The following is a 55,704-nucleotide window of genomic DNA, read 5'->3' as shown; positions in this document are numbered from 1 at the left end:
TATGGCTTACGTTGCGTATTTTGCAACGCTGGTTGCAAAGCTGCTGGTGATATGTCTAACATGGTGGCGGATCGAGAGTCAAGGCCGCTGAGAAGCGCGCGAACTAATGGGAGAACGATGCTTTCAGCTGTATGCGTGGGCGAAACCATGGCCATGCTTACCCCTGTCCACGCCGTCCCCCTGCACTTGGCAACCGAGCTCCACTGCGGGATCGGCGGCGCAGAGTCCAACGTCGCCATGGGCCTGGCAGCCATGGGCCTGGACACTCACTGGGTCAGCCGCGTGGGCCATGACGGCTTCGGCAGGCGCATCCTGGAGGAACTGCAGGATCACAACGTCGGGGTGTCAGGCGTGGAAGTGGACGGGTCCCTGCCCACCGGGCTCTACGTCAAGGTCCCCGCCCAGGAAACAGACCCCGACGGCGGAAGCTCGGTTTTGTACTACCGGCAAGGATCCGCGGCCTCCGCGATGGGACCGGACACGCTCTCCAACCCCGCCGTTTCATCGCTGCTGGAAAACGCTGCCTTGATCCACCTGAGCGGGATTACCGCTGCCCTCTCCCCCGAGTGCCTTTCGTTGCTGGAAGCCATCCTGACCGCGCCGCGGAACGGCCGGACCATCAGTTTCGACGTCAACTGGCGCGAAGCCCTCTGGGAAGGCCAGGACCGCGCTGTCCTGCAGCGGTTGGCGAACCTCGCCGACGTCGTGCTGGTTGGCAAAGACGAAGCCGAACACGCCTTCGGCACCACCGACGAAGCCGAACTCCGCCGCCTGATGCCGGACCCGGAAGTGCTGGTCATCAAGAACGAGGCGATCAGCGCCATCGCACTGACGCGTGGCACGGCAGACTCACGTGGCACCCGGGAAGAGGTTCCCGCACTGTCCGTCTCCGTCGTCGAGCCTGTTGGTGCCGGCGACTCTTTTGCCGCCGGTTACCTCAGCGGCATGCTGTTCGGGCTCGGCCACAAAGAGAGCCTCCGCCGCGGCCATGTGGCCGCTGCATGCACCCTGACCGTCCACGGTGACCGCGGTCCGCTGCCCGACGCCGCCGAGCTCGCGGCCATCCTCGATTCTTCGGATGAGGCGTGGGCTGCTATCCATGTTGAAGACGGACAATTCAACACCAGAACCGGAGCGTGACACCGTGAGCCAGAGCCTCATGCGGGCCATCGACCTGCTCGGCGAACTCGCCGCCAAACCCGCAACCCTGGACGAGCTCGCCTCCAAGGCCGCCGTGCACAAGACCACTGTGATGCGCCTGCTGCACGCCATGGAGGAAAAGCGCTTCGTGGTACGGGACGAGGAACAACGGTTCATGCTCGGTTCCAAACTCTTTGAACTGTCCTCACTGGCCCTGGAACAGCGCGACATCCGCAAGGTGGCGCATCCCCATTTGGCCGAACTCAATGGCCGCACCGGACACACCGTGCACCTCGCAGCCTTCGAAGGGAACGAGGTGGTGTACATCGACAAGTTCGAATCGCACCACCCGGTCCGCATGTACTCGCGCATCGGCCTGACAGCATCGCTGCACTCGGCCGCTGTGTCCAAAGTCCTCCTCGCCGACATGCCGCGCAGCCGGCAGGAAAAGATCGCCGCGGGGTTGGACTACGTCAAAGTTACCGAGAACACCCTGACCTCGCCGGAGGCCTTGCTGGCCGAACTCGAGCAGGTCAAGGAACAAGGCTGGGCCCACGACAACGCCGAGCACGAAGCCTTTGTGCACTGCATCGCGGCCCCCATCCGCGACGCCAGCGGCGCCGTTGTAGCCGCAGCCTCTTGTTCGGTACCGGTAGTGATGCTCAGCTATGAAGGCTTGCTTGAGCTGCTGCCCGACCTCAAAGCCAGCACCGAGGCCGTCTCCACCGACCTCGGCTGGATCAGCCACGAAAGGAACTCAGCATGAGTGAAAAGACCGTAGTACTGACCGAAAACGCCCCCGCCCCGGCGCACGTATTCTCCCAGGGCATCAAGAAGGGCGGCATGTTCCAGGTTTCCGGCCAGGGACCCATGGACCCCGCCACCAACCAGTACATCGGAGAGGGCGACGTCCGCGTCCAGACCCGTCGCACGCTGGAAAACGTGAAGGCCATCCTGGAAGCCGGCGGATCATCCGTTGAGGATGTCCTCATGTTCCGCGTCTACCTCACCACCCGCGACGACTTCGCCGCCATGAACGAGGTCTACGGAGAGTTCATCCGCGAGAACGTCCCCAGCGGTCAGCTGCCGAGCCGCACTACGGTCTTTGTTGATCTCCCGCACGAGGTCATGCTGGTCGAGATCGACGCTTTGGCTGTGACTGCGTAACCCTCGCCGCGCAGCTCCCTTCGCGCCACGCCAACGGGCTGGCGACATCCCATCACCGGGTGTCGCCAGCCCGTTGTCGCACCCCCTCTCACCTCCGGCCCCCACATGGGCGACCCTCTCTCACCTCCAGCCCCCACATGGGCGACCCTCTCTCACCTCCAGCCCCCACATGGGCGACCCTCTCTCACTTGCTCAAAGAAAGCCCGACGCCGGCACCCGGTTGAGTGCCGGCGTCGAGCCTTGCGGGCTGGTTGGCTGTAGCCGGCCTACTTTTGGAAACGCAACTTCCACGGGGTGAGGGCGGACTCCATTTGTTCGCGAAGATTCATCTTCGATGCACCTTCCACGCGTTCTTCAAAGTGGATGGGCACCTCCATGATTTTTAGGTTCTTCTGCGCCGCCCGATGGTTCATCTCAACCTGGAACGAGTAGCCGTCGCTTCCAATTGACGCCACATCGATCTGCTTGAGCGCTGCGGCTGTCCAAGCTTTGAACCCCGCTGTTGCATCTTTGACCCTCAACCCCAGAATTGCAGCGACGTAGAAGTTTGCCCAAGCGGACAGTGCCTTGCGATGCCACGGCCATTCTGTAGCCGTTGAGCCGCCGGCAACATACCGTGACCCGATAACAAGCGCCGCTTCAGAGGTTCGGATCCGATCCAGCATCGTGGGGATGGCCGAAACGGGGTGGGAAAGATCTGCGTCCATTTGAATAACAACATCCGAAGACTCCTCCAAGGCCCGGGTCATTCCTGCCACATAGGCCCTGCCCAGCCCGTCCTTTTCCTGACGATGCAGGACGGTGACAGCGCCAAAGGAGTCTGCTGCCAGTTGGTCCGCCACCGCCCCGGTTCCATCAGGGGAGTTGTCATCAACCACAAGGACCTTGAGATTCGCAATCCCAAGTGAGTTGAGTTGTGCGACAAGAACGGGCAGATTTTCCCGCTCATTGTAGGTAGGCACGACAACAGTGATTTTCGGATTATCAATAGTCAAAACGTGGGTCCCCAATTCGGTTTCGGATCTGGCTCTGCCGGGGCGCTCTTGTGCACACGGCGGGCCAAGTCAGTCTATTTACTCCACGCAGCCATGTACCTCCCCCCACTTTGAATGTCACATCGCGCCGACACGCCGCAAACGACAGCGTGTCGCAGGCGAACGCGCCTCAAAGAAGGTCAGGAAGGCACACGCCGGTTGACCAGCTCCGGTGGAAGGGCGGGAACGCGTTGGCGCTTCGCGTAGACCCTGGCCCTTTGGCTGGACAGGGCCAGCAGGACCAGAATGTCGGTTGCCAGGCCGGAGAGACCAGCTTCCAACGTGATGTTCGCGCTGCCAGTGGAGTAATCAACGGCCTGCACCAGGATGGAGATGGAGCTCAGGGCCATCGCGATCACACGGGCCCCGTTGCTGCCCAGGAAAATCCGCCACGCGAGGAATACCTCACCCAGCCCGAAGACCAACACCACCAGCCCCATCAAGGTAACGACCGCCGTCGTGGTCTGTGGGTCCAAACCTTCGCCATCGGTGGTGATATCCGAGACGAGGTCGGGCGACGTGAAAAGTGTGACGGCAAGGACGAAAGCCGCGATGGATCTCGCCACTACCAACGCGGCACCCATGATGATGGGCGCGGGCCGCCTGTCGCGGCTGTCCGTCTGTCCGGGTGCCTGGTGGACGGGTTCGGGGACGTTCCGGGCATCGACAATGGGAAGGTCGCCGTCGGTGGAGATGGAATCCCCGCCGCCGTTGCGCGAGTGGTACCCGGTGGAGAAGTCTTTGATGACCTGCACTGCAACAGCCGGCTCCGCCGTGGAAACAGAATGCACGATGTGGTCCCGTTCAACGTCCGTGTTCTGCTCGATCTTGTGCGTGATCTGGAGAGTAAACAGGGAGAAGCCGACACTGCGGTCGTAGGTTCCGGCAGCAAGCCAATCCACCTTGTGGCCCCCAGGAAGAAGCCACCCTTCCGGGCAGCGCCAGAAACGGACATGGTGGCGTTTGCCCGGGTTGTTGTCCACTTCCTGCTGATACGCGAAGTCCTGCTGCCGGTCGAAAAGGTACAGCGGACTGACAGGAGCCTCGGAGTAGCTCCGCCGGAAAATCGTTGAGCTGATGATGCGCCGGCTGCTGGCGAAAGTGACGTCGTCGGCCTTGGTCCATTCGGCCGACTCCATCATGGCGTGGATTTGGGGCTCGTCGCCCAGCAAGGCGACGTTGACCGGGTCACCCAGGAGCCCGTCGCTGGTCCGTGCCCGACCAATGAAATAGCCCGGCACGTAGATGGTGGTCAGGATCCGATGAAGCCGTGGGAGGAGCAGATAGGCAAGGAATGCCCAGAACACCACGTAGAACCACACCTGCCCCCACCCCAGCTGGAAGCTCTCACCCACCAACAGGAAGGCGAGCCATACCGCCGCGGCGCCGCCCAGGACAAAGAAAGCATGGTCGAGCCGGGTGTCGGTTACCCCTTTGTTGGCTGCCTTGAACATGGATGCTCCCCCTTGCCCCTTAAGCTTCAGGGCTGCGGCGGCTGTTGTACATGGTTTTAGTTGATCGGGGGTTGGCGGAACGAACCCAGCGACCCGCTGAGCTGGAGCTCGTGGTGTTGGACCAGCCATTCCAACGACTCGTGAATGGCGCGTTCCGGCTCATACCGCGGCACAAACCCCAGCAATGATTTGGCCTTCTCGATGCTGACGCAGTGGTTCCGCGACAAGTGGGCCCAGCTCGTATCCGCGTGTTCGGGTGTTGTGGTCTGGCGGAAGTTGTCCCACCCCACAGATTCAAAGTGTGGTTCCTGACCGAACCATGAAGCGGCGATTTCGGCGTAGCCGCGAACGGACAGGGCGGTGGGAGCAACAATGTTGAAGTCTTCGCCTGCCGCCGCGTCGCGTCCCTGAATGGCTTTCTCGAAGGCTTGGGCGAGGTCGTCCGCGTGGACGTGATGCATGAGTTCCGTACCGCTGCCGGGCATAGGCACAGTTGTACCCGCGGAGACTTTCTCCCAGACGCTGGGGTCGAAATTCCCCAGGGGGCCCACGGGGTGCCATCCCGGACCAACGATGTGCCCGGGATGCAAGGATGTGGTGACGAGGCCCCCGGAGGCGGTCTCATCCTTCAGCATCCGGGCAATGTCGCGCTTCTGGATGCCGTATTCATCCAGGGGCTCCGCAGTCGAGTCCGACCCCTCTGAGATGGGCAGCTTCCGGCTGGCACCGTAACGCCAGATGGACCCACAATGCAGCAGATGCCCCACCTCGCCGCGCAGCCGGTCCACCAACGCCGTGGCGGAGTCGAGCGTGAAGCACACCAGGTCAACAACGACGTCGGCACCCAGGTCTGCGATCCGGTCTCCGAAAGTGGCCTCCCGGTCCTCCTGCGCGCGGTCCGCGGTGACTTGGTGGACCTGCTGCCACTCAGGTGTGTCGACATACGGCCTGCGTGCCCCGCGGCTGACGTTCACCACCTCGTGACCGCCGCGCACCAGTCTGGGGACGAGGAACGAACCGATATGGCCACTGCCGCCGATGACAACGATTTTCATGGTTCTCCGATCCTGTTGGCTTCCGGCAAGAATAGCGTGGCAGCAGATGCGGGTAGCTGAAACAGTCTGGATGCTTCGGCGGCCCTTCTAGCACGCAGTGGGTTCTCCGAAGGGCAACGAGCTCCCGGCAATGAGCCAAGCCGCACCGTCCCAGTGCATTGAGTATCGGATCTTCCAGTTGGAACACGTTTGGCCGTTCCTGCCGTGGGCTGCGTCCTGGATGGTCTGCAGGATGACCTCGGCGTTGAGGTCATCGGCCGAAGAGGTTCCTGAGACGTTGATGATCTCGGCTTTTGTCCAGTAGGAGGACCCCAGGTCCGCGCTCCATTTGGCAGTGTCTCCGAAGGTCGCTTGCAGCTCCGGGGTAAAGAGTTTGAATGCAGCAGCGTAAGCACCCTGGTTGATGGCTTGACCGTGCAGAATCAGGGTTTGCCCTATGTTGCGCGCCTGGTCGTGGTTTGCTGAGACGGTGAGTGGGAAGAACCCGGAGCCTGGCGCTGGAGCGTTGCCGCAGTCTTTGAAGTCCACCGGTGCGGATCGGGACGTCCATTCCTTGACGGCGGCCGCAACACGGGGCGCGGTTACTGCGTAGGCGATGCCTTCCGCCCTCATGTTGTCGTCAAACTCGATGGTGACGACGACGCCGGCTACCTGCCCATCTTGGGTGATCAGTGGTCCCCCACTGTTCCCGTGGTTGACTGCGGTGTCCGTTTGGATCAGGTTTTCAAGGACCCGGCTTCCAGTGTCTTGTTTGGCATCGAGGGCGCTGACCGTCCCCCTGGTGAAGGTAAAGGGACGGCCCAAGGGGAACCCCAGGGCTGCAACGTCGGTCGCGACGGGAGGTTCACTGGTACGCAGCTGAAACTGATGACCTTGAACTGGGCTGTCGGTTTTGACCAGTGCAATATCAGCCATGTCATTCTTGCCGACAACCGTGGCGTTTACTGTAGTCCGGCCAAAAGCGATGCTGATAGCGGACGCGTCCCGGACAACGTGCGCTGCAGTTACCACCAGATCCGGTCCGATAAGGAACCCCGTGCCTGTGGCGCCGGCTTCACACCTGGTGACATAGAACTGCCCCACACCCGGCTGTACCTGGGCTACTACCTCAGGCCAAGTGCTCACTGCAGGGGCGGCGCTTGTACTTGTCCCGCTGGTAGGACCCGCGCTGTCGGGCGGCGCGCTTTCAGCGGTCGGAGGGGTTTGTTCGCTGGTTGGGGGCGGGGAAGCCGGCGGGGATGTCTGCGGTGATGGACCCGACCCGGTTGTACAACCTGTAGCCCACAAACACAGGCTCAAGGTCGTCACAACCACGCAACGGATGAAAGGGCTTGGTTTGCTGCTCATCAACTACCTCCCGACGCTGAGAATGGAACAGTGGCCTGAGCGATCTGCCGTAGTGGTTCGCTCCTGCAACTGCCTGCAAAAAAGAGTCGGGTAAGCCGCCGTCTAAAAAGGTTTGATCACGGAGGGAAACGGGAGACCTTCCCCATGATTCAAACCAACGGCCGTTTACTCGACTCGTGTACCCAGCAATCACATCGTAACCCCGCAAGACCGGACCATTCGGAACCGCTTCCCCAGGGCGCGTCAAACCGCACGACTCACTTCTCCCCGAGGTCGACAAACAGCTGCCAAGGATGCTTAGCATGATTACGCCGGGTGCGCCCGGGTGCGTGACCTCTTGAATGACCCCTCGGAAGGTCGTCGCAACAACGGCGACCACGTAAAGGAGAATGCTGTGCGGGAGCCTGTAGTCAACGAGAGCGCGGCAGAAGTCGGCGCTGATCCAGCCGAAACACAGGAAGAAGCCCAGGAAGAACCGCAGGAATCCGAGGAAACGGCGACAGAGTCACCCGAGATCACGTTTGACGAGCAGTTCTACCCCGCCCGTCCCAAAGCGCTGAGGCCCATTGCCCGCCGTCGGCAGTTCTTCGCGGCCCGCCCGTCGCTGGAGTTCGACGGATTGAACTCCACCTACGTTGATTGGCTGCGGAATCAGTCCATGCTGGGCGACGCAAACACCATGGCCCGGCAGCTTTCCGGCCAGGCGAGCATGTGGCAGAACTCCTATGCCCGGCCCAACCCCCGGGCGGCTGTGGAACGCGCACCCGTCTGGTTTACGGCGTATCCCCTCTCCTTCATCACCAAGGACGGCCAGTCCTTCCTCTCGGCTCTGGGTGATCCCGAACTGTGGGATGCGTTCAGCCAGATCGGAATCCGCGGGCTGCACACCGGTCCCGTGAAGCTGGCAGGCGGCATCCGGGGTTGGTCGCAGACCCCCAGCGTCGACGGGCACTTTGACCGCATCAGCATGGCGATCGACCCTGCCTTCGGTACCGAGGAAGAGTTCCGTCAAATGTGCGAAGTCGCCGTGGACCACGGCGGCACGATCATCGACGACATCGTGCCGGGACACACCGGCAAGGGTGCTGACTTCCGCTTGGCCGAGATGAACTTCCGGGACTACCCCGGCATCTATCACATGGTGGACATTCCCGAGGAGGACTGGCACCTGCTCCCGGACGTTCCGGAGAACGAGGACTCCGTGAACATCAGCCCGGAGGCGGAGAAGGCCCTCCAGCAGGCCGGGTACATCATTGGCCGGCTCCAGCGGGTGATCTTCTACGAACCCGGCGTCAAGGAAACCAACTGGAGCGCCACCAAGCCGATCATCGACACCACCGGCAAGAAACGCCGCTGGGTGTACCTGCACTACTTCAAGGCCGGTCAGCCGTCCATCAACTGGCTGGACCCGACATTCGCCGGCATGCGGCTGGTGGTGGGCGATGCGCTTCACTCACTGCTGGACCTGGGAACCGGCGCGTTGCGGCTGGACGCCAACGGCTTCCTTGGCGTCGAAAAGAGCGCAGAGGAAGAGCCGGGCTGGTCCGAAGGACACCCCCTGTCCGAGGCGGCAAACCAGCTGATCGGTTCCATGATCCGCAAGGTGGGCGGGTTCTCCTTCCAAGAGCTGAACCTGACCATCGATGACATCAAGACCCAGTCGGAGTCGGGCCCGGACCTGTCCTACGACTTCATTACCCGCCCCGCCTACCATTACGCCTTTGTCACCGGTGATACCGAGTTCCTTCGCCTGACCCTGCGCCTTTCCATGGAGATCGGAGTCGATCAGGCGTCGCTCGTCCACGCGCTCCAGAACCACGACGAACTGACGTACGAGCTGCTCCACTTCGCCGCGGGTCACAGGGACGAGGTGTTCGAGCTCGGCGGCGAGGAATTGACCGGCGCCGAGGTGGCCGAGAAGGTCCAGGAAACCATGCGCGAGCGCCTCACGGGTGAGAACGGCCCGTACAACGCGGTGTTCACCACCAACGGCATTGCCTGCACCACGGTCAGCTTCCTCATGGCTGCCCTGGGCGTCAAGGATCCGGACGCCATCACCGAGGAGCAGGAAGCCCAGGTGCTGGATGCCCACGTCCTGCTGTCCATGTACAACGCGCTCCAGCCGGGCGTCTTCGCGCTGTCCGGCTGGGACCTTACGGGCATCACGGCCCTGGACCGCGAAACGGTCAAGGAACTCACGTCGCAGGGCGACACCCGCTGGATCAACCGCGGAGCCCACGACCTCATGGGCACCAGCCCGGATGCGAAGACCTCCTTGGCCGGGATGGCCCGGGCGCGGAGCCTCTACGGCGCCCTGCCCGAGCAGCTCAAGGATCCGCACTCCTACGCGCGGCGCCTCCAGCAGATCCTCACCGTTCGGGAGGAGTCGGGCATTGCCACCAGCACACTGCTGGACGTCCCGGATGTCTCCAACCGGGGATTGCTGGTGATGGTCAACCAGCTCGCCGATGGTGCGATTCAGGTGACCGTGCTGAACTTCTCGGACCAGGACATCGCGGGCAGCATCCAGTCCTCGCACTTGGTGCCCGGCGCAACGGTCCACGATTTGTTCAGTGGCGAAGACGTCGGCCAGGTCGATGATCTCGGGAGTTTCTTCCTCGAGCTCCGCCCGTTCCAGGGCACGGCACTCCTGCTGAAGGACCCGGTGGAGGACGAGGTCACCGAATAGAAAGCACGACGCCGGCACTCACGTTGGGTGCCGGCGTCGGGTCTTCCAGGGCTGGCTGGCTCAGTCGCCGACGGCGTCGCGGCCGCGGCGGAGGATGAGCGGATCGGCGTCGTAAACGACCGAGGTGTCCTTATCCTCGTAGTCGAACTGGTTCAGGAAGTACCTCATCGCGTTGATGCGGGCGCGCTTCTTGTCGTTGGACTTGATGGTGATCCACGGGGCGTGGTCGGAGTCCGTGTGCAGGAATGTTTGTTCCTTGGCGTCCGTGTACTCTTCCCAGCGGTCCAAGGATGCCAGGTCCATGGGCGAGAGTTTCCACCGACGGACGGGATCAATCTGGCGGATCGCGAAGCGGGTCCGCTGCTCCTGCCGGGTTACGGAAAACCAGAACTTGGTCACATGGATTCCTGCATCCACCAGCATCTTTTCGAAGACCGGCGCCTGACCCATGAAGGTGTCGTACTCGTCTTCCGTGCAGAAGCCCATGACGCGTTCAACATTGGCGCGGTTGTACCAGGACCGGTCGAACATGACGATTTCACCAGCGGTGGGAAGGTGCTGGACGTAGCGCTGGAAATACCATTGGCCCTGCTCGCGGTCAGAGGGCTTTGCGAGCGCTACGGTCCGTGCGGAGCGGGGATCCAGGTGCTCTGTGAAGCGCTTGATGGTGCCGCCCTTGCCGGCGGCATCCCTGCCTTCGAAGACGATGACGTGCTTGAGTCCGCGGTCCTGGCCCCAGTACTGGAACTTCAGCAGTTCGATCTGCAGGCGGTACTTCTCGATCTCGTACTCGTCGCGGGTCATGCGTTGCTGGTACGGATAATCCTCGTTCCACGTTTCCACTGCCGATCCACCGGGATCGATCAGGTCCGGGTCCTCGCCCTGCCCGCCACTGATGGTGTAGCCCAGTTCCACCAGGTGGTCGATGGTCTCCCGCAGGTTGTCCCTGACCCACCAATGGTCCAGCGATGCAGCGAGTGGGTTTGCCTCCGTCATGCGGTCCTCCTGGTCAGCCGGTAGTGCGCGGCAGCCTAACAGGGCCGGGTGACGGGAAGGTGAACGGGTCCTAGGGGGTTACCACCGGCAGCGACGTCCATCTCAGATCATTGGGAGTAGTTAAAAGCCTGCCGGCCCGCGACGAGGCCGCGCGCGGCGCCCGTCGGCGTATCAGCCGTTATCCGCCGACACGTCGATCCAGTAGCGGCGGATCTTCCGTCCATCCTCGGCAACCCTCAGGTCTTCGAGCACGCCTCGGCAACGCTCGATTGTCTTGGCGGACGCCACGTTCGCATCCTCGCAGGTCACCAGTACACGATTGGGGCTGCTGCTGGCGGCCAAGCGGGAACACATCTCATTGAGCGCCCAGGACGCTGCCCCGCGCCCCCGCTCAGATGGCCTAACGCCGTATCCAATGTGCCCGCCGGTGCTCAGGAGATACGGAGTCAGGGAGTGACGGAAGGCGATAGCCCCTACATACTTCGCTCCCTCCGTGATCCAAAGATAAGTGCACGGCACAATCCCGTCCTTCTCAGGGGCGCTTTCCGCATCCACCAACTGTTGAACCCAGTCCGCGAACCCCTCCGGGCTGGTGATATCCCCGGCCATGTGAACTCCGGCGCCGTCCTGATGGGCACCGTTCCATTCTCGATGGGATTCAATAAAGGACTCGTAGAACGACGTGCTTGGAGTAACAAGTGTGAACATGAGGACGAGCCTATGGCCTTCCAGCCCGAAGACCTTGTCACAACAGCACTGATCCTGCCCCAAACCGTGGAGCATTCAGGGCGAACTTCTTGTCAGGCCAATTTACGGCCTTGGACCGCTGCGTGCGTCTTCTTCAGGGCAGAGACGGACGCATCGTAGGAACGTTGGTGGACTCCCACAAAGAGGCAGTCCACCACCATCATTTGGGCGATGCGGCTGCCCATCGCGCCGGACCTGAAAGGCGTCTCGCGGGCCGCGGTGCACAGCACGATGTCGGCTGCCCGCCCCAAGGGAGAATCGGCATGGTTGGTGACGGCTATGGTGACGGCTCCTGCCGCCTTTCCCGCCGCGACGAAGTCGACCGTATCGACGGTGGTCCCCGAGTGTGAGATGGCGACGGCGACGCCGTCGCCATCCAAAAGTGCCGCGGAGGCCAAGGCGGCATGGGGGTCCTGCCAACTGAAGGACGTCAGGCCAATCCTGTGCAGTTTTTGCTGCAGGTCCTGGCCCACCAGACCGCCCGCACCGACGCCGAAGATGTCGGTCTTCCGCGAACCGGAGATCGCGGCCACCGCCTCGGCGAGTTTGTCGACGTCCAGCACCTGGGCCGTGTCGGCGATGGACATCGTTTCGTTGAAGGCGATCTTGGAAACAACGTCGTGCAGCGAGTCGGACATATTGATGTCCTCGTAAACCTCGGCGGGCACGTTGTGGGCCAGGCTCTCGCGGGCGGTCTCCCGGGCAAGGTCGAGGCGCAGGTCCGAATACCCCCTGTAGCCAACCTTCTTGTAGAACCGGACTACCGACGTCGTGGACGTTCCGCCTTGCTCGGCGAGGTCGCCGATGGACATCGTGGCCGCGCGGGCTGGATCCGCGAGGACCAGCTCGGCGATGGCGCGCTCGGACGGGCGCAGTGACGGCAGCTCGGACCGGATCCGCACCAGCACGGTCCGTGACATCTGCGCAGCCGGTGCCTCTTCCATGGTGTCCTCCTGTCGAACGAGGCCGCATATCGACCGGTCCATGTAAATATCTTACCTACAGCACAATGACCAGGTAAATGATTGACGCAACACTGGGAAGCGAATACGGTCGGTGTAAGGAAGATCACAAAAGTTGTCATGCCCACCGCTCACTTGGAAAGGCTCCCCATGACACTCAATCGCCGAAGACTCCTCCATGCGTCGGGACTGGCTGCTGCAGCCGCCGCCGTCGCGCCTCTCGCCCCAGGCGCCAGCGCCGCCACCTCGCAGGCAACCCGTCCGGGAAAGCCTGGAACCGTCGCCAATGGCGCCGATCTGGCCGCCGCCAACAACTGGAGCATCTTCGCCGGCCGCCGCGTGGGGGTCATCACCAACCCCACCGGAGTCCTGGCGAACTTCCGCTCGATCGTTGACGACATGGCGGACAAAGGCGTGGACGTTGCAGCCGTCTTCGGTCCCGAACACGGCTTCCGGGGCACCGCCCAGGACGGCGCCAGCGAAGGAACCTCCGTTGATCCGCGCACCGGCATCACGGTCTACGACTCCTACGGCGCCGAGGTTGCCGACTACGTGGGCTTCTACGAGAAGTCCGGGGTGGACACCATCTGTTTCGACATCCAGGACGTCGGGGCGCGGTTCTACACGTACATCTGGACCATGTGGGGTGCCATGCAGGCCGCCTCCCGGACTGGCGCCAAATTTGTGGTCCTGGACCGCCCGAACCCCATCGGCGGGCAGGCGCGCGGACCGGTCCTGCAGAGCGGATTCGAGTCCGGAGTGGGCCGGCTGGGTATCGCGCTCCAGCATGGAATGACCGTGGGCGAGCTCGCGAAGTACTTCAACGCCGTGCACTTGCCGGCTGCTGGACTTACGCCTCTCCAGGACCTCCAGGTAGTGGAAGCACAGGGGTGGCGCCGCGAGATGACGGGTCCGGACAGCCGGGCCTCCTGGATCATGCCGAGCCCCAACATGCCCACCCCGGAGACGGCCCTCCTGTATCCGGGCACGGCACTTTTCGAGGCCACCAACATGTCCGAGGGCCGCGGAACAACCAGGCCCTTCGAGCTGATCGGCGCCCCCTACGTGGACCACCGCTGGGCCGAGGCACTGAACCCCAAGGGCCTGGCCGGCGTCACGTTCCGCGAGGCCTACTTCCAGCCCACGCTCTCCAAGAACCAAGGCCTCATCTGCGGCGGCGTGCAGGTGCACATCACCGACCCGGCGCGGGTCGAGGCACTGGAAATCGGCACCCACATGCTGGTCGAAGCCAAGCGGCTGTACCCCGGATTCGACTGGCGCGGAGACGCCGGGCGCTGGATGGGACTGTTGAGCGGGTCGGCGCGCTTTGCCGAACAGCTCGACGCCGGCGCTGACGCCCGGACCATCATCGACAGCTGGCGCTCGGAACTGGGTCAGTTCGTCCGCGATACCCGCCAATACCTCCTCTACACCGGGCCACGTTAAACCCAACGAACAGATTGAAGGCACATGCTGAGAAAAGGAACCGCCCTGCTAACGGCCGCCACCACTGCACTGTTGATGACGACTGCGGGAACGGCAGTAGCCGCCGTACCCACCACTACTGCACGTACGACGACGGTCACGGCTTCACCGGATATCGAAGCGATGATTGCGGGCATGTCGCTGGACGAAAAGATCGGCCAGATGACCTGGACGCACGTGTACGGTTCATCGGCTGATGACACGTCCATGGCGGCAAGCAACCAGGCCCGTTACGGCGTGAATACGCCGGCTGAGGTGGTGGAAAAGTACAACCTCGGCGGTGTCCTCTACTTCGCGTGGTCGGGAAACACGGCCAATCCCCAGCAGGTGGCGGGCCTTTCCAACGGCTTGCAGCAAGCTGCGGTGGGAGCTGACGGAAAAGGCATCCCTCTGGCGGTCACCATCGACCAGGAAGGCGGCCTGGTAGCCCGCATCGGAGCCCCGGCCACGGTTCTGCCGGGCAACATGGCCCTTGGAGCGACCACGGATGCAGATCTGGCGAGGGCGCAAGGCGAAATCCTGGGCTCTGAGATGCGCGCCATGGGCATCAACGTCGACTTTGCACCGGTGCTGGACCTCAACTCCAACCCGGACAACCCCGTCATCGGTATCCGTTCCATGGGCGAGGACCCGGCGTTGGTCAGCAAACTGGGAGTCGCCCAGATCGACGGCATGCAGGCGCATGACGTCGGCGCGGCAGCCAAGCATTTCCCCGGCCACGGCGATACCTCCGTGGATTCGCACTATGGGCTGCCGACTGTCACCTACGACCGCGAGACCCTGAACCAGCACCTGAAGCCTTTCAAGGCCGCCATTGACGGCGGTGTGGACATGGTCATGACAGCACACATCATCGTTGAGGCCATTGATCCGGACATGCCGGGCACCCTGTCCCACAAAGTACTCACCGGGTTGCTCCGCGACGAGCTGGGATTCAAGGGCCTGGTCACCACGGACGCCTTGGACATGGCCGCGATGGCCGCCGAATGGCCCCAGGAAGAAATCGCTGTCAAAGCAATCCAGGCAGGCTCGGACATCCTCCTCAACTCCCCCGATGTGGATGCATCGTTCGCCGGGGTACGTGCCGCCGTCGAGTCCGGTGAGATCACCGAGAGCCGCCTTGATGAGTCCGTCCGGCGGATCCTCGAATGGAAGGTCAAGCGGGGAGTCTTCGAACAGCCCATGGCCGACCCCGCCAACGTGGACAAGATCGTTGGCACGGCAGGGAACCTGGCCACGGCCAACCTGATCTCCGACCGTGCCGTGACCCTGCTGCGCAACCAGGACCGGGTCTTGCCCTTGGCCGCCGGCAGTTCGGTGCTGATGGTGGGAGCCGGTTCGGGATGGCCGGAAACCGCGGGTCCCCTGCTGAAAGAGCAAGGCTTCACGGTCACTGCAGACTACGAAAGCGGGAGCTCGCCCTCCGCCGCCTACCGGGCACGTGCGGTGGCCGCGGCTGACGACGTCGACGCGGTGGTCTTTACCTCGTACAACGCCACCGCCAATGCAGCGCAACAACAGATGGTGGCAGCACTGGCTGCGACGGGAACACCCGTGATTGTCATCGCCACACGCAATCCCTACGACATCAGCGTCTTCCCCGGCGCCGACGCCGTGCTCAACAGCTACGGGATCAACAGGGTCAATTTCCACGGTGCTGTTCGTGCCATCTCCGGCGCGGTCAACCCCGGCGGCAAACTGCCGGTCAACATCCCCGAAGCAGACGGCGATGGCGTACTCCTGGCCTTGGGCTTCGGCCTCCACTACGACACCGCGACGCCGGCAGCTGTCACCTTCACGGACAGGCCGGGCAAGGGTCAGGACGCGTACACCATCCCTGCCGTCGCAGGCGTGGTGTATCTGGTTGATTGCAGGGAGGTCGCGGCCGGGACGTACAGGAAGCCTGAGGGCACAGTGACCGTCACCGCCGCACCCGGCAGGGGTTTCGTCTTCACCGAGGGCGCCGTCACGCAATGGAGCCACACGTTCACCACCGGGCTTCCCAAACCCTAGGAGCTACACCACCGACGAGTTCATCAGTGCAACCGTGATGAGCAGGGCGACCCCGAACATCGGCAGGCAAAGGACGATGTTGGTCAGGCGGTTGTCCCTCATCACGGCCACGAACTCCCGGAGAAAGGCACTCGGCACGAAGTACCTGGCTGTCGGGGCACCCACCACTTCGGCGTTGATCTTTTGGCGCCGGGACAGCAAAGCTGCACGCAGGACGTGGTAGTTGTTGGTGCAAACCAGCAAGGGTCCCGGGATTCCCTTGTCAGCGAGCAACGCCACGGAATACGCGAGGTTCTCCCGGGTGGTGGTGGCCTGGTTTTCCTCCAGCACATCCTGCGCCGAAGCGCCTTTGGCCACCAAGTACTCCTTCATTGCCGTGGACTCGGGCCGGGGTTCATCCGGGCCTTGGCCCCCTGAAGGTACCAGGACAGGCCTGGCTGCCGCGCCGCCGTCGTAAATTTCCAAAGCCTTGTTCAGGCGTGCCGCGAGCAACGGCGGGACCTGGCCGTCGATCAAACCGGAGCCCAGGACAATGACCGCAGCCGGGTTCTGGCTGAACCGCATCCTGGAATACACCAAGGCATACCCGAGGAACACCACGAAAGCGCAGCCCAGATAGGCGCAGAGGAAAAACGCCAACGCGGCGAGGCCCGCCAGGAGAGGCTGCCCGCTCAGCACGAAAAGGAACGCGACAACCGGAGCGAGGAACACGGCCAACCCCACCGCTATGGGCAGGAAACTGCTGACGCCCCGGCCCTCCCTGCGGACCATCGTGACACCGTTGGCAATGAGGAAGCCGGCGAAGACGAAAATGCTTATCACCGGAACCACCACGACCACGAGGTTCAACCATTCGAACCACGGGTTCAGGTCGATCAGGAAGTCAAGGACGGCCTGGAGCAGGAACCACGCCGCCACCAGCAGGAGCACACCGTTGCGGAGCCTTCGCCGGTCCGATTGGTACGAGGCGAGGAAGAGCCCCGCGAAGAGAAGTCCAAGGACCAGGTTCAGCATGGTCCAAGCCTATGCGGTGCCGCTACGGCGCGGGGGGTGCCTTGTACGACTCGCGCAGGAGGCCGTCGCCCAGCCATCGGCCGTCACCTTGGCGCGCAACCGTGAGCTACTTGCCCCCAGCAATCTGCTGGGCGAAGTCGGTGAGAGCGCCAGCTACCGCATCCGGATGGCTCAGCGTGGCGTAGTGTCCCCCCGGAATCTCCACCGGCTCGATTCCAAGCCGTTCACGTACTTGGCGTCTCATGAATGACGGCGGAAAGAACTGGTCGTCGCGGCACAGAATTGCCAGCGTGGGCACGTCCGGATGCCGGCCCGGCCAAGGGCCGGACATCCAGGCCCCCTGCTGGTCGCGTTCCCTGTCCGTGGCCTGTTGGGCCAAGTCTTCAGGGACGAGGTTGAAATATGGCTCCTCGGGTATGGTTTCGCTGTCATGGCCGGTGTTGGTCCACCACTCTCCGAAGGTCTCGCCCGGCATCGGAATCATCGCCGAGAGATACACCAGGCCGTCGGAGTGGAGTTCGTCGCACACCAAGGGTGCCGTGAAGCCACCCAGCGAGTGGCCCACCACGATGGTGTGTGGGGCATCCGCGACCTTGGTTGTTGCAGCGGCGACGTAGTCCTCAAGCATCGCGTCTTTGTCCTCGATGGGCAGGTCGACCGCAATGACCCCATGGCCCGCCGCTTCGAGGATGGGCTTGACCACATGCCAGTCCCACGACGTGGAACCGCCACCGTGAATGAGTACGAAAACCGCCATCATGCCCCTGCTTCAACTCACGCCGTGTGTGCTGTCACCAGCGCATCAGGCGTCCTTTGAACGGCACCCGCGGCTGTTTCCACCGGGAGTCCGTTCCGGATCCAATACTCGATGCCGCCGATCATTTCCTTCACGGAATACCCGAGTTCGGCGAAGGCGAGTGCTGCGAACGTGCTGCCGTTGCAGCCCGGTCCCCAGGAGTACACCACCACGCTGGAACCAGCGGCGATCAGCTCAGGGGCACGGTCCGGTATCTGGGCCGTTGGGATATGTACCGCTTCCGGAATATGTCCGTGATCCCATGATGATTGCCGGCGGGTGTCCACAACAACCAACGAGCCCGGCTCCGACTCAGCCACTTCCATGACGTCGATCTCGCACTCCAGCTTGGCGCGGAAATACTCAGATGCGCTAAGGCTCATGCGAGTTTCGCCAGCTTCGCAGACGCCCGACGTGAGCCCAGCTTGGCGGAGATACGAAGGCTCGTCTCCGCAGCCATTGGCCCGACCTCGCGGACGCGCTTGGCGGTCATGCGGGACGACAGTGAAGACACGGACAGGGCTGCCACCACGTGATCGTCATGCCCGAAGATCGGCGCAGCCACGCAGCGCACTTCCGGTTCATTCTCCCGATCGTCAATGGAGTATCCCCGCCGCCGAATGGCTTCAAAATCAGCACGAAGCAGGGCCGGATCCGTCATGGTTTTCTCAGTAAGCGGATGAAGCTCGGCGGCAAGGATCGGCCCCACCACTTCCTCCGGACTAAACGCGAGCATCGCCTTGCCTACAGCTGTGCAGTACGCCGGCATCGTAGCTCCGACCCGTGAAGCCATCCGAACCGTTGCCTCGTCCTCCACCTTGTCCAGGTAAACCACGTCGTGCCCGGAAAGCACCACCAGATGGCAGGTGCTTTCCGTGGCACGCATCAAGCTCCGGAGTTCGCCGTTGGCAACGCTCCGCAGGTCGACGCGGTCCAGATAGGACTGGCCCAGTCGAAGACAGCCGTGCCCCAGACGGAACTTGCCCGTCTCGTGATCACGTTCCAGCAGGTTTTCTTCAAGCAATGGCGCGGCGAGACGCAACAACGTGCTTTTGTTCAACCCGGAAAGCCGGGCGAGCTCCACCAGCGCGAGCCCATCCCCGTTGCCGGGCTCCTCCGCCACTACGGTCAGCAAAGCCAGCGCTTTGCGGAGTGATGCCGAAGAGTTCCGGGCATCCTTGCCTTCAATAGTCACTCAGTTCCTTACAAGCTGCTCGGCGTCGTAATCGCGCTTCCAACCCTCAACACCCGGCCGCTGCTGCCACGGCGTCGGGCCGGACAACGGCCGGTATTCCACCCCCATGGCCTCGAGCCGCGCCAGATGTGCGCCTGTGAGTCGGGTGAGGAACTCATCGTAGTCCCGGCCCCCGGGGTTGGACCAGAACACTTCGGCAATGGCGCTGAGCCGCGGGAACGCCGCAAACTGCACGCGGCGCGGTGAATCCAGGTGCTCGGTCCAGATGTTGGCTTGGGCTCCCAAAAGACGGCCCGGGAAGTCCGTATCCCCAAGGCCCGGCAACGGATCGAACTCATAGACAGCCTGCAGCGTGGTCACGAAACCCACGGGTATGGGCTCGTCATCGCCGTCAGCCTGGCGATGGTCCAGGTAGAGCTTGTGCTCGGGGCACATCACCACGTCGTAGCCGCTGCGGAGCGCGTCGATGCCGCCCTCGTAGCCACGCCAGGACGCTACGAGCGCGCCATCCGGCAGGCCGCCGTCGCCGATTTCATCCCACACGGACGTGGCACGCCCGTGGCCCTCCAGATGCAGGGCCAACTGTCCCACGAACCAGCTGTGCAAGCCGGAAACGTCGGCCAGGCCAAGCTCGGCGGCCTTGGCCTGCGCCTCCGCGCTGGCCTGCCATTGGGTCAACGGAACTTCGTCGCCGCCAAGGCTAATCCACGGGGAGGGGAAGATCTCCACCACTTCGTCCAGGACGTTCCGGTAGAACTCGAGGGAAGTGTCGGAGACTTCCAGGACGGTTTCGTTGATTCCCCAGCGCGTCCAGACCTCCACAGGCGCTGAACCCTCGGCCGGGCCCGCTCCGAGCTCCGGATACGCCGCGATCGCAGCCTGGCTGTGTCCCGGAACGTCGATCTCCGGGATGACCGTGATGTGCCGGTCGGCGGCGAAAGCGACGATCTCGCGGAGGTCGTCCTGCGTGTAGAAACCGCCGTGCGGGCGGGCGTCGAATACGCCTGCACGCCAGGAGCCCAGCGACGATTCACGGCGCCACGCACCGGTTTCGGTCAGCTTGGGATAGCGGTTGATCTGGATGCGCCAGCCTTGGTCGTCCGTGAGGTGAAGGTGCAGGACGTTCAACTTGTGAGCAGCCATCACCTCGATGAACCGCAGCAGGTTGTCCTTGGGCATGAAGTGCCGCGCGACATCCAGCATGGTTCCGCGGTAGCCGAACCGCGGCTTGTCCTCCACAGAAACGCGCGGCACAAGCCAGGTGGAAACGGCGGCAACGGGAGCCTGCCGCAGCGCAGCCGTTCCCATCAACTGCAAGAGCGTCTGCGCACCGTAGAAGGCGCCGGCAGGACCGCCCGCGGAAATCACGACGGCGTCACCCACCTCCAGGTGGTACGCCTCGGCATCGAGCGCGGGGTCAAGCAGCAGACGGATGCCCGCCTCGCCCACCGGCGCGTGCATGAGGTCCCACCCGGTGGCGGCCCCCAAAGCCCGGGCCAACCAACGGCGAGTACCGGCGAACGCGGGGTCGGCACCCAAAGTGGTACCGGCGTCGAGCTCCAACCCGCCTGTCCCCGCGGAGAAGGACCACGGTGCCGGGACCAACTGGTGGAGCGCGCTCATCCCTTCACCGCCCCGGCCAGCCCGGACACGAGCTTGCGCTGGACCGATACGAAGAAGATCAGCACAGGAATGGTCATGATGACCGAGCCGGCCATGATGGCTCCCCAATCGTTTTGGTCGGGCTTGAAGAACGTCAGCAGTGCCATGGGCAGCGTCTGGTTCTCCTGCGCGGAAATGATGAAGGTCTTGGCGAAGAGGAAGTCGTTCCACGTGGAAATGAACGAGAACACCGAACATGCCACCACACCCGGTGCCACCAGGGGGAACAGGATGGAGCGGACAAACCGGAAGCTGCCGGCGCCGTCCAAGCGGGCCGCCTCTTCAACTTCCAGCGGAACAGCGGCCACGAAACCGCGCAGCATCCAGATGGCGAACGGAATGCTGAAACCGACGTGGACCAGCACCAGCGAACCCAGTTGGTTCAGGCCAACCAACGGGATGGCCTCGCCGGCGTTGCGCAGCAGGAAGAACAGCGGAATCGTCAGGGCTTCAACAGGCACCATCTGGGACACCAGGATGATGATCAGCAGCTTGGTGCGCATCTTGAAGTTGTAGCGGGTCAACGCCACGGCCGCGAGGAACGCCAGGATGGTGGACAGAACCACCACCACCAGGGCCACGATCACGCTGTTCAGGAAGTACTGGCCAAAATTGTTCACACCAAGGACGCGCCCGAACGAGTCCAGCGACGGTTCCAGCGTGTACGGCGCCGCATCACCGGCGTCGAGCGCTGTCTTGGGCTTCAGCGCGGACAGCACCATCCAGAACAGCGGAAACGCAACGATCAGTGCGATGACAATCGCGGCAGCGTCGGCGCCGAAACGGCGCTTGCCCTGCTTGCGCAGCTTCTGCGGGGCGTCAGCTGTGGTGGTGCGGCGCGGGACTGATGAAACGTCGACGGCGGTCATAGGGCTTCGCCTGTTCTCTTGAGGATCCGGAGGTAGACCAGCGTGATGACCATGAGCAGGGCGGTCATGATCACGCCTAGGGCCGATCCAAGCCCGTAAAGGCTGGCGGCGAACGCTTGCTGGTATCCGTAGACATTCAGCACGAGGTTCTGGCCCGCGATCCCGCCACCGTTGGTCATGATGTAGATCTGCGAGAAGATCTTGAAGTTCCAAATGATCGACTGGATGGTCACCACGATCACGATCGGCCGCAACATCGGGAGCATGATGCTGCGGGCAATGCGGGGCATGGACGCGCCATCGATCCTGGCAGCCTCAATGACCTCCGTGGGGATGGCCTGGATGCCTGCGTAGACCGTCACCAACACGAACGGGAACGAGCACCACACCACTTCACTGGCGACGAGTCCGAAAGCCGACCACTTGTCGTAGGTCCAGGAGTAGCCCTGGAACTGCGTCAGCCCGATGGCCACCAGGGTCTTGTTGACCAAGCCCAACGTCGGCTCGAACAGGAACAGCCAAACAGCACTGCCCGTCACAGCAGGGGTAGCCCACGCACCGAGCGACACCACGAACAGCAGCGAGCGGACCCACGGGCGCAGCCTGGTGGCGAGCACTGCAAGCGAGCTACCCACCAGCAACGTGAAGACCACGCAAGCGGTAGCGAAGACCACCGTGTTGCCCAGGACGGTCCAGAACTGCGGATCGGCGAAGAGCTTCTGGTAGTTCTCCAACCCCACAAAGTTCAGGGGCGCCTTGCCGCTGACCTGCGCCTGCCGGTAGTCGTACAGCGAAACGTTGATCAACTGGAAGATCGGGTAGCCGAGCAGTGCAATCAGGACGATGAAGGCCGGGGCAAGGTAGAGCCAGGGCTCCAGTCCGCGCTTTCCGTTGGCGAAACGCTGGGACTTGCGTGCCGCCGTCGTCGGACCTTTGCCTGGTGCGCCTTGGGGCGCATCAGGGCGAACCGGCGTGAGCGCTGTCATGATGCGCCCTCGGTTGGTGATGGGGTGCAGCTTGGTGATGACGTGCGGCGCATTACTTGGACCCGAAAGCCGTGTTCATGGCGGTTGCGGCCTCGGTGGTCGCCGTGTCGACGTCAGCCTTGCCCGTAACCACCTTCTGGTACATGCCCGTGAAGACACCTTGTGCGTCGATGGTGGACCAGTTTTCGGTGACCGGGACGAACTTGGTTCCGGCGCCGAGCGTGTTGATGAAGGGTTCGACCTGCTTGTTGTTCTCCGCCACGGACCTCTGCACATCGCTGAATGTAGGGAGGTTGCCCATGGAGTCGAACATCTTCTGCTGGTACTTCTTGCTGGCCAGCAACTTCACGAACTCGGCGGCAAGCGTACGGCGTTCGCTGCTGTTGAAGACCCCGAGGTTGTTTCCGCCTGCGAAGGCCGGTGCGATGGATCCGGCGGTCTTGCCGGGAACGGGAACCACAGCGAACTTGTCCTTGATGGCGCTGGCGGCAACAGCCTTGTAGTTGAAGTCGCCGCCGATGGTCATAGCCGACTTACCGGCGATGAACTGCTGGACGCTGGCGTTGCCACCGAACTCGGCGCAGGTCTGGGCCGGGCAGATGTCGTCCTTGAGGAGGCGCGTGTACGCGGCGACGCCCTCGCGGGACTCAGCGGAGTCAAGACCCGAAACGAACGTGTCGCCTTCCTTCGTGGCGATTTCCCCGCCGTTGGCCCAGAGGTAGGGCATGGCGGAGAACTGTGCTGCGCCACCGACGGAGATACCCAGCAGGTCCGGGTTTGCTGCGCGGACAGCCCGGGCCACGGTTTCAACCTCATCCAAGGTCTTGGGAACCTGAAGGCCCAACTGCTGCAGGAGATCCGTTCGGTAGTAGAGCGCGCGAACGCCAACGAACCACGGCACACCGTAGTTCTTCCCGTCGATCTCGGTGGTGTCCAGGATCTTTTCATCGAGGTCCTTGGCCTCGTCCCAGGACTTAATGTCCTCGGTCACGTCCGCCAGACCACCGGATGCGACGTAGCTGGCGAGGTCCGTGTTGCCGAACTCAGCCACGTCCGGGGCGCTGGACGGATCGTTGAAGGCAGCCTTGAAGCGCTCGGCGCGGCTGTCCACGGGAATGTACTGGACATCGATCTTGGCACCACTGTGTGCCGCTTCGAATTCAGTGACTGCTTCCTTGACCACTGCGGACTTGGGATCCTGGTTGACCTCGGAGAAGAGCCAGACGCGGACGGTGCCGGTCTGCTCATCCGAGCTGGAGGCTGCGTTGTTTGAGGTGGGCGGAGCGCAGGCGGTCAATGCGAGCGCTGCGATGGCGATGGCCGCTGCGGAGCGTGCGAGTTTCAAGTGTCCTCCATGGAGAAAGTTGGGTTCCGCGGGACTTCCCCCTCCGCGGCTATGAAACCAAACACTATGAATGGGCAGGTGTGGGCGGAAGCACATTTCCCAAAAGGTTTGCAGTGCAAAACAAGAATCCAGTTTTTGGGCATTTTGGTCTATACCAAGGGGGTTAATCCCGCGCGTGGTCGGGCGTGTTTTCGGGTGACTGCTGCAGCCACCCCCCGCCGCCCGCCATCCTCTTGGGACCCTCATGGCCCGCCCCGCGGCACCATATCCTCCAGTGGTATGTAACTAATACCCCCCAGGGGTACTTGACTGATACCCCCTTGGGGTATAAGTTCACCTCATGAGCACACCGGATCTGAGCATGGGCCATCCAGACGCACCCATTATCGAGGTGGACCTAGAGCACGCCGCACCTCACGGCTACACCGCCAACAAGGACGCGTACCTCAAACGGTTGAAACGCATTGAAGGCCAGGTCCGTGGGATCGCCCGCATGGTCGAGGACGATAAGTACTGCATCGACATCCTCACGCAGGTTGCCGCGGCCACCAAGGCCCTCCACGCCGTGAGCCTTGGGCTTGTTGAGGAGCACATCGGCCACTGCGTCGTTGGCGCTGCCGCCGAGCCCGATCCCGAAGCCCGCGCCGAGCAGATCGATGCCAAAGTGAAGGAGGCAACCGATGCCATCGGGCGCCTGCTGCGGTAACACCACCTCAAACCACCACACCATCCAACTCAGCACCAAGGAGCACGCCATGAGCCAGACCATCCAGACCAACGTGAACGTTTCCGGCATGACCTGCGGCCACTGTGTGTCCAGCGTGAGCGAAGAACTTGAAGCACTCAGCGGTGTTGAGGGCGTAGCTGTAGACCTCAACCCGGGTGGCCTGACCACCGTAACGATCACGTCAACCAAGGAGCTCTCGCCCTCAGAAATTGGCGAAGCCGTGGCAGAAGCCGGCTACTTGGTGGTAGCCAACGAAGCTTAGGAGTCCTCTTGAGTAACCAGGAGACTTTCAACAAACCCGCACAGAGGGTCATCGAACTGGACATCGAGGGCATGACCTGCGCCTCGTGCGTCAATCGAGTGGAACGAAAACTGGGCAAGCTCGACGGCGTCGAGGCAAGCGTCAACCTGCCCCTCGAATCAGCCCACGTCACGGTCCCTGCGACCATGACGGACCAACAAATCGTGGACACGGTCAATGCCACTGGCTACAAAGCCACCGTCCGGCAAGCCCCAGCGCCGCACACCCGCGAACACGGCCTCCATGAGCACCACCACGGCAACGAGGCTCCGGAAGCAGAGCATGATGCCGGGCACGAAAATCACATGGATCACGGCCCCTCCGCCTCGACGCTCCGCCCACGCCTGATTGCCGCAGCGCTGTTGACCGTGCCGGTGTTCGCCATCTCGATGATCCCGGCCCTGCAGTTTGCCAACTGGGGCTGGGTCGTCGGCGCCTTGGCGCTGCCGGTGGTGAGCTGGGCCGCCTGGCCCTTCCATCGGGCCGCCGCCATCAACGCACGGCACTTCGCTTCGACCATGGACACGCTCGTCTCCATCGGTGTCATCGCCGCCTACCTCTACTCTGCGTGGCAGCTGTTCGCGGATCCCCGAATGACCGAACACCCGGGCATGGAAAGCATGTCCGGCGCCGGGCTGTACTTCGAGGTCGCCGCCATAGTCACCACGTTCCTGCTGCTCGGCCGCTACCTTGAAGCGAACGCCAAAGCAAAGGCCGGCAACGCCCTCAAGGCCCTGCTGAACCTTGGCGCCAAGGAGGCCACAATCCTCGTGGACGGCATGGAGCGAAAGATTCCGGCCGAACAACTCCTGGTGGACGACGTCATTGTGGTTCGCCCCGGTGAGAAAATCGCCACCGATGGCGTGGTCACCGACGGCGCATCCGCCGTCGACGCTTCCCTGGTGACGGGTGAATCGGTGCCGGTCGAAGTCAGACCGGGCAGCCTGGTAACGGGCGCGACGATCAACACATCGGGCCGCCTGCTGGTGCGGGCAACCCGCGTTGGTTCGGACACGACGCTCGCCCAGATGGGCCGCCTGGTCAGCCAGGCCCAGACCGGCAAGGCTCCCATCGCCCGACTCGCGGACAGGATCAGTTCGGTCTTCGTCCCCATTGTCCTGGTCATCGCCCTGGTCACCTTCCTGCTGTGGTTGTTCTTCTCGGGCGATCTCAATGCCGCCTTCACGGCCGCCGTCGCTGTCCTCGTGATCGCGTGCCCCTGTGCCTTGGGCCTGGCCACTCCTGTTGGCCTGCTGACCGGAACCGGTCGTGGCGCCCAGTTGGGCATCCTCATCAAGGGCCCCCAGGTTCTCGAGGACACCCGGCACGTGGACACCATCCTGCTGGACAAGACGGGCACCGTTACCAGCGGCAAGCTCGCCGTTGACCACACCGTTGCCCTGAATGGTCACTCCGCCGCCACCGTCCTGACCTTGGCGGGTGCGGTTGAGTCAGCCTCCGAACACCCGATCGCCCATGCAATTGCTGCCGCCGCGCAGGACGCAATGCACGACGCCGGCAGCCTGCCTCGCGTTGACGGTTTCAGTTCCGCTCCGGGCGGCGGCGTCCGGGGAACGGTTGCACTGGATGGTGCGGCGAAGAGTGTGGTCGTAGGGCGATCCGGCTGGCTCGAGCAGAACGGCATCACCCTTGAGCCGAGCCATCGGGATGCCCTGGCCACAGAGGAAAACCGCGGTGCCACAGCGATCTGGGTTGCAGTCGACGGCCAGCCAGCCGGGATTGTCAGCCTGAGCGACACCATTAAGCCCGGCTCGGCAGCGGCTATCCAAAAGTTGAAGGACCTGGGCATTCGCCCCATCCTCTTGACCGGGGACAACGCCGCCGTGGCCGCCCACGTGGCTGCCGCCGTCGGGATCCCACCGGAGGACGTGTTCGCCGGTGTACTGCCGGAGGGCAAAGTCGAGGCGGTCCGGAAGCTGCAGGCCTCCGGGGCTACGGTGGCCATGGCCGGTGATGGCGTCAATGACGCGGCGGCCTTGGCGCAATCGGACCTCGGCATCGCGATGGGATCGGGCACGGATGTTGCCATCGAGGCCTCGGATCTCACGGTGATGGGCAGCGACCTGGGTCAATTGGTGCAGGCAATCCAGCTATCCCGCAAGACCCTTTCGACCATCAAGACAAACCTGTTCTGGGCGTTCTTCTACAACGCGATCGGCATCCCGGTGGCAGCACTCGGATTCCTGAACCCGATGATCGCCGGCGCGGCAATGGCAGCGAGCTCGGTACTGGTAGTAGCGAACTCGCTGAGGCTCCGCTCTTTCGGGAAGTAAGCCCCACTGACTGGCAGTTGTGGTTGCTCCGAGCACTTCAGACCAGCCGCAACTGCCATCTACATTGACGGCAAAGCTAGGCCGTCCCGAACCGAACAGCGGCCCGGGCCTTCGCTTTGGCCGCTTCCTCGTCGCGGTTCTTCGCCGGGCCATGGCTCACCAGGGAGTCCAGGAGATGCTGCGTAATATGGGCGATCTCGTGGACTGCCTCGGCAAAGGCTTCCTCGTTGGCCTTGGAAGGCTTGGTGGATCCGCTGATCTTGCGCACATATTGCAGTGCTGCGGCCTCCACTTCGGCGTCCGTGGCATGCGGTTCGAAGTTATGCAGGGTCCTGATATTGCGGCACATAACCCCATGCTAACTATGGGCAGTGCTGCATGGGGAGGGGTGCCCATCGACGGTTTCAGGATTCCCGGGATAGGTTTTAGCTATTGGATCTTCCGGATGAGCCGGAGGCCGCTGGGGATGCCGAAGAGCTCGGGTCCGAACAAATGAAGGAGAATCTCATGGCTATTTGGGGTGCAGATGTTGATCAGCTTCGTCAGCTCGGTAACAAGCTGAAGGCAGGTGCCGAGAACATCGAGCAGCAGCGTTCACAGCTGAAGGGCGCTCTTGACGGCACCGACTGGAAGGGCCCGGACGCTGACAAGTTCCGCGGCGAGTGGGACAGCCAGCACGCTTCCAACCTGAAGAAGGTTGCCGACGCACTTCGCGAAGCCGGCGATCGCGCTCAGAAGAACGCTGAGCAGCAGCAGCAGGCCTCCAACTAAGACAGTTGGGAAGAACCCGGACGCACAAGCGTCCGGGTTCTTTGCTTTTAAGGTCCGGAAGGGCCTAGTAGCCGCGCGGCTCGTTGGCGACGCTCCCCGAAGGGACAGGCTCCACATCGTTCGGGTGATTCAGCACGCGGGCCGCGTCCTGCGCGGGCTCCGCGGCAGCATTTCGGGCGGCGCGACGGTCTCCGCGCAGCTCGTCAATGCGGACCAAGACAACGCCGCCCACAATCAAGAGGCCACCGAGCAACTGAATCGGGCCGGGGAGTTCACCCAACAGCAGCCATGCCCAGATCACCGCGAACAGCACCTCGGTCAGGGACACGAACGACGCCACTTTGGAACCCAGGCTCCGGGCGGCCATGATGCCGGAAACATAGGCCAGAACGGTAGCCAAAACGATGAGTCCCACGGCGGAAACCCACCACGGAGTGGTCCACGGCCCGAGAGTTGTGTCAGCAGTGCTGAACGTCATGGGCAGCAAGCCCAGAAGTCCGACGAGCCACATCACCAGCGCACCCACCAGGAGGCCGCCCGATGCGAGCACCAACGGTGGGAGGGTGTCATTTTCCTTGGCGGTGATGAAGAAGTAGATCACCAGGCACACGGCGGCGGCCATGCCCCAGAGAACCCCGATGAAGTCCACTTTCACGGCACCGGTCAGGTCGAGAACCAGCACCAGGCCACCCAGCGAGAGCAAAGCACCGGCAGCCGTAAGCGCACGCGGCCTGCGCCGGCTGGCGATCCACAGCCACAGCACGATCATCACGGGGGCCAGGTACTCCAGCAACAGGGCTACACCTACGGACAGGCGCGCAACAGCATTGAAGTAGAACAGCTGGCAGCCGGCGACCCCAATGAGGCCGAACAGCAGGATGGTCAGCCAGTTCTCCTTGAGTTGGTGCCAGCGGCCGCGAAGGACCACGACGGCGGGAATCAACAGGATCAGCGCAGCGCCGGTGAGGCGCACGGCAACCGCGGCACCGGGTGACCAGCCGGTTTCCAGCATCGATTTGGCGAACGAGCCGGACGTGCCGAAGACAGCGGAAGAAAAGAGTGCGATGCCGAGTCCCGATGCCAGGAAACCTTGTGCATCAGCCTTCGTCGTTGGAGCTGACACAGCAGCCTCCTGTCAGGAGTAAAGTGGGCTTATGGTCATGACAGTACTCCCGAATCACGTAAGGAGTCAAAGTGCTTTTTGCGCCTGACACCGAGGTTGCCCTTCGCAGCGTCGTCAACCTGATCAACACGGCCGCCAACGGGGAGGAAAAGCTCACCACGCTGGCCGACCTCGACGCCTTCCTGGATGCCGAAGAGTTCACGGGCTCGCGGGTCAACTCCCCCGCGGAGCTGACCAGCATCAAACGACTTCGCAGCGAATTGGCGGCGCTCTGGACTGCCGACGAGGACACCGCGGCCAAGTCCGTCAACAAGCTGCTGGTCGACGCCAAGGCACTCCCCCAGCTGGTGAAGCACGACCATTGGGACTGGCACCTCCACGCCACTACCCCGGAAGCACCGCTGGCAGACCGCATGGGCACCGAGGCAGCAATGGCCATCATCGACGTGATCCGCAGTAAAGAGATGGACCGCATGCGGGTGTGTGCCGCCGAGGATTGCGACGCCGTGGTGCTGGACCTCACCCGCAACCGGTCAAAGCTTTACTGCGACACCGGCAACTGCGCCAACCGCGCCCACGTCGCCGCATACCGGGCAAGGAAAGCGGCGGAGGACGATCATGGAGTACATCAACGGTGACGGGCACCTCGTGACGCGGTGAACGCCACGGCACCCACAAAAAAGCGCTCCCCCACCGAAGTGGGGAAGCGCTGGAAGGTCAGCGGCCGGCGTCGGGCGTTTCAGTCTGGTCGTCGGGATCCAGGGGATTACTGGAACCGTGGGGCCGCTTGGAACTGAGGTTGACTCCGGAACCCTTGCCGAGGTGGTCGGCGTTTTCCTTGTGGCTCATCGAAAGCATGGCGGCCACGACGAGGCTCACGATGAACGCGATGCCCGCACCGGTGAAGGCGAGGTCGAACCGCGGGGCCTTTGCGCTGCCCCCGGAAGCGAAGATGAGCACGGCGACAAAGGCCAGTACTGCAAAGAACGCGGAGAACATGAGGGGTCCCTTGACCGAGGTCCGCATCTTGCGCGGTTCTCCTGGTGTCTGGTCAGCCACGGTCATTCCTCCAATGATGGCGGATCGCGTCCGCCGGTCTACAAAAGTTCTACAAGGAGTAGAACGTCCAGCTACTAGTTTACGGCCTCGGGCGAAGCACTCGGCCCAGCAGCCTGGGCAGTGCCCGTCGAAGCAGTCTTGGCGTCATGTCGCAAGGTCAGTCCGGACAGAATCCAGAGCACGCCGGAAATGATGGCTCCTCCACCGGCAACACCCAGCAGCGCGTGGGCTCCGAGGGAGGTGAAGAACGGCAGCATGACGGCCGTCCCCACAGTAATGACGCCGGAAATGAGCCAGTCCCTTGCCAGCACGTCACGCCTCCTGAGGCCATGGACCACTTCAAGGAGGCCCAGAACCAACAGTGCCAACATCGCGGAAAGAGCGACGCCCGCGTCAGACTGGGTAACCAGGGCGCCGATTCCGCCGAGTGCAACCACCAAGGGCACGGCCACCGGCAAAGCGTTCGACCTCCATACGGCGCCGGCAGTCGCCAGCAAGTAGAGGCCCACAGCCCACGCCAGGACCTGCACGGACGGCGAAGCCCAGAAGATGGTGACAGCGCCGAACACCAGAGCCACCGCAGCCCTGATCAGCACGGGTTTCCAGAGCCCGGCCGCGGAAGCAGAGGGAGTCTGGGCAGGAGTCGCTGGGAGAGTCACCCGTCCAGTTTAGTGGGAACCCAGCACCATCCAGCGATCAGTGCGTGCGCGGAGCCCCAAAGTCACCCCGCGGGCCAGCATGTAGCCCAGCGCAAACGCCGCCCACAGCCACAGAAGCCCCGCCTCGCCGTCGGGCCTTATCTGGTGGATGGCCACCAACAGCGGCAAATACACGGCAAGATTTACGACGCCGGCAATCGCCAAATAGCGAGCGTCGCCAGCGCCGATGAGGACTCCGTCGAGGACGAAGACGTACCCGGCCAACGGCTGTCCCACCGCCAAGACCCACAGCGCGACGGTGAGGGCGGAGCGGACACCCTCGTCGGACGTGAAGATGTAGCCGGCCCAAGGAGCCGCAACTGCAAGGAGCGCCCCGGTCAACACGCCGAAGCCGAGGCCCCAACGGATCATGGTGCGGGTCAACTCCCGGACACGTCCGGCGTTCCTGGCCCCGAGTTCCTTACCGATCAGTGCCTGCGCAGCAATGGCCAGCGCATCCAAGGCAAAGGCGAGGAAGGAGAAGATGGTCATGGCCAGTTGGTGCGCCGCCAGGTTCACGGCACCTTGGGCCGTGACCACCAGGACGGTTGCCAGGATGGCGAGGCGGAGGCTCAGGGTGCGAAGCATGAGCCACGAACCCACCTTCGTCATGGCGCGGACGCCGTGCCAGTCCGGCCTCAAGGACACCCCATGGTGACGCGCATTCCGGCTCACCATCACCAGGTAGACGGCCGCCATGGCCCACTGCGCGATGCTGGTACCGATCGCCGAACCCGCCACGGACATGTTCAACCCGTACACAAAAAACACGTTGAGGGCGATGTTGACGGCGAATCCCGCGGTTGCCACCACCAGCGGCGTCCGGGTGTCCTGCAACCCCCGGAGGACACCCGTGCCGGCAAAAATCAGGAGCATCGCAGCCAGGCCAGGCATGGACCATCGCAGGTAATCGACGGCGAACTGGCGAACTTCTCCCGTGGCTCCCATGAAGCCAACCAGCGGCTCGGCCGCCACAAAACCAACCACAGCGAGCGCCAAGCCAAGCAACAGAGCCAGCCACACGCCGTCGCGCCCTGCCGCAAGAGCCTTGCCTAACTTGCCGTCGCCGATCGCACGGGCGACCGCCGGCGTCGTCGAATACGCCAGGAAGACCATGAGTCCCACGGCGGTGTGCAAAATCGTGGAGGCGAGTCCAACCCCGGCGAGCTGGTCGACGCCCAGATGTCCCACGATGGCGGAGTCGGCCAGCAGGAACAGCGGCTCCGCAATGAGGGCGCCGAAGGCGGGGACGGCGAGGCGCAGGATCTCGCGGGCATTGGAGCGCACGGGCGTGGTTGTGGTTTGTGGCACTAAACAAGCCTAGTCGGCTGCGGGCCGGGTACATTTGGGCCGTGTCACACGAGCATCCCGTCACCGTTTCCGTCGCCCGCACCATCCTCCCCGGCTATACCCGCCAGGCCAATGCCTGGGCCCACGCCGGCCAGGAACTTGCCCGCGAATGGCCGGGCTACCTGGGCTCGGGTTGGGTCCGCAACGGCATCGACTCCGCGGAATGGCACATGCTCTACCGCTTCGCTGATGCCGAGTCGCTGCAAGCCTGGGAGGACTCGGAGGAGCGGCGCTGGTGGATCGACAGCGCCAGGGACATGATGGAAACCACCCGCGTGGAGCGGCACACGGGAATCGAGGGCTGGTTCTCGCGGCCGGGCGACGTGTCCGTGGTGGTCCCCGAGACGGTGGTGCCGCCGCGATGGAAGCAGGCCATCAGTATCTTCCTGCCATTCTTCCCGCTGAGCTTGCTGGCCAATTTCCTGTTGCACCCCCTCACGCAGGACTGGCCGTTGGTGTTCGCCGTCCTTCTCAACATCGTGATCCTCACGCCGCTGATGACGTACATCTTCCTGCCGGTCACTACCCGGCTCCTGCAGCCGTGGCTCCAGGCGAAGCCCCGGCGCAGTCGCTCCGTTCGGGTCAAGGAGATTCGGCGATGACCTACCTTCTTTCCCCGGACAAGGACCGGGTGGACCGCGACTGGCTCTGGGCGCAGCTCTCCACCAAGGTCTACTGGGCAAAGTGGCGCACCCGCGCTGATGTCGAAGCGCAACTGGACAACGCCTGGCGGATTATTGGCGCCTACGACTCCGAAACCGGCGCGATGGTGGGGTACGCCCGCGCCTTTTCCGACGGCGTCGCCCTGGCCTACCTGGCCGACGTTTACGTGGAGGAGTCCGCACGCGGACAGTCGCTGGGCAAGGCCATGGTGCGGGAAATGATCGACGCCGGGCCGGGGGCAAACTTCCGCTGGATGCTCCACACCAGCGACGCGCACGGGCTGTACCAGCAGTTCGGATTCGTGGAACCGGACGCGCGCTACCTCGAGCGTCCCGAAACGAGGTAGCTCTTGTTTTGGTCATAAAAAGCCACGATTAGTTGACACTTCAACTTAACTCGGGAAGGGTTGAGGTCATGAACAAGTCCAGCTTGACCACCACAGCCCTGACCATCCTGCGCGTCATTGCAGGATTTCTCTTCGCCGCGCACGGTTGGCAGAAGTTCAACGAATTCACCATCGCAGGCACGCAAGCCTCCTTCACCCAGATGGGCGTCCCCGGCGCCTCAGCAGTAGCACCGATCGTGGCAACCCTGGAACTCGTGGGCGGCATCGCCCTGATCATCGGGTTCCTGACCCGCGTGTTCGCGGCCCTTCTGGCCGTCAACATGCTGGGCGCGCTCTTCCTGGTGCACGCCCCGGCCGGCGTCTTCGTCGGCAACGGCGGGTACGAACTGGTCCTGCTCTTCGCCGGCGCCGCGCTGGCCTTGGCCCTTGCGGGTGCCGGCAGGATCTCCGCCGACGCCGCCCTGTTCGGCCGCCCGGGATCCAAACTCCGCGTCCTCGCGTAACCCAAGACCCCCGACGCTCTCTCACCTAACGCCCCCAAAAAGCCGACGCTCTCTCACCTAACGCCCCCAAAAAGCCGACGCTCTCTCACCTAACGCCCCCAAAAAGCCGACGCTCTCTCACCTAACGGCCCCAAAAAGCCGACGCTCTCCCCCTTTCTTCAAGAAAGTGAGAAAGCGTCGGCGATTAACCGGCGGAAGGTGAGAGAGCGTCGGCATTTAACCGGCGGGAGGTGAGAGGGCGTGCTAGCCCTTCACACCGGTCAGCTCGTTGGGGACATGCTCCAACTGCGCCGACTTCACCACCTTGCCAGCACCCAAGTCCACCGCATGAATAGTGCGCGTCGCGGGTTCGGTGACGAACGCCGTCGAGCCTTGAACGAACAGCGTAGGCCGCGGGTCCTGCCATGTTGTGGACTCCTCCCAGGCTCCAACCACCGGGATCGTCGCGGTGACAGCTCCGCTGAGGGGCTCGATGACCCGCAGGCCGCCATCCGTACCGAGTACCAGCGCTTCACCCGCCGGGCCGCGGCCGAGTGAGCGGAAGGAGTAGCTGGTGCCGATGTCCACCAGTTGCAGGCTGGCAGTTTCGGTGTTGACCAAGGAGATCCGGGTGGGCCGCTCGAGCTCGGCCGCCTTGTCCACTTTGTAGTCACCCAGAATCACCGGCGACTTTTCGGAGCCCGCCTGGTTTCCCATCCGACCGTAGGCGTCAGGGCTGGCGACCTTGGTGATCGCGCCGCCCTTGTAGATCAGCATCCCGTTTTCGCAACCAACCACCACAGCTTCACCCGCGGCTACGGCCTCGCCGTGAACTCCGGGGCACTCCTCGTTACGCACCACTTCAGTGCGATCCTGCCCCTTGCCGGCCGTCAGGACCGCGATCCCCGAACGCCCTACCTCATTTCCGACGGTCACCAGCAACTTGCCGTCTTCAAGCTCCACAGCCACGCCGTGATGCGCCTCCGGCGTGGTGTACACATCCGTCGGAGGCAGCTTTCCATCCTCCACGGCAGCCGCCAGCGCGGAGGTTTCGAAGCTCTCCACCTTGCCCGAACCGTCGTTGAACAGCACGGTCTTGCCCGCGTGCAGCACAACGTGCCCGGCCTTTTCCGCGGCGAACGCCACGTCAGTCAGCTGGGGGTTGGCCACATAGTGATGGCTGTGGTCGCCGTGCGGCTCGGTCCATGCGCCGGCATCGAAGAGACGGAAGGAGTCGCCCGTGGACACGAAAACGTGGCGCTCATCGCCGGCCGGGTTCAGGCGGTTGAAACCGGACATTTCCGCAGTTCCTACCTGCTCAAGCGAGGTTGCGTCCAAAACTGAAATTCCGGCGTCGTGCGTGTAAACGAGCCTCGGCGTCGGCGCTCCAGCCTCTTTTGCGGTGGCGGTCGATGGTGCTGAAGGCGACACGTCACCTGCGGTGCCCGCCGAATCGCCGGGGCCGACGCAGGCGGTCAGCAACAGGGCAGAGAGTCCGACGGCGGCAATCGGCAACGCGCGAAGGCGGCGTTTGAGGGTGGTTGGGACAGGGGTCATGGGAGTGAGGTGATGAGGCATGTTTAAATGATATTGATTCTCATTTAGATCGCAAATTGGCCTATGCTCCCCGCCCCCGCTGTTAGTCTCAACAAGATGCCCACCATTACTCTTTCGCTGCGAACCGAAAGCCTGCGATGACCACCATCCTCACCGGCGTCGGCGCCAGCGCCGGAATTGTCCAGGGACCGGCCCGGCTCATTCACGGGCCGGACGAATTCAACCGCTTCCAGTCCGGCGATGTGCTGATTTGCCGCACCACCGATCCAGCCTGGACACCTCTCCTGGGCATGGCCTCAGCCGTGGTCACCCAAACCGGCGGAATGCTGTCCCACGCAGCAATTGTGGCCAGGGAGTACGGGATTCCCGCAGTGCTCGGAGTCCGTGACGCACTGGAAACACTCCTCGACGGAAGCCGGCTGACAGTAGATGGGGCGCAGGGAACCGTCACCGTGCAGGACAGTAAATGACGCTGCTGACCCTGCACGCCGTACGACTTCTCGGGTTCGCGGATACGGAGGCTGTAGCGGCCCGCTTCGCCCGGGATCGCGCGGTGGTGGAGTCCGAACTCATCGACGCCGGAGTGGCTGGCTTCGTTTCGTACAGCACCTTCGCCGGGACCAGTGGTTGGTCACTGTCCAGCCTCGGGCGAGCCGAAAATGAACGGCTGCTGGCCCACGAACTCGACGATGCGGAGGCACGTGGCACTGTTGTTGCCGTGCACGAGGAATTCGCAGACTTCAACACCGGCGTAGTGGGCGCCTGCAGTGCCGTCCAGTTGCAGTCTTCAGCTACTGACGATGCCATGGACGTCCTGATCGGCGCCCTGGCTGCATGGCGTCCGCTGGAAGTCCAACTGACCGGTTTGCTGCCTCGGTTCGATGGCTACTCCGAGCGCCTGATGGGAGCACTGAGGCATGCCCCGGAGGGTACGGCGTGGCTGACGGCCACGGATCGCGACTCCTTCCATCGGGTCTGGTTCGAGCTGCACGAGGATCTCATCGCGACCCTGGGGCTCCAGCGAGCCTGACGCGTCTGGCCGGGGCGGCTTCTGGCCGGAGCGGCTTCTGGTCGGCGCGACAGCCGGGATTGACTTAGTCACGTAACAGAAACCTGCCAACAGTAAACTTCGAAACATGAGCGATGATGCCGCCAACTCAGTGACCCTCCGCTTCCTCGCGGCCCCCATGGACATCGGACACAGCGGATCGGTCGACGCCGGAACCGTCCTCGAGTGGGTGGACAAAGCGGCCTATGCCGCAGCGGTTGGGTGGGCCAAGTCCTACTGCGTCACGGCCTATGTGGGCAACATCCACTTCACGGATCCGGTCAACAGCGGCGACATGGTGGAAGTGACCTCCACGATTGTTTACACCGGCCGATCCTCCATGCACATCCACACCGTGGTCAGCTCGCGCGATCCCAAGGGCGGGCCGGAGACGATGCACAGCCAGTGCATGGTGATTTTCGTAGCGGTGGGGCCGGACGGCAAGCCCATTCCTGTCCCCCAGTTCGAGCCGTCGACGCCTGAAGAGATCGAGCAACGGGACCACGCGCTGGCACGCATTGAGGTCCGCGAGCAGATCGTCAACGCGATGAACGCACAGGAATATACCGACGCCGGCACCGCCGAGCGGGTCACGCTGAGGTTCATGGCGTCCCCCACTGATGTGAACTGGGGCGGCAAGGTCCACGGTGGCATCGTCATGAAGTGGATCGACGAAGCGGCCTATGTTTGTGCCTCCCGCTACTGCGGCAAGGACACTGTGGCTGTGTTCTCCGGAGGCGTGCGTTTCTACAGGCCCCTCCTGATCGGCCACGTTGTTGAGGTCGAAGCCCGACTCGTCTACACGGGAGCCAAGGGAATGCACATCGCTGTGCATGTCCGCTCCGGAGACCCCAAGACCCGTGAAATGAACCTGACCACGTATTGCCTCACAGTGATGGTGGCCCGGGATGAAACAGGGACGGCGGTGCCGATTCCCGAATGGGTTCCCGTGTCAGACGAGGACAAGAAGCTGCACGCCCATGCCCGTGAACTGCTGGAAATCCGTGGTCGGGCACCAGGAAACCGCCTGCCGGATCACCTGCTGAAAGCGGCTGGCAACTAAAGGGGCCGTTTAGTCATGGGTGACGATGCTCAAGTCCAGGTGCTTCAGCCGCGCAGCATCGGCCAGGACATCCAGCCGGGCGATTCGCCCATGCAGGATCGTGAACGCCATGATCGAAACCACCCGTCCGTTCAGCACCGCTGCCACGCCTGGCCGCTGGTCGATCAGGATGGGCGTGGAATGCGCGGCCAAGCGCGCAGACAGGACCGCCTGCTCCGTGATCGCCTGGGCACCTTGGAGGGTTTGGGTGCTGGTGCCGTAATCAGCCCGCAGCACTGCGCCGTCGTCGAGCAGCCCCAACAGCGCCTTGAAGTCTCCTTGCTGAGCCGCAACAAGCCAGGCGTTCACCAACTCTCGTGCGTGTTCCGGCCTAGGTCGGAGCGGTGCCGGTGCGCCCTGGAGCCGTCGGCGGGCGCGGGAGGCGAGCTGGCGGGCGGCATCGACAGACCGGTCGAGCGCCACGGCTATTTCCTCAAATGGACAACCGAAGACATCGTGCAGGACGAACGCCACCCGCTCTGCCGGCGATAGAGTCTCCAGCACTACGAAGAGGGCTACGCTGAGGTGGTCGCTGCGCTCGGCTTCCTCCACAGGGTCGCCGGTGATTGCGCTGGGCTCATCCAGCCACGGTTCCACGTGCCAGGACTGCTCGCGAGCGCGACGGGGTGCCCGCAAAGCGTCGAGGCTCAGACGGGAGACAACCGTCGTCAGCCAGGCATCCAGATTCTCTATCCCGTCGGCGTCGGTGCGTTCCAGCCGCAACCACGCCTCCTGCACCACGTCCTCGGCGTCAGCAGTGGATGAGAGCAGTCTGCTGGCGATGGCCACCAGGCGCGGCCGGGCCTTCTCAAAGCGCCGGGCCAGAATTCCCTGATCTGTCATGTCACATCCTCGTTGTCTCGATCGTCATCATACTGACGAGCCGGACGGCCTCGACGTGACATCCAACAAGGAGACGACCAATGAATACACCCATTCTCGTGACCGGAGGCACCGGCACCATCGGCCAGCGGGTGGTCCCGCTCCTCCGGTCAACCGGCCGGAACGTCCGCATTCTTAGTCGTCACCCCGGCGTCAATGAGCCCGCCGTCGAATACGTGCAAGGAGACACTGTGGCCGGCGTCGGCCTCGAGGCAGCACTGGACGGAGTGGACACTGTCCTCCACTTGGCGGGCGGGGCAAAAGGGGACGACGTCGCTGCACGAAACCTTGCGGAGGCAGCGAGGTCTGCGGGGACCTCGCATCTGATCCTTATCTCGGTGATAGGCGCGGATAAGATGCCAATCGGGTACTTCCGGGCAAAGGCCGCGGCAGAACGGGCGATCGCGGAGTCCGGCGTTCCATGGACGGTGGTGCGGGCGGCTCAACTGCACGACTTCGTCCTCCCCCTGGTGAAGGGCCTCGCGCGTATGCCGCTCACAATTGCTCCGCGCGGGCTGCGCTTTGAGCCGGTGCACGCAGGCGAGGTCGCAGCCCGCCTGGCCGAACTCGCCCTCGCCGAACCGGCCGGACGCGTGGCCGACATCGCCGGGCCGGAGGTACTCGACATCCCGCAACTGCTGGCTGCCTACACCGGCATCCACGGCCGTCGCCGCCCCACACTGCCCATCCGCCTGCCCGGAGCAGTTGGTCGCGCCTACCGGGCCGGCGACAATCTGGCTGGTGCCGGGGCGCAGCGTATGGCATGCAGTTGGGCAGAGTTCCTTGCCGAACAGCATGCGGCCACGCAGGGGGTTTCCGTCATCGGTTAAGGCTCACCGTGGGACGGACTGCCCCCGGCTGCAGCCATGCCATCGCTGCGAGATGGTCGGTGCCTGGAGTTGTTATCACGGACGCTCCGGAAGAGGTGAACCCGCGGAAAAGAATATGGTCCGGTCGGGTGGCAGGAAGGCTGGCCGGCCAGGTGAACCCAAAGCCGGACCGGGCGTCGTCGAGCGTTGCCAGCAGTGGGCCGAACGAGCGGTCCGTGGTGGCCGCATTGAAGTCTCCAACCACCAAGAGTCGCGGCGACGGATCCGCCTCTACTATCCCGCTGAGCTTGGCCAGCCCGCTGTTCCTGTTGCCTACTTTGCCGGGTCGGACCGAGGGCAGATGGACAGCATAGAGCTGGACGGGGCCGTCGGGCGATTCCAACTGCATGCTCATGGCGCGGGACCAGCCAAGCCCCAAGGCGAGGGGCCGGCCTTGGCTGAGGGGAAACCTGCTCCACACTCCCACTGTGCCCGATACCTGCCGATACGCGAACGTCCGGTCCATCAGCGGAGATATCCGTTCCAGGGTGGGACCCGTGAGCTCCTGAAGTACCACGACGTCGGCGCCGGACGTGATCAGCTTCTCCATGGCCTCGGAGGCATCCGGGTTTCCTGCGCGGAGGTTCTGTGTGACCACGCTCCATCCGCTGCCGGTCTCCCCCGAGGCGACCGCGGCAGAAGCCGGCCCGGCGCCCGTGGCCATGATTGGCAGGAAGACCAGGCACCAGGAAACGAGAGCGGCCGCCGCTGGGATGGAGCCAGCCCACGCTCTCGAGAGCAACGCCACGATCAAAAGGGCGACGACGACCAGCCCGAGCCAGGGCAGGAAGCTCTCGATGACCAGTGCTGCCCCTTGAGCCTCCGGCACCAGCCCGTGGCCGAAGATCAGTGCCATCAATGACCCCGCCGCGATGCCCACAACCCAGTCCCGGGCACGTGGACGGCGACGGCGACGGGGACGGCGACGGCGGGACTCAAGCAGGCCTCGCTGCGCGGCGGTGGCGTAGGTGGTTCCGGTGTCCTTATCCATGACCCCATGTTTCAGAAGGGACGTTAAAGGATTCTGAAGCCCCGCGAACTATGCTGGTGGCCATGACGGAGCCCATAACAGTCCTGGTCGTCGACGACGATCCGGATATCAGGAGCTCCCTTCAGTCCCTGCTTGAAACGACCGGCTACCGGGTTGAAACGGCAGCTGACGGACGTGAGGCTCTCGAAAGGGTCGCCGCAACGTCTCCGGATCTGCTGGTGGCGGACGTTTTGATGCCGCTGATGGATGGGCTCGGCCTCTGCCGGATGCTCCGGGCGGCCGGCAACACCGTCCCGATCCTCTTGCTCACGGCCCGCAGCGATGTGGCTGACTGCGTTGCAGGTTTGGACGCCGGAGCGGACGATTTCCTTTCCAAGCCGTTTGAACCTGATGAACTGCTGGCACGATTGCGGGCCATGGCACGCCGGACAGCCCACCTTCCTGCCAGCCCCACCGTGTACAACGATCTGGAATTGGTCCCCGAAGCTCACGCTGTGAGGCTAAACGGACGCTGGATTGACCTCAGCAGCACCGAATACGCCATCCTTTGCGTGCTTGCGGAAAACCCGGAGCAAGCACTCAGCCGGGGGCAAATCAGCGACGCCGTGTGGGGATACGCCATGACTCCAGCCTCCAATTCATTGGAGGTTTACATCAGCTACCTGCGTCGAAAACTGGAAGCCGAGGGTGAGCCACGGATCATCCAGACCGTTCGGGGCGTCGGATACAGGCTGGCCGCAACGTGACGCTGCGGCTGCGGATGACACTGGTGATCGCGGCGGCCATCACTCTCACTGTTTCAGTGTTCGCGGTATTGGTGTACGTCTTCGTGGGTCATGAACTGCGCAAGAACGAGGATCTCTCCCTGAGGCGCGAATCGGATCGCATCATCCAGCTGATCCAGACCGATCCCAATTGGCAGGGCTTCTCGCAGTGCACCTGGGTCCGTTCGCCGGCCTGCGCGCAGGTAGTGGCGCCTACCTCCGTCGAGGACCCGGACTCCGGCGCCGGGCCGGCATTGCCCATCACCGCTCAGATGCGGGAGGTGGCATCCGGCCAAAGCCCGGCCTTTTTCACCGAAGCGGCCATCAGCGATGACCCTATCCGCGTGTACGTCCGGCCACTGCCGAATGAGCGTGCCTTGGTAGTGGGTGTTCGGGACGACAGGGTGCTGGCGTCCTTCGAGCGACTCGGTTGGCTGCTCGCGGCGACAGTGCTGGGAGCCTTGGTGGTGGCCGCAGGCACTGCCTACGTGGCCGCACGACGCGGACTACGTCCGGTAGACCGGCTCACGGCCGTAGCCGAGGGTATCGCCCAAACCGGCAACACTGACATCAGGATCCCTCAAAGCACAACCACTGAGATCAACCGGCTCAGCAACGCCTTCAATACGATGCTGAGCGAATTGGAGCAGTCCCGCCACCAGCAGGAACAACTGATTGCCGACGCTTCCCATGAATTGCGGACGCCCCTGACGTCGCTGCGGACAAACGCCGCCATGCTCAGGAATCCCGAACTTTCCCAGGGCAGCAAAGAAGGCATCACCGGAGCCCTGGAGCATGAACTGATAGCCATGCAGTCGCTCATCGAGGACCTGATCGATCTGGCCCGCAACAAGGAGTCCCCTTCCTTCATCGAGGAAATGGACCTCAACGAACTTGTTCTCTTCTGCATGGACAACGCGGAACGGCGTTACCCCGGGGTGGCGTGGTCCCTGGAAGGGCCCGGCGACCCTCTGCTCGTGGCAGGAGATCGGGTCAGGCTGGCCCGCGCCATCACCAATCTGCTGGACAATGCCGGCAAGTTCACTCCCGATCCAGGCCAGGTCCGGGTATGCCTCAGCGTTTCGGGGCGCAGCGTCACTCTTGATGTGCGGGATACGGGACCGGGTATCAGGACGGAGGACCTGGACCATGTCTTTGACAGATTCTACCGGTCCACCAGCGCACGAAGCGTGGCCGGATCCGGCGTGGGACTCGCTGTGGTTCACAATGTAGCCGTGGCCCACAACGGCACGGCGAAGGCGCACCCGAGCCACAGCGGAGCACACTTCAGCCTTAGCCTGCCGCTGGCCGAAGACAGCTAGGCACCTCGCCGGATCGTCACCCTGGCCTCAGCACGCAGAACTCGTTGCCCTCGGGGTCCGCGAGGCAACGCCATGACACGTCGCCCTGGCCGACGTCAGCGTCGGCAGCGCCAAGCGCATGCAGCCTTGCCACCTCTCCCGCTTGATCGTCGCCGGGATACGGCATCAGGTCGAGATGGATACGGTTCTGTAGTCCGTCCGGGTCTGGAGTGCGAAGCAACTCCAAATATGGCCCGACCCCCTTGGATGAACGCAGCCTTGCGTGATCATCGTTCACTTCGTGGAGGGTCCAGTCCGTCGCTTCGTTCCAGAAGTTGGCCATGGCGCGCGGATCTGCGCAATTGACCACCACGGTGGCGATGGGACCGGTGTCCTGGTAGATCGGACGGGGTTCCAGGACGCAGAAAAGGTTGCCCTCGGGATCGGCAAGTACCGTCCACGGCACATTTCCCTGGCCTATGTCGGCCGGTGTCGCTCCGAGCTCCTTGAGGCGCGCAACCAGCTCCGTTTGATGAGCTGCCGATGAAGTGGCCAGATCCAGATGCGCGCGGTATTTCACTGTTTCCGGATCCGGAACTGTCACAACATCAATGCAGACGGCTGAAGGGTCCGGCCACGTGAAACCCACGGGTTCAACGTTGGTCACACCGGGTCCCTCACTGGAAACACCCCAGCCGAGTGCGTCAGCCCAAAATCGCCCGAGAGTCGTGTCATCCCGGGCTTTGAAATTCACCTGAACCAGTCGCAGTCCCATGCCGCACTACCCTATACCCGGCTCGAGCCGGATACCGGAGCCCCACTACTGTCCGCAGGCTCTGAAACGGCCCGAATTACCCCACCAAGTTCTCCGCAGCACCGTCCATGTGCGCGATGATCGTCTCCCGTGCCTTGGCGGCATTTCCGGTTTCAATGGCGGCAACAATGTCGTGATGCCGCCCGACACTCATGTTCCGCGTGGCGCGTTCCAGTCCGGCGAACATGATGGACATCCGGATGGAGCCCTCCAGGGATTCCCACGAATGCAGCAGGGTTTCGTTCCCGGACAGCCGGCAGAGGGTGCGGTGGAACTCGAGGTCGGATTCGATCCGCTCCTCCAGTGAGGACTTGGCGGCTTTGTCCATATTGTCGACGGCGGCACGCAGCTCTGCGAGCACGGCCTCCTTGTCGGGCATGTCGCTGAGGGTCCGGGCAGCCAATGATTCCAGGGCGCCACGGACGGCGAAGATGTCGCGGATTTCCTTGACGTCCAGGTGTCGCACGGACATGCGGCCGCGCGCTCCGGCGGAGATCAGGCCTTCCTGCTCCAGCTGGCGCAGGGCTTCGCGGAGGGTGCCGCGGCTGATCTGCAACATCTCGGAAAGTTCGGTTTCCACGAGGTGCCGCCCGGGTTCGAGTTCACCACTGGTGATGGCGGTCCGCAGTGCTGCGAGCGCCTGTTCGCGCAGGCTCTTCTTCTCAAGTCCCAGCAGGGAGGCGGTGGCCATGGTGTGTCCTCGGTTCTTTGGGCAACTGCTGACAGTCTGGTGTTAACAGTTGATACTACGGGCAGGAGTCCGGGACGGGCAGTCATGTCCTTCCCGCACTCCTGCCGGATAACAAGAACTCAGCCGAGTTCGGCCAGCACCTTGGCCACGATCCGGTCCACGGACAGTCCGTACCGTTCGTGCAGCGTTGGCAGCGCACCGGCGTCGAGGAACTGGTCAGGAAGGCCGATGGGAACCACGCGCTTGCCGAGACCGGCAGTCACGACGGCGGACGCGACAGTTTCGAACAGACCGCCAACAACGGTGTGGTTCTCCAGCGTCACGGCGAGACGGTCCGTGTTCAGCTCTGCCAGGACGGTGGCGGAGTCGAACGGCTTGATGGTGGGCGTGTGCACCACGGCCACGTCCACGTTGTGCTTCGCCAGCGCATCCGCAGCCTGCAGGGCACGCATGGTCATCAGGCCGGAGGACACGAACACGACGTCATTGCCGCCGCGAAGAACCTTCGCCTTGCCGAGCTCGAACGTGTAGTCGTACTCGTCGAGCACGGTGGGCACGTTGCCGCGGAGCAAGCGCAGGTACGTGGGCCCTTCAGAGGCCGCGAGCTGGGGCACTGCCTGCTCGATATCCACGGAATCGCAGGGGTCCACGATGGTCAGGTTGGGCATGCCGCGGAAGATCGCCATGTCCTCGGTGGCCTGGTGGCTGGGACCGTAGCCGGTGGTCAGGCCGGGCAATCCGCCAATGATGTTGACGTTGAGGTTGGGCTCGGCAATGTCCAGGCACAGGAAGTCGTAGGCGCGCCGGGCTGCGAACACGGAGTACGTGGAAGCGAAGGGAATCAGCCCGGTCTCGGCCATGCCTGCTGCGGCACCAAACAGGAGCTGCTCGGCCATGCCCATCTGGAAGAACCGCTCCGGGAACGCCTTGGCGAAGATATGCATATCGGTGTACTTACCGAGGTCTGCCGTGAGACCAACAATGCGGGAATCCGCCTCGGCGGCCTTGACCAGTGCATGCCCGAAGGGAGCCGACGTGGTCTTCTGGCCAGGATCGGCGAAGGACGCGATCATGGCGGAAGTCTTGAGCTTCGGTGTGGTGGTAACGGTGCTCATGCTGAAGCCGTCCCTTCGTATCCTGCGGTCAGCTGGTCGCGGCAGATCTGCCACTCGTTTTCTTCGATGCGCATGAAGTGCGCCTTTTCGCGGGTCTCCAGGAGCGGCACGCCGCGCCCTACTTTGGTGTCGCAGAGGATGACCGACGGGCGCCCGACTGGCGCTGCGACAGCGGCGATGTTGTCGAACGCTGCCAGCAGCGCACCGACGTCGTTCCCGTCCACGCGCTGCGTGTACCATCCGAACGATTCCCACTTCCCGGTGACCGGCTCGGTACGGAGCACGGTGTCCGTCGCGCCGTCAGCCTGGAGGGCGTTGATGTCCACCATGGCGGTCAGGTTTCCCAGCTGGTGGTGGTAGGCGCCCATGGCGGCCTCCCACGTAGAGCCCTCATCCAGCTCGCCGTCGGAGAGGAAGTTGATCACCCGGGATCCAGAGCCCTGCGCCCGCAGCCCCAGAGCCATGCCGACCGCGATGGTCAGCCCGTGACCCAGCGAACCACCGGAGATTTCCATGCCGGGGGTGTAGGTGGACATGCCGGACATCGGCAGGCGGGAGTCATCGGAACCGTACGTTTCGAGCTCGGCGACCGGGACAATGCCGGCCTCGGCCAGCGCTGCATAGTGTCCGATTGCGTAGTGTCCGGTGGACAGCAGGAAGCGGTCCCGGCCCTCCCAGTGCGGGTCTTCGGCACGGTAGGTCAACTGGTCGGCGTAGACGGCAGCCAGCATGTCGGCGGCACCAAGTGCCTGGCCAACGTAGCCCTGGCCCTGGACCTCGCCCATGTTCAGGGCATGGTGGCGGATGCGGTAGGCGGCGGCGCGGAGGCGCTCGATCCGTTCGGGCGAGGGAGCGGTGGGAGCAGAAGCGGCGGCCGCTTCGACTGATGAGAGTGTCACTGGATTCCTTCCGGAGCCGGGCGCGTACCGATGGGGAGGACGCGCCCGACGTCGATGGTGCTTTAGGCGTTTACCGTCTGGGGAGTTTTGCTGGCGGCTTCTTCGGCGAGCGCACGCTCGCGCTTGCCCCAGGTTTCACGGGTGATGAGCGCTGCCCAGAGGCCGATGGCTGCGTAGACGCTGAACAACAGGGCCGGCCCCATCCAGCCCATGCTGACGAACAGCAAGGTGGTGATGAACGGCGTGAAACCGGAGACCATGGCGGAGATCTGGTAGGACAGCGAAGCGCCGGAGGAACGGGTCTTGGCCTGGAACAGTTCAGGGAACCACGCACCTTGGGCGCCTGCGAGGGAGTTTTGGCAGACGGCGTAGGCGATGACGATGGTGGCGATGATCAGGAAGAAAAGGCCGGTGTTGACCAGCATGAACATCGGGATGCCGAACAGGACCGCGAAGGCCGTGGACCAGATGTACACCGGACGGCGGCCCACCTTGTCGGTCAGCTTCCCCCAGAAGTACGTTGCGAAGATGCCGATGCCTGCCGCGACGCAGAGAGCCACGAGGGTCTCGGTCTTGTCCGCCAGCTTGTTGGTGTGCAGGTAGGAAATCATGTAGGTCACTGACACCGCGTATCCGGCAGTTTCAGCGATGCGGAGGCCGATGCCGCGGACGATGTTGCGCCAGTCGGTCTTGATGACCTCGACGATGGGGGACTTCACAATGTCGCCCTTGTTCTTGACGTCCTCGAAGACCGGGGACTCGGGAACTTTGGAACGGATGATGAGTCCGACGGCCACCAGGACGATGCTGGCAAGGAACGGTACGCGCCATGCCCATTCACTGCCGAGGCCCACGCTGCTGAGGAAGACAAGGTTGGCGAGCAGGAGACCTACCGGGAAGCCGGCCTGCACGATTCCCGTGAACTGGCCCTTCTTCCGCCAGGGTGCGTGCTCGTAGCTCATCAGGATGGCACCGCCCCATTCAGCACCGAAGGCCAGGCCCTGGATGACGCGGACCAGGACCAGGAGCGCCGGAGCCAGAAGGCCAACCTGCTGGTACGTGGGGAGCAGGCCAATGGCGAAGGTGGCCAGGCCCATGAGGATCAGCGATGCCACCAGGACCGGTTTGCGGCCGAGCTTGTCACCCAGATGGCCACCGATGATGCCGCCCAGAGGACGGGCAGCGAAGCCGACGCCGAGGGTCGCGAAGGAGGCCAGGGTGCCTGTCACCGGGTCGGCGCCCGGGAAGAACGCCGTACCGAAGTACAGTGCGGCGGCGGTGCCGAAACCGATGAAGTCGTAGGTTTCGATGACTGCGCCGACGCCGGAACCGACGGCGACGCGCTTTGCTTCCTTGGTTCCATGAACCGGACCACGCATGGTCAGAGCTTCATTGCTCATGTGTGTCTTTCCCTTTCAAGAGTGCGGCGCTTTTTCGGCAACCTCACTGTCGACAGTCAACATAATACGTCAACTGTGACCGACGACACCAGCAATGTCAACAGTCGACTTTGAAGGTTGACTGTTGACAGTCAACACAGATACCGTGGTCTCCATCACTAAGGTCCCTCTCCGGCGAGGGCCCCAATTTGAGGATCAATGACGATGTTTCATCAACTACTGGGCTGTTCATCCATCAGCTTCCGCCACCAGGATCTGGCTGCCGCCCTGCACACCATGCGCGGCCTCGGCTTCGAAGAGATCGACCTCGGCGCGCTGCCCGGCGTCTGCGACCACGTCGCGTACGTCCTCGACGCCGCCGCAGTCGAGGCGGTTGCCGCCGTCGTCAATGACTCGGGGCTCCGCGTCCGCTCGGTCAACGGCGACATCGGCGACCTGAACGCAGCGCTCGACGCCGGTGGGCAGGATGCGCGCGAACGGCACCTTGGCATGCTGCTCGCCTTGGCCGCCAAGACCGGTGCGAAGGCGCTGGTCCTGCCCTGTGGCGCGATCGACCATGAACCCGTACGCAGTGTGGAAGAGGACATCGACGTTGTAGCGGCGCAACTGATCCACGCGTCCCAGCGCGCGGCGGAGTTCGGCGTCGAGCTCTGGACCGAATCGCTGCACTACTACCGACTGTGTTGGAACACCGGGCGGGCCCAGCTGCTGGCCGACCGCCTGGCCGGATCCGACGTCGGAATCGTCATGGATTTCAGCCACATCGTTGCCTCCGGCGGCGACCCCGTGGACTTCGTGGACCGCTTCGCCCCACAGCTAAGGCACGTTCACCTGCGGGACGCAGTCCCGGCCACGGAAACCGGGCCGGGGAACATCAATCTCAGCATCGGCAACGGCAAGGCCGACTTCGCTGCCGGACTCGCAGCACTCAGGGACGTCGGCTACGCCGGACATTTCTCCCTCGAACTCGAAACCCGGGACGTTAGCCACGACGAACGCCCGGCCGCTGCCGCCAAAGCAGCCAGCTTCATCACAGACCTCATCCAAACCGCGTCACCTCATATTCAAGGAGCACCATGACCACCATCCAGCGCACCGCCGTCCTCACCGGAGCTACCTCCGATCGCGGCATCGGCCTGACCACCGCCCGCCGCTATGCCAACCAGGGTTGGGGCGTCGTCATCCTGGACCTCGACGGCGAGAAGTCCGCCAAAGTTGCCGCCGAGATGGCCAACGAGTTCAACGTTCCGGCCTTCGGCTACGAGATCGACGTAGCGAACGAGTCTTCCGTCACCGCGGCCCAGGCCGCAGTTGCAGCGGAAGTTGCCGCCGGAAACCTCCCGCCCGTTGGTGCCCTGGCAAACATCGCCGGCATCACCTCGCCGGTTCCTTTCCTGGAAACCACACTTGAGCTGTGGCACAAGGTCATGGACGTCAACGCCACCGGCACCTACCTGGTCACCAAGGCCTTCCTTCCGGACATGATCGCCAACGGCTGGGGCCGCATCGTGAACATGTCCTCAGTCTCCGCCCAGCGTGGCGGCGGCGTCTTCGGCAAGGTTCCCTACTCCGCAGCCAAGGCGGCCATCCTCGGCTTCACCAAGGCACTCGCGCGCGAAATCGGTGAGACCGGCGTGACTGTCAACGCCATCACCCCCGGTGCCGTGGACACCAACATCCGCGTGGGCAGCACCGAAGAGCAGGAAGCGGCCATCAACGCCGGCATCCCCCTGGGCCGCAATGCCACCACCGAAGAGGTAGCCGCAGTCATCACCTTCCTCTCCTCCGAGGACTCCGCGTACCTCACCGGCACCACCATCGATATCAACGGCGGCAGCCACATCCACTAACTCGAGCTGCTCGAAGGAATCCCAGGACCACCATGACCAGAATCTTTAACGATCCCGCCGACTTCGCTGACGAGGCCCTCGCCGGTTTCTGTGACGCCCACTCGGACCTTGTCCGCCAAGTGGAAGGCGGCGCAGTCCGCCGCAACCGCCCGGCAACTCCGAAGGTCGCCGTCATCACCGGCGGCGGCTCCGGACACTACCCGGCCTTCGCCGGCATCATCGGACCGGGCTTCGCAGACGGTGCCGTGGTGGGCAACATCTTCACCTCTCCCTCCTCGCAGCAGGCCTACTCGGTGGCTAAAGCCGCCAATTCGGGAGCCGGCGTGGTGTTCACCTACGGCAACTACGCCGGCGATGTCATGAACTTCGCCATGGCCAGCGAGCGCCTGACCGCCGAGGGAATCCCGACGGACAACGTGCTGGTCACGGACGACATTGCCAGTGCCTCCCCCTCTGAAGCGGAGAAGCGGCGCGGTATTGCGGGGGACTTCGTGGTCTTCAAGGTCATGGGCGCGGCAGCCGAAGCCGGACTGGATCTCGAGTCCGTGGTGCGTTTGGGTCGCAAGGCGAATGGGCTTACGCGGACCATCGGCACCGCGTTCAGCGGCTGCACGTTCCCCGGCGCCGACCAGCCGTTGTTCCGCCTTCCGGAGGGACAGATGGGCCTGGGCCTCGGCATCCACGGCGAACCTGGACTGTTCGATACCGAGCTGCCGCCCGCCGTCGACCTTGGCCGGGAACTGGTGCGGCGCGTGCTGGCCGAAGCTCCTCCTGCTCCGGCGTCAGGGCGGCTCGCCGTGATCCTCAACGGGCTGGGCTCCACCAAGCACGAGGAGCTGTTTGTTCTCTGGCGCACTGTTGCTCCTCTGCTCCGCGAGGCCGGTTACACCCTGGTGATGCCGGAAGTGGGCGAGCTGGTGACCAGCCTGGACATGGCCGGAGCATCGTTGACCCTGACGTGGTTGGATGACGAACTCGAGCAGTATTGGACCGCTCCGGCGCTGACCCCGGCCTATCGTCGTGGGGCCGTTGGGGTCGACGCTTCTCCTTCAGGGGCTGCCGAGGCGCAGCCCGATGTCACGGCCTCCACCGATTACTCCTCCACAGAGGACTCCCACGCTTACGCCGCCCAGTGCCTGAAAGCATTGGACACGACCGCCGCCTTGCTGCGCGTCTCCGAAGCGATGCTGGGGGACATGGACGCAATCGCCGGCGACGGTGACCACGGCCGCGGCATGGTCCGGGGATCCGCCGCAGCCCACGACGCCGCAGCCCTTGCCTTTGCACGCGGTGCAGGAGCTGGCTCGCTGCTGGCGGCTGCCGGAGACGCGTGGGCCGACAAAGCAGGCGGCACCTCAGGTGTCCTGTGGGGTGCGGGACTGCGCGCCTTTGGCGAACGGTTGGGAGACGCTGAGACCCCGACGCCGGAAGTCCTCGCCGGTTCTGTCCGCGCCTTCGCGGACCGCATCGCGAGTCTCGGAAAGGCCGAAATCGGCGATAAGACCATGATGGACGCGTTGCTGCCGTTCGCGGCCTCCTTTGAGGAGCGCGTCGCTGCCGGTACTCACGCTGAGCAAGCGTGGTCCGCCGCGGCAGCCGACGCCAGCCGGGCCGCCTCGTCCACCGCGGAACTTCGCCCCTTGAAGGGGCGTGCCCGGCCACTGGCCGGGAAGAGCATCGGTACGCCGGATCCCGGGGCGACGTCGCTCGCCATGGTGTTTGCCGCCGTCGGGCCGCATTTCACCGCCGCTCCCGTTGCAGCAACCACCTAGGAGAATCTCATGCGCATCATTGTGGGCGCCGATGAAGCCGGCGTTGATTACAAAGACCGAATCCTGGCCGACCTTGAGGCGGACTCCCGGATCACTGAAGTGATCGACATCGGAGTAAACCGAGCCGACGAGGACTTCACCAAGCCCTACCCCTACGTGGGCATCGCGGCCGGCGAGATGATCCGCGACGGCAAGGCCGACCGTGCCATCCTGTTCTGCGGCACGGGAATTGGGGTGGCTATCGCTGCCAACAAGGTTCCAGGTATCAGGGCCACAGCTGCCCATGATTCCTTCTCCGTTGAGCGCTCCATCCTCTCCAATGACTGCCAGGTCCTCACCATGGGCCAGCGGGTTGTGGGCGTGGAGTTGGCCCGCCGGCTGGCCCGGGAGTGGATCGGCTACGCGTTCGATCCTTCGTCCGGTTCAGCCGCCAAGGTGAAGGTCCTCAGCGACTTCGAGGGCTGCTGAAAACCTCTTCAGGGCGCGAAAAAGGCCGCACAGGCGGGGAAGCCCCTGCCTGTGCGGCCTGAAGATTCAAGAACTACTTGATGAGTGCGGCTGCCTGGTCCATGAGGGCGCCGGCCGCTTCCGGGCCGCCGGCCACACCATCTTCGGCAGATGCCGAGGCGGAGATCAGGACACCACCTTTAATCGCGTGCGCAATAAAGATGGCGCCTTTCCTGCCATCAGGGAGCACCATCACGGTCTTGAAACCCTCTGTTCCGGGTACGTTGCCCACGCCGTCGACCTTCTGAGTTGAGGTAGTGAGCGTTTGCCCTTCAGCGGAGTACGACACCTTTTTGCACTCCTCCGCCTGGGATTTGCTCTTCTCCAAATCGTCGTGGAGACGGGCAACATCGACGCCGGAGGTCATTGACACACTGCTGATGAAACCATTGGTTTTGGTTCGGGTTGTGCCGGCCGCCGTGGAACCATCGATGGTGCGCGGCGCCCCCAGCAAGAAGGGATCCTTGCAGGCCGCGGGTTCGATGGTGGCTCCTGCGAATCCCTTAACCACCGAGTCATACTGTGCCAGCAGCTCGTCGTCGGAAAGTACGGCGGGGCTGGTGCCATCCGCCAGTTTGACCTGTCCGACCAAACCGACAAGCTCTTCGTTGGTGTACTGCTTCGCGGGCGTCGGCGTCGGAGTAGCAGTCTCGCTGGCCGGGGCCGACCCTGATTCCTGTGAGGCCGCAGTGGAACCACCGCAGGCCGTAAGCGCCAGAAGGACCAGTGTCGATGCCCCGAATCCGAGCAGCGTATTTTTCTTCATGTGTTTCCCCAATAATTCTTAGTGATGCGCCCGCGGACACGGACGTCACCAAGACTACTGTCCCGGCTTGACCGCCTGGACCAGGCCGTGGGGGCTAGAAGCCGCCGCCACCAGCGCCTGCGTCGCCTGCCATATTGGCAAAACGCGAGTAGTGGCCCTGGAACGCGACAACGATGTCCTTGGTGGGACCGTTACGGTGCTTGGCGATGAGGATGTCCGCTTCACCGGCGCGGGGAGATTCTTTGTCGTAGACATCCTCACGGTGGAGCAGGATGACCATGTCGGCGTCCTGCTCGATGGAGCCGGATTCACGGAGGTCGGACACCATGGGGCGCTTGTCCTGGCGCTGCTCCGAACCACGGTTCAGCTGTGACAGCGCGATGACGGGAACCTGGAGTTCCTTGGCGAGCAGCTTGAGCGCACGGGAGAACTCGGAAACTTCCTGCTGGCGGGACTCCACCTTTTTACCGGAGCTCATGAGCTGGAGGTAGTCGAGGATCACGAGCTTGAGGTCGTGCTGCTGCTTCAGGCGGCGGCACTTGGCGCGGATCTCCATCAACGACATGTTGGGGCTGTCATCGATGAACAGGGGGGCATCGTTCATGCGGCCCATGGTGGTGGCGATCTTGGACCATTGCTCGTCCTTGATGGTGCCCTTGCGGAGATCCTGCAGGCCGATGGTGGCTTCCGCGGAGAGAAGACGCATGGCGATCTCATTCCGGCCCATTTCGAGGGAGAACATGACCGTGGCCAGGTTGTTCTTGATCGCGGCAGAACGGGCAAAGTCCAGGGCGAACGTGGACTTACCCACGGCGGGACGTGCAGCGATAACGATCATCTGGCCGGGGTGGAGGCCGTGCGTCAACTCGTCCAGCTCGTAGAAACCGGTGGGAACACCGGTCATGCCTTCGCCTCGGTGACCCGAGGCCTCGATCTCGTCCACGGTGGATTCCATGACGTCCTTCAACGCCACGTAATCCTCAGCCGTACGCTTTTCCGCAACGGCGTAGACCTCTGCCTGGGCCTGGTTGACCAGGTCTTCCACTTCGCCGTCCTGGCCGTAGCCCATCTGGACGATCTTGGTACCGGCATTAACGAGGCGGCGAAGGACTGCGCGCTCGGCGACGATCTCGGCGTAATAGCCGGCGTTTGCCGCGGTAGGGACGGTCTGGATGAGCTCGTGGAGGTAGGCAGGACCGCCGATCCTGTTGATCTCGCCCCGCTTGGTCAGTTCATCCGAGACGGTGACGGCGTCGGCCGGTTCGCCGCGACCATAGAGGTCAATGATGGACTCATAGATGGTCTCGTGGGCGGGACGGTAGAAGTCATGCCCACGGACGATTTCCACGACATCTGCGATCGCGTCCTTGGACAGCATCATGCCGCCGAGCACCGACTGTTCAGCAGGGATGTCCTGGGGAGGTTTCCGGCTCGAATCCGAAGCGCGTGTGCCCTCGATTGAGTCCAAGTGCGTAACTGACAAAGCCGTCCTCCATTTGTGTACCGCTGCAGAGACTTACTCCTGGCGGCCCGTAAAGCGCAGTGTGTGGCTACGGAATCCGTCTGGTGCTCTGACGATGTCAGGCAGGGCAGACAAAATAGCATTCCGTATCCACAAGTTATCCACAGCTGTTTCCGCTGGGACACGACCGGTCATGGAAACCGGGGTGCCAAGGAAACTCAACAAGGGATATTTGCGTCCAAAATGGACACTCCAGACACGTTACAGCAGGCGCCGGATGCCCCCTGTGGAAAACCTGTGGAATACCAGCCCCTCGTTGTGCACAGACTGTGCGTTACCCTGTGGATAGAGAATTTCTTTTGCGGGAAACCAAGCCCTGACCTGCGGAAATGCTCTTCACAAGCTGTGGACTAAAGAAAGATTTGCCTCGAATTAATCCACAGCCAACCGTCGTCAGCCGCCTCTTTAGGCGGGGAGCAACACCCTAAACATGCCGGAAATGTGATGCATCTAACAAGTTGTCCTTAATTTGACACTGACCTCTCAGAAGCCTATGCCGAAACTGGAATGTGCTGTGGATAACCAAGTTCTGGCATAAGCTCTAGGCATGGGGATGAACTTTGGTGACGTGTTGACGATTGCCCTTCCGCTTCTCGTCCTCGTGGGCCTGCTGTGGGCACTCACGGCGGCCTTCAAGCCGCGTGATACCGGCATCTCGGACGCGGAAAGGTATCAGCGTGAACTGGCCGCCCGCTCGGCCGCGCACCAAGCTTCCCAGGTACAGGCAGCACTGGCCTTGCGTGCCCGGATTGAGGCCACCACGAAACCGAGCCAGAACGAAGCCCAGCAAAGCCAGCAAACGGAACAGAACCGGTCAGCCGTCCAGGCACAGGCCGCCCGGTCCCACGCCGCCGGCCAGACGGGACACCAGCCGGCGGTACTTCCCAACGGTCAACTGAACCCCCAGCTTGCTTTCGAGCTCCAAAATCTGGTCCGCAGCGGGAAGAAGATAGAGGCCATCAAGGTCCTGCGCCAAGCTACCCATTCAGACCTGCTGACCGCCAAGAACTACGTAGATCGGCTCTGACAACGCCATGGATTCCATCCTTATCCCGCTCCTGATCCTCGTTGCGGTCATTGCGGGCGTGCTCCTGCTCATTCGCTCGTTTACCAAGCGCTCTGCCGAATCCAAGGCGGACGCCGCAGCGGCGAACGCTCCTACGGACCCTGTGGAACTTGCCAGGGAATCCGCCGCCAAGCTCAACCAGGAGCAGCACCGGCAGCTTTACTCGCTCATCGCCCGGGGACAGGGCATGGCTGCCATCAAGCTCTACCTCCAGGCGACCGGCGAGGGCCTGCGCGCGTCGCGTGACGCGGTGGGCGCCTTGGCCGCGCATCCGCAGCCGTTCACCCCGGAGGCTCCCGCCAAGGACCTGCTGGCAGACGACGATGACGAGCCGGAGCGTTTCCCCTACCGGTACCGCGCCATCGTCAGCAAAGGCGAGGTGACCCGGGAAGTGAGCAGCAACATGCTCAACGACGAGATTTACGGTCGGATCCGGACGCTCGCAAAAAGCGGTGATGTTGAGGGCGCTGCCGTCGCCCTGACGCGCCACTCAGACATCACCATCAAGCAGGCCCGCGAGTTCATCGAACTATTGGACGACTAGCGAGACCTAGAAGTCGAACAGGTCCCCGAGGAAACCTTCTTTTTTCTTGCGCTTGCGGCCATAGCCGTCGCGATCGTAGCCATCACGCCGGTCCCCGTCCCGCCGGTCATAGTCACGCCTGTCCCTGTCGTCATAACGCGGCTGCTGGGGACGGGACTCGAACGGGTTGTAGAGCGGCGGCGGTGCGATCGGGGGCTGCTGGGGCGCGGGCGTTGGGCGCGACCGCGGAGCGGAGTCGGCGTTGACCCGATCAATGATCTTGTCCAGCTCACCCCGATCGAGCCACACGCCCCTGCACTGCGGGCAATAGTCGATCTCCACGCCGCTTCGCTCGCTCATCACCAGGTCAATGGAATCCACAGGACATTTCATGTTTGCCCCAACGATCAACCAGGCAAAATAGTTCGGTCCAACCACGCATCGGAATTCATCACGAGGCAGGCCCTGCGTCCTTCTCCCTGGATGCGCGGACCG

The 55,704-nt window shown here is 63.4% G+C and carries 57 protein-coding genes; 26 read left to right on the top strand and 31 right to left on the bottom strand.

Annotated features, from left to right (window positions below; genetic code table 11):
- Nucleotides 1–117 precede the first annotated feature (117 nt).
- From QF015_RS18900 to QF015_RS18890, 3 genes are read left to right on the top strand one after another with little or no spacing between them, the layout of a single operon-like run.
- Nucleotides 118–1,140 (top strand): sugar kinase, encoded by a 1,023-nt coding sequence (locus tag QF015_RS18900; protein ID WP_310207886.1) that lies wholly within the window; start codon nt 118–120, stop codon nt 1,138–1,140.
- Nucleotides 1,100–1,906: an IclR family transcriptional regulator gene (locus QF015_RS18895; RefSeq protein ID WP_429390420.1), complete on the top strand. Its 807-nt coding sequence runs from the start codon at nt 1,100–1,102 to the stop codon at nt 1,904–1,906. The genes QF015_RS18900 and QF015_RS18895 overlap by 41 nt, the downstream gene beginning before the upstream one ends.
- A complete protein-coding gene (locus QF015_RS18890) occupies nt 1,903–2,307 on the top strand; it encodes a RidA family protein (protein ID WP_017197328.1) in 405 nt (134 codons plus the stop codon). Before QF015_RS18895 ends, QF015_RS18890 begins: the two co-directional genes overlap by 4 nt.
- A 266-nt stretch (nt 2,308–2,573) precedes the next feature.
- Here QF015_RS18890 and QF015_RS18885 read toward each other — a convergent pair whose 3' ends face one another.
- The 4 genes from QF015_RS18885 to QF015_RS18870 form a co-directional block, all read right to left on the bottom strand.
- On the bottom strand, nt 2,574–3,317 hold the full coding sequence (locus tag QF015_RS18885; RefSeq protein ID WP_429390419.1) for a polyprenol monophosphomannose synthase: 744 nt from the start codon (nt 3,315–3,317) through the stop codon (nt 2,574–2,576).
- A 164-nt stretch (nt 3,318–3,481) separates the two neighbouring features.
- Nucleotides 3,482–4,795 (bottom strand): LssY C-terminal domain-containing protein, encoded by a 1,314-nt coding sequence (locus tag QF015_RS18880; RefSeq protein WP_310207897.1) that lies wholly within the window; start codon nt 4,793–4,795, stop codon nt 3,482–3,484.
- A 56-nt stretch (nt 4,796–4,851) separates the two neighbouring features.
- The gene (locus QF015_RS18875; RefSeq protein ID WP_429390418.1) at nt 4,852–5,850 is read right to left on the bottom strand and encodes an NAD-dependent epimerase/dehydratase family protein; all 999 of its coding nucleotides are present in this window, start codon (nt 5,848–5,850) and stop codon (nt 4,852–4,854) included.
- Between the two features lie 87 nt (nt 5,851–5,937).
- A complete protein-coding gene (locus tag QF015_RS18870) occupies nt 5,938–6,975 on the bottom strand; it encodes a S1C family serine protease (protein ID WP_429390417.1) in 1,038 nt (345 codons plus the stop codon).
- Nucleotides 6,976–7,591: 616 nt separating this feature from the next.
- On the opposite strand from QF015_RS18870, the gene treS reads away from it, so the two are divergent.
- Nucleotides 7,592–9,886: a maltose alpha-D-glucosyltransferase gene (treS, locus tag QF015_RS18865; protein WP_429390416.1), complete on the top strand. Its 2,295-nt coding sequence runs from the start codon at nt 7,592–7,594 to the stop codon at nt 9,884–9,886.
- A gap of 60 nt (nt 9,887–9,946) precedes the next feature.
- Here the strand turns inward: treS and ppk2 are convergent, their stop codons facing one another.
- The 3 genes from ppk2 to QF015_RS18850 form a co-directional block, all read right to left on the bottom strand.
- Nucleotides 9,947–10,882: a polyphosphate kinase 2 gene (gene ppk2 / locus QF015_RS18860; protein WP_429390415.1), complete on the bottom strand. Its 936-nt coding sequence runs from the start codon at nt 10,880–10,882 to the stop codon at nt 9,947–9,949.
- Between the two features lie 171 nt (nt 10,883–11,053).
- A complete protein-coding gene (locus tag QF015_RS18855; protein WP_429390414.1) occupies nt 11,054–11,590 on the bottom strand; it encodes a GNAT family N-acetyltransferase in 537 nt (178 codons plus the stop codon).
- Nucleotides 11,591–11,682: 92 nt separating this feature from the next.
- Nucleotides 11,683–12,573, bottom strand: coding sequence for a MurR/RpiR family transcriptional regulator (locus QF015_RS18850; RefSeq protein ID WP_429390413.1), 891 nt, complete (start codon nt 12,571–12,573; stop codon nt 11,683–11,685).
- 168 nt (nt 12,574–12,741) lie between these two features.
- Here QF015_RS18850 and QF015_RS18845 point away from each other — a divergent pair, with 168 nt between their 5' ends.
- Nucleotides 12,742–14,037 (top strand): exo-beta-N-acetylmuramidase NamZ family protein, encoded by a 1,296-nt coding sequence (locus QF015_RS18845; RefSeq protein WP_429390412.1) that lies wholly within the window; start codon nt 12,742–12,744, stop codon nt 14,035–14,037.
- 24 nt (nt 14,038–14,061) lie between these two features.
- Nucleotides 14,062–16,089 (top strand): glycoside hydrolase family 3 N-terminal domain-containing protein, encoded by a 2,028-nt coding sequence (locus tag QF015_RS18840; protein ID WP_429390411.1) that lies wholly within the window; start codon nt 14,062–14,064, stop codon nt 16,087–16,089.
- A gap of 3 nt (nt 16,090–16,092) precedes the next feature.
- On the opposite strand, the gene QF015_RS18835 is transcribed toward QF015_RS18840, so the two are convergent.
- From QF015_RS18835 to QF015_RS18800, 8 genes are all read right to left on the bottom strand, one after another.
- Nucleotides 16,093–17,103 (bottom strand): YdcF family protein, encoded by a 1,011-nt coding sequence (locus QF015_RS18835; RefSeq protein ID WP_429390410.1) that lies wholly within the window; start codon nt 17,101–17,103, stop codon nt 16,093–16,095.
- Between the two features lie 106 nt (nt 17,104–17,209).
- Nucleotides 17,210–17,863, bottom strand: a complete 654-nt coding sequence (locus QF015_RS18830) for an alpha/beta fold hydrolase (RefSeq protein WP_429390409.1) — start codon at nt 17,861–17,863, stop codon at nt 17,210–17,212.
- A 14-nt stretch (nt 17,864–17,877) separates the two neighbouring features.
- Complete coding sequence (locus QF015_RS18825; protein WP_429390408.1) at nt 17,878–18,282, bottom strand: rhodanese-like domain-containing protein; 405 nt, start codon at nt 18,280–18,282, stop codon at nt 17,878–17,880.
- The gene (locus tag QF015_RS18820; protein ID WP_310207932.1) at nt 18,279–19,094 is read right to left on the bottom strand and encodes an IclR family transcriptional regulator; all 816 of its coding nucleotides are present in this window, start codon (nt 19,092–19,094) and stop codon (nt 18,279–18,281) included. Before QF015_RS18820 ends, QF015_RS18825 begins: the two co-directional genes overlap by 4 nt.
- Nucleotides 19,095–20,717 carry a beta-N-acetylhexosaminidase gene (locus QF015_RS18815; protein ID WP_429390407.1) on the bottom strand — a complete coding sequence of 541 codons (1,623 nt, stop codon included), beginning with the start codon at nt 20,715–20,717 and terminating at the stop codon, nt 19,095–19,097.
- The gene (locus QF015_RS18810) at nt 20,714–21,625 is read right to left on the bottom strand and encodes a carbohydrate ABC transporter permease (protein ID WP_429390406.1); all 912 of its coding nucleotides are present in this window, start codon (nt 21,623–21,625) and stop codon (nt 20,714–20,716) included. Before QF015_RS18810 ends, QF015_RS18815 begins: the two co-directional genes overlap by 4 nt.
- Nucleotides 21,622–22,611, bottom strand: coding sequence for a carbohydrate ABC transporter permease (locus QF015_RS18805; RefSeq protein ID WP_310207940.1), 990 nt, complete (start codon nt 22,609–22,611; stop codon nt 21,622–21,624). Before QF015_RS18805 ends, QF015_RS18810 begins: the two co-directional genes overlap by 4 nt.
- Nucleotides 22,612–22,663: 52 nt before the next feature.
- Entirely contained in the window at nt 22,664–23,956 is a 1,293-nt protein-coding gene (locus QF015_RS18800; RefSeq protein WP_429390405.1) for an extracellular solute-binding protein, read from the bottom strand.
- Between the two features lie 340 nt (nt 23,957–24,296).
- Here QF015_RS18800 and QF015_RS18795 point away from each other — a divergent pair, with 340 nt between their 5' ends.
- Genes QF015_RS18795 through QF015_RS18785 form a run of 3 tightly spaced genes read left to right on the top strand, consistent with a single transcriptional unit; the run spans nt 24,297 to nt 27,278 of the window.
- Nucleotides 24,297–24,662, top strand: a complete 366-nt coding sequence (locus tag QF015_RS18795) for a metal-sensitive transcriptional regulator (RefSeq protein ID WP_429390404.1) — start codon at nt 24,297–24,299, stop codon at nt 24,660–24,662.
- 49 nt (nt 24,663–24,711) lie between these two features.
- Entirely contained in the window at nt 24,712–24,945 is a 234-nt protein-coding gene (locus QF015_RS18790) for a heavy-metal-associated domain-containing protein (RefSeq protein WP_310207948.1), read from the top strand.
- An 8-nt stretch (nt 24,946–24,953) separates the two neighbouring features.
- The gene (locus tag QF015_RS18785; RefSeq protein ID WP_429390403.1) at nt 24,954–27,278 is read left to right on the top strand and encodes a heavy metal translocating P-type ATPase; all 2,325 of its coding nucleotides are present in this window, start codon (nt 24,954–24,956) and stop codon (nt 27,276–27,278) included.
- A 76-nt stretch (nt 27,279–27,354) separates the two neighbouring features.
- Here QF015_RS18785 and QF015_RS18780 read toward each other — a convergent pair whose 3' ends face one another.
- On the bottom strand, nt 27,355–27,627 hold the full coding sequence (locus tag QF015_RS18780) for a DUF2277 domain-containing protein (RefSeq protein WP_310207955.1): 273 nt from the start codon (nt 27,625–27,627) through the stop codon (nt 27,355–27,357).
- A gap of 158 nt (nt 27,628–27,785) precedes the next feature.
- Between QF015_RS18780 and QF015_RS18775 the strand changes: the two genes are divergently transcribed.
- The gene (locus tag QF015_RS18775) at nt 27,786–28,049 is read left to right on the top strand and encodes a WXG100 family type VII secretion target (protein WP_011776688.1); all 264 of its coding nucleotides are present in this window, start codon (nt 27,786–27,788) and stop codon (nt 28,047–28,049) included.
- Nucleotides 28,050–28,113: 64 nt separating this feature from the next.
- On the opposite strand, the gene QF015_RS18770 is transcribed toward QF015_RS18775, so the two are convergent.
- Entirely contained in the window at nt 28,114–29,172 is a 1,059-nt protein-coding gene (locus QF015_RS18770) for an EamA family transporter (RefSeq protein WP_310207957.1), read from the bottom strand.
- A 71-nt stretch (nt 29,173–29,243) separates the two neighbouring features.
- Between QF015_RS18770 and QF015_RS18765 the strand changes: the two genes are divergently transcribed.
- Nucleotides 29,244–29,810 carry a CGNR zinc finger domain-containing protein gene (locus tag QF015_RS18765; protein ID WP_310207960.1) on the top strand — a complete coding sequence of 189 codons (567 nt, stop codon included), beginning with the start codon at nt 29,244–29,246 and terminating at the stop codon, nt 29,808–29,810.
- 79 nt (nt 29,811–29,889) lie between these two features.
- Here QF015_RS18765 and QF015_RS18760 read toward each other — a convergent pair whose 3' ends face one another.
- From QF015_RS18760 to QF015_RS18750, 3 genes are all read right to left on the bottom strand, one after another.
- Nucleotides 29,890–30,237, bottom strand: a complete 348-nt coding sequence (locus QF015_RS18760; protein WP_310207963.1) for a hypothetical protein — start codon at nt 30,235–30,237, stop codon at nt 29,890–29,892.
- A gap of 68 nt (nt 30,238–30,305) precedes the next feature.
- Nucleotides 30,306–30,890, bottom strand: a complete 585-nt coding sequence (locus QF015_RS18755) for a DUF308 domain-containing protein (protein ID WP_429390402.1) — start codon at nt 30,888–30,890, stop codon at nt 30,306–30,308.
- A 9-nt stretch (nt 30,891–30,899) separates the two neighbouring features.
- Entirely contained in the window at nt 30,900–32,240 is a 1,341-nt protein-coding gene (locus QF015_RS18750; protein ID WP_310207968.1) for an MATE family efflux transporter, read from the bottom strand.
- A 41-nt stretch (nt 32,241–32,281) separates the two neighbouring features.
- On the opposite strand from QF015_RS18750, the gene QF015_RS18745 reads away from it, so the two are divergent.
- From QF015_RS18745 to QF015_RS18735, 3 genes are all read left to right on the top strand, one after another.
- A complete protein-coding gene (locus QF015_RS18745) occupies nt 32,282–32,881 on the top strand; it encodes an antibiotic biosynthesis monooxygenase (RefSeq protein ID WP_310207971.1) in 600 nt (199 codons plus the stop codon).
- Complete coding sequence (locus QF015_RS18740) at nt 32,878–33,288, top strand: GNAT family N-acetyltransferase (RefSeq protein ID WP_429390401.1); 411 nt, start codon at nt 32,878–32,880, stop codon at nt 33,286–33,288. The genes QF015_RS18745 and QF015_RS18740 overlap by 4 nt, the downstream gene beginning before the upstream one ends.
- A 68-nt stretch (nt 33,289–33,356) precedes the next feature.
- A complete protein-coding gene (locus QF015_RS18735; protein WP_429390400.1) occupies nt 33,357–33,791 on the top strand; it encodes a DoxX family protein in 435 nt (144 codons plus the stop codon).
- 243 nt (nt 33,792–34,034) lie between these two features.
- Here the strand turns inward: QF015_RS18735 and aztD are convergent, their stop codons facing one another.
- The gene (gene aztD, locus QF015_RS18730) at nt 34,035–35,348 is read right to left on the bottom strand and encodes a zinc metallochaperone AztD (protein WP_429390399.1); all 1,314 of its coding nucleotides are present in this window, start codon (nt 35,346–35,348) and stop codon (nt 34,035–34,037) included.
- Between the two features lie 116 nt (nt 35,349–35,464).
- Here aztD and QF015_RS18725 point away from each other — a divergent pair, with 116 nt between their 5' ends.
- The 3 genes from QF015_RS18725 (at nt 35,465) to QF015_RS18715 (ending at nt 37,438) form a co-directional block, all read left to right on the top strand.
- Nucleotides 35,465–35,797, top strand: coding sequence for a PEP-utilizing enzyme (locus QF015_RS18725; protein WP_310207984.1), 333 nt, complete (start codon nt 35,465–35,467; stop codon nt 35,795–35,797).
- A complete protein-coding gene (locus QF015_RS18720; protein WP_310207987.1) occupies nt 35,794–36,357 on the top strand; it encodes a hypothetical protein in 564 nt (187 codons plus the stop codon). Before QF015_RS18725 ends, QF015_RS18720 begins: the two co-directional genes overlap by 4 nt.
- A gap of 106 nt (nt 36,358–36,463) precedes the next feature.
- Complete coding sequence (locus QF015_RS18715) at nt 36,464–37,438, top strand: acyl-CoA thioesterase (RefSeq protein WP_310207989.1); 975 nt, start codon at nt 36,464–36,466, stop codon at nt 37,436–37,438.
- Between the two features lie 9 nt (nt 37,439–37,447).
- Here QF015_RS18715 and QF015_RS18710 read toward each other — a convergent pair whose 3' ends face one another.
- The gene (locus tag QF015_RS18710; protein ID WP_429390398.1) at nt 37,448–38,320 is read right to left on the bottom strand and encodes a sigma-70 family RNA polymerase sigma factor; all 873 of its coding nucleotides are present in this window, start codon (nt 38,318–38,320) and stop codon (nt 37,448–37,450) included.
- A gap of 80 nt (nt 38,321–38,400) precedes the next feature.
- On the opposite strand from QF015_RS18710, the gene QF015_RS18705 reads away from it, so the two are divergent.
- Entirely contained in the window at nt 38,401–39,189 is a 789-nt protein-coding gene (locus QF015_RS18705; protein WP_310207995.1) for an SDR family oxidoreductase, read from the top strand.
- On the opposite strand, the gene QF015_RS18700 is transcribed toward QF015_RS18705, so the two are convergent.
- Nucleotides 39,179–40,219 carry an endonuclease/exonuclease/phosphatase family protein gene (locus QF015_RS18700; RefSeq protein ID WP_429390397.1) on the bottom strand — a complete coding sequence of 347 codons (1,041 nt, stop codon included), beginning with the start codon at nt 40,217–40,219 and terminating at the stop codon, nt 39,179–39,181. The genes QF015_RS18705 and QF015_RS18700 overlap by 11 nt on opposite strands.
- Before the next feature lie 62 nt (nt 40,220–40,281).
- Here QF015_RS18700 and QF015_RS18695 point away from each other — a divergent pair, with 62 nt between their 5' ends.
- Both QF015_RS18695 and QF015_RS18690 read left to right on the top strand, forming a co-directional pair.
- Nucleotides 40,282–40,965 carry a response regulator transcription factor gene (locus QF015_RS18695; RefSeq protein ID WP_310208001.1) on the top strand — a complete coding sequence of 228 codons (684 nt, stop codon included), beginning with the start codon at nt 40,282–40,284 and terminating at the stop codon, nt 40,963–40,965.
- Nucleotides 40,966–40,979: 14 nt separating this feature from the next.
- Complete coding sequence (locus QF015_RS18690) at nt 40,980–42,305, top strand: HAMP domain-containing sensor histidine kinase (RefSeq protein WP_429390396.1); 1,326 nt, start codon at nt 40,980–40,982, stop codon at nt 42,303–42,305.
- Nucleotides 42,306–42,321: 16 nt separating this feature from the next.
- Here the strand turns inward: QF015_RS18690 and QF015_RS18685 are convergent, their stop codons facing one another.
- From QF015_RS18685 to QF015_RS18665, 5 genes are all read right to left on the bottom strand, one after another.
- A complete protein-coding gene (locus QF015_RS18685; RefSeq protein ID WP_310208006.1) occupies nt 42,322–43,059 on the bottom strand; it encodes a VOC family protein in 738 nt (245 codons plus the stop codon).
- Nucleotides 43,060–43,135: 76 nt separating this feature from the next.
- The gene (locus QF015_RS18680) at nt 43,136–43,789 is read right to left on the bottom strand and encodes a GntR family transcriptional regulator (protein ID WP_310208008.1); all 654 of its coding nucleotides are present in this window, start codon (nt 43,787–43,789) and stop codon (nt 43,136–43,138) included.
- A gap of 119 nt (nt 43,790–43,908) precedes the next feature.
- Complete coding sequence (locus QF015_RS18675; RefSeq protein ID WP_310208011.1) at nt 43,909–44,904, bottom strand: transketolase family protein; 996 nt, start codon at nt 44,902–44,904, stop codon at nt 43,909–43,911.
- Nucleotides 44,901–45,803: a transketolase gene (locus QF015_RS18670; RefSeq protein WP_310208014.1), complete on the bottom strand. Its 903-nt coding sequence runs from the start codon at nt 45,801–45,803 to the stop codon at nt 44,901–44,903. Before QF015_RS18670 ends, QF015_RS18675 begins: the two co-directional genes overlap by 4 nt.
- A gap of 62 nt (nt 45,804–45,865) precedes the next feature.
- Nucleotides 45,866–47,203, bottom strand: a complete 1,338-nt coding sequence (locus QF015_RS18665; RefSeq protein WP_310208017.1) for an MFS transporter — start codon at nt 47,201–47,203, stop codon at nt 45,866–45,868.
- A 204-nt stretch (nt 47,204–47,407) separates the two neighbouring features.
- Between QF015_RS18665 and QF015_RS18660 the strand changes: the two genes are divergently transcribed.
- Genes QF015_RS18660 through QF015_RS18645 form a run of 4 tightly spaced genes read left to right on the top strand, consistent with a single transcriptional unit; the run spans nt 47,408 to nt 51,293 of the window.
- Nucleotides 47,408–48,283 (top strand): sugar phosphate isomerase/epimerase family protein, encoded by an 876-nt coding sequence (locus tag QF015_RS18660; protein WP_429390459.1) that lies wholly within the window; start codon nt 47,408–47,410, stop codon nt 48,281–48,283.
- Complete coding sequence (locus QF015_RS18655) at nt 48,280–49,053, top strand: SDR family NAD(P)-dependent oxidoreductase (protein WP_429390395.1); 774 nt, start codon at nt 48,280–48,282, stop codon at nt 49,051–49,053. Before QF015_RS18660 ends, QF015_RS18655 begins: the two co-directional genes overlap by 4 nt.
- A gap of 32 nt (nt 49,054–49,085) precedes the next feature.
- Entirely contained in the window at nt 49,086–50,825 is a 1,740-nt protein-coding gene (locus tag QF015_RS18650) for a dihydroxyacetone kinase family protein (RefSeq protein ID WP_429390394.1), read from the top strand.
- Nucleotides 50,826–50,834: 9 nt separating this feature from the next.
- Entirely contained in the window at nt 50,835–51,293 is a 459-nt protein-coding gene (locus tag QF015_RS18645; RefSeq protein ID WP_429390393.1) for a ribose-5-phosphate isomerase, read from the top strand.
- 73 nt (nt 51,294–51,366) lie between these two features.
- Here the strand turns inward: QF015_RS18645 and QF015_RS18640 are convergent, their stop codons facing one another.
- Nucleotides 51,367–52,098: a hypothetical protein gene (locus QF015_RS18640; protein ID WP_429390392.1), complete on the bottom strand. Its 732-nt coding sequence runs from the start codon at nt 52,096–52,098 to the stop codon at nt 51,367–51,369.
- Nucleotides 52,099–52,192: 94 nt separating this feature from the next.
- Nucleotides 52,193–53,581, bottom strand: coding sequence for a replicative DNA helicase (gene dnaB, locus QF015_RS18635; RefSeq protein WP_089597011.1), 1,389 nt, complete (start codon nt 53,579–53,581; stop codon nt 52,193–52,195).
- A 592-nt stretch (nt 53,582–54,173) separates the two neighbouring features.
- Here dnaB and QF015_RS18630 point away from each other — a divergent pair.
- Both QF015_RS18630 and QF015_RS18625 read left to right on the top strand, forming a co-directional pair.
- Nucleotides 54,174–54,647 (top strand): hypothetical protein, encoded by a 474-nt coding sequence (locus QF015_RS18630; RefSeq protein WP_310208588.1) that lies wholly within the window; start codon nt 54,174–54,176, stop codon nt 54,645–54,647.
- Between the two features lie 7 nt (nt 54,648–54,654).
- The gene (locus QF015_RS18625; protein ID WP_310208033.1) at nt 54,655–55,230 is read left to right on the top strand and encodes a hypothetical protein; all 576 of its coding nucleotides are present in this window, start codon (nt 54,655–54,657) and stop codon (nt 55,228–55,230) included.
- Between the two features lie 6 nt (nt 55,231–55,236).
- Here QF015_RS18625 and QF015_RS18620 read toward each other — a convergent pair whose 3' ends face one another.
- On the bottom strand, nt 55,237–55,602 hold the full coding sequence (locus QF015_RS18620) for a zf-TFIIB domain-containing protein (protein ID WP_310208036.1): 366 nt from the start codon (nt 55,600–55,602) through the stop codon (nt 55,237–55,239).
- Between the last annotated feature and the right edge of the window lie 102 nt (nt 55,603–55,704).

The sequence above is a fragment of the Paenarthrobacter sp. TE4293 genome (genome assembly GCF_050435325.1).
Lineage (GTDB): Bacteria > Actinomycetota > Actinomycetes > Actinomycetales > Micrococcaceae > Arthrobacter > Arthrobacter nitroguajacolicus_C.
This window is presented reverse-complemented; position numbering and strand designations above follow the sequence as displayed.

What these genes read in the sequence shown, in the direction of transcription:
- QF015_RS18705 (WP_310207995.1), top strand. Translation starts at nt 38,401, where the DNA reads ATGAATACACCCATTCTCGTGACCGGAGGCACCGGCACCATCGGCCAG.
- QF015_RS18660 (WP_429390459.1), top strand. Translation starts at nt 47,408, where the DNA reads ATGTTTCATCAACTACTGGGCTGTTCATCCATCAGCTTCCGCCACCAG.
- QF015_RS18900 (WP_310207886.1), top strand. Translation starts at nt 118, where the DNA reads ATGCTTTCAGCTGTATGCGTGGGCGAAACCATGGCCATGCTTACCCCT.
- QF015_RS18740 (WP_429390401.1), top strand. Translation starts at nt 32,878, where the DNA reads ATGACCTACCTTCTTTCCCCGGACAAGGACCGGGTGGACCGCGACTGG.
- QF015_RS18655 (WP_429390395.1), top strand. Translation starts at nt 48,280, where the DNA reads ATGACCACCATCCAGCGCACCGCCGTCCTCACCGGAGCTACCTCCGAT.
- QF015_RS18715 (WP_310207989.1), top strand. Translation starts at nt 36,464, where the DNA reads ATGAGCGATGATGCCGCCAACTCAGTGACCCTCCGCTTCCTCGCGGCC.
- QF015_RS18625 (WP_310208033.1), top strand. Translation starts at nt 54,655, where the DNA reads ATGGATTCCATCCTTATCCCGCTCCTGATCCTCGTTGCGGTCATTGCG.
- QF015_RS18710 (WP_429390398.1), bottom strand. Translation starts at nt 38,320, where the DNA reads ATGACAGATCAGGGAATTCTGGCCCGGCGCTTTGAGAAGGCCCGGCCG.
- QF015_RS18895 (WP_429390420.1), top strand. Translation starts at nt 1,100, where the DNA reads ATGTTGAAGACGGACAATTCAACACCAGAACCGGAGCGTGACACCGTG.
- QF015_RS18675 (WP_310208011.1), bottom strand. Translation starts at nt 44,904, where the DNA reads ATGAGCACCGTTACCACCACACCGAAGCTCAAGACTTCCGCCATGATC.
- QF015_RS18780 (WP_310207955.1), bottom strand. Translation starts at nt 27,627, where the DNA reads ATGTGCCGCAATATCAGGACCCTGCATAACTTCGAACCGCATGCCACG.
- QF015_RS18680 (WP_310208008.1), bottom strand. Translation starts at nt 43,789, where the DNA reads ATGGCCACCGCCTCCCTGCTGGGACTTGAGAAGAAGAGCCTGCGCGAA.
- QF015_RS18850 (WP_429390413.1), bottom strand. Translation starts at nt 12,573, where the DNA reads ATGGAAGAGGCACCGGCTGCGCAGATGTCACGGACCGTGCTGGTGCGG.
- QF015_RS18825 (WP_429390408.1), bottom strand. Translation starts at nt 18,282, where the DNA reads ATGAGCCTTAGCGCATCTGAGTATTTCCGCGCCAAGCTGGAGTGCGAG.
- aztD (WP_429390399.1), bottom strand. Translation starts at nt 35,348, where the DNA reads ATGCCTCATCACCTCACTCCCATGACCCCTGTCCCAACCACCCTCAAA.
- QF015_RS18775 (WP_011776688.1), top strand. Translation starts at nt 27,786, where the DNA reads ATGGCTATTTGGGGTGCAGATGTTGATCAGCTTCGTCAGCTCGGTAAC.
- QF015_RS18640 (WP_429390392.1), bottom strand. Translation starts at nt 52,098, where the DNA reads ATGAAGAAAAATACGCTGCTCGGATTCGGGGCATCGACACTGGTCCTT.
- QF015_RS18875 (WP_429390418.1), bottom strand. Translation starts at nt 5,850, where the DNA reads ATGAAAATCGTTGTCATCGGCGGCAGTGGCCATATCGGTTCGTTCCTC.
- QF015_RS18760 (WP_310207963.1), bottom strand. Translation starts at nt 30,237, where the DNA reads ATGACCGTGGCTGACCAGACACCAGGAGAACCGCGCAAGATGCGGACC.
- QF015_RS18665 (WP_310208017.1), bottom strand. Translation starts at nt 47,203, where the DNA reads ATGAGCAATGAAGCTCTGACCATGCGTGGTCCGGTTCATGGAACCAAG.
- QF015_RS18845 (WP_429390412.1), top strand. Translation starts at nt 12,742, where the DNA reads ATGACACTCAATCGCCGAAGACTCCTCCATGCGTCGGGACTGGCTGCT.
- QF015_RS18645 (WP_429390393.1), top strand. Translation starts at nt 50,835, where the DNA reads ATGCGCATCATTGTGGGCGCCGATGAAGCCGGCGTTGATTACAAAGAC.
- QF015_RS18630 (WP_310208588.1), top strand. Translation starts at nt 54,174, where the DNA reads ATGAACTTTGGTGACGTGTTGACGATTGCCCTTCCGCTTCTCGTCCTC.
- QF015_RS18650 (WP_429390394.1), top strand. Translation starts at nt 49,086, where the DNA reads ATGACCAGAATCTTTAACGATCCCGCCGACTTCGCTGACGAGGCCCTC.
- QF015_RS18735 (WP_429390400.1), top strand. Translation starts at nt 33,357, where the DNA reads ATGAACAAGTCCAGCTTGACCACCACAGCCCTGACCATCCTGCGCGTC.
- QF015_RS18810 (WP_429390406.1), bottom strand. Translation starts at nt 21,625, where the DNA reads ATGACCGCCGTCGACGTTTCATCAGTCCCGCGCCGCACCACCACAGCT.
- QF015_RS18830 (WP_429390409.1), bottom strand. Translation starts at nt 17,863, where the DNA reads ATGATGGCGGTTTTCGTACTCATTCACGGTGGCGGTTCCACGTCGTGG.
- QF015_RS18855 (WP_429390414.1), bottom strand. Translation starts at nt 11,590, where the DNA reads ATGTTCACACTTGTTACTCCAAGCACGTCGTTCTACGAGTCCTTTATT.
- QF015_RS18890 (WP_017197328.1), top strand. Translation starts at nt 1,903, where the DNA reads ATGAGTGAAAAGACCGTAGTACTGACCGAAAACGCCCCCGCCCCGGCG.
- QF015_RS18695 (WP_310208001.1), top strand. Translation starts at nt 40,282, where the DNA reads ATGACGGAGCCCATAACAGTCCTGGTCGTCGACGACGATCCGGATATC.
- QF015_RS18815 (WP_429390407.1), bottom strand. Translation starts at nt 20,717, where the DNA reads ATGAGCGCGCTCCACCAGTTGGTCCCGGCACCGTGGTCCTTCTCCGCG.
- QF015_RS18805 (WP_310207940.1), bottom strand. Translation starts at nt 22,611, where the DNA reads ATGACAGCGCTCACGCCGGTTCGCCCTGATGCGCCCCAAGGCGCACCA.
- QF015_RS18795 (WP_429390404.1), top strand. Translation starts at nt 24,297, where the DNA reads ATGAGCACACCGGATCTGAGCATGGGCCATCCAGACGCACCCATTATC.
- QF015_RS18725 (WP_310207984.1), top strand. Translation starts at nt 35,465, where the DNA reads ATGACCACCATCCTCACCGGCGTCGGCGCCAGCGCCGGAATTGTCCAG.
- QF015_RS18790 (WP_310207948.1), top strand. Translation starts at nt 24,712, where the DNA reads ATGAGCCAGACCATCCAGACCAACGTGAACGTTTCCGGCATGACCTGC.
- QF015_RS18685 (WP_310208006.1), bottom strand. Translation starts at nt 43,059, where the DNA reads ATGGGACTGCGACTGGTTCAGGTGAATTTCAAAGCCCGGGATGACACG.
- QF015_RS18720 (WP_310207987.1), top strand. Translation starts at nt 35,794, where the DNA reads ATGACGCTGCTGACCCTGCACGCCGTACGACTTCTCGGGTTCGCGGAT.
- QF015_RS18690 (WP_429390396.1), top strand. Translation starts at nt 40,980, where the DNA reads ATGACACTGGTGATCGCGGCGGCCATCACTCTCACTGTTTCAGTGTTC.
- QF015_RS18840 (WP_429390411.1), top strand. Translation starts at nt 14,062, where the DNA reads ATGCTGAGAAAAGGAACCGCCCTGCTAACGGCCGCCACCACTGCACTG.
- QF015_RS18835 (WP_429390410.1), bottom strand. Translation starts at nt 17,103, where the DNA reads ATGCTGAACCTGGTCCTTGGACTTCTCTTCGCGGGGCTCTTCCTCGCC.
- ppk2 (WP_429390415.1), bottom strand. Translation starts at nt 10,882, where the DNA reads ATGACGGAGGCAAACCCACTCGCTGCATCGCTGGACCATTGGTGGGTC.
- QF015_RS18700 (WP_429390397.1), bottom strand. Translation starts at nt 40,219, where the DNA reads ATGGATAAGGACACCGGAACCACCTACGCCACCGCCGCGCAGCGAGGC.
- QF015_RS18620 (WP_310208036.1), bottom strand. Translation starts at nt 55,602, where the DNA reads ATGAAATGTCCTGTGGATTCCATTGACCTGGTGATGAGCGAGCGAAGC.
- QF015_RS18880 (WP_310207897.1), bottom strand. Translation starts at nt 4,795, where the DNA reads ATGTTCAAGGCAGCCAACAAAGGGGTAACCGACACCCGGCTCGACCAT.